The organism is Ruegeria sp. AB9 (genome assembly GCF_056542585.1).
Genome location: NZ_JBQGAA010000009.1, coordinates 1 through 55,369, shown reverse-complemented (window position 1 = coordinate 55,369; position 55,369 = coordinate 1). Strand labels below are relative to the sequence as shown.

56 protein-coding genes and 2 pseudogenes (1 of these 58 cut by a window edge) are annotated in these 55,369 nt (G+C 56.0%); 25 read left to right on the top strand and 33 right to left on the bottom strand.

Annotated features, from left to right (window positions below):
* Positions 1-329: the final stretch of a peptide-methionine (S)-S-oxide reductase MsrA gene (gene msrA / locus ACR0K5_RS17095; protein WP_480630856.1), read on the top strand. 343 nt of this gene lie to the left of the window's left edge; only the last 329 of its 672 coding nucleotides appear in the window; the start codon falls outside the window, past its left edge; it ends in the stop codon at positions 327-329.
* Here msrA and ACR0K5_RS17090 read toward each other — a convergent pair.
* Together ACR0K5_RS17090 and ACR0K5_RS17085 are read right to left on the bottom strand one after the other, a co-directional pair.
* Positions 326-1,198: a ribokinase gene (locus ACR0K5_RS17090; RefSeq protein WP_480630855.1), complete on the bottom strand. Its 873-nt coding sequence runs from the start codon at positions 1,196-1,198 to the stop codon at positions 326-328. The genes msrA and ACR0K5_RS17090 overlap by 4 nt on opposite strands.
* Positions 1,199-1,201: 3 nt before the next feature.
* Positions 1,202-3,457, bottom strand: a complete 2,256-nt coding sequence (locus tag ACR0K5_RS17085) for an NADP-dependent malic enzyme (protein WP_480630854.1) — start codon at positions 3,455-3,457, stop codon at positions 1,202-1,204.
* Between the two features lie 162 nt (positions 3,458-3,619).
* Here ACR0K5_RS17085 and mutS point away from each other — a divergent pair, with 162 nt between their 5' ends.
* A complete protein-coding gene (mutS, locus tag ACR0K5_RS17080) occupies positions 3,620-6,235 on the top strand; it encodes a DNA mismatch repair protein MutS (RefSeq protein WP_480630953.1) in 2,616 nt (871 codons plus the stop codon).
* Positions 6,236-6,293: 58 nt separating this feature from the next.
* Here mutS and ACR0K5_RS17075 read toward each other — a convergent pair whose 3' ends face one another.
* Complete coding sequence (locus ACR0K5_RS17075; RefSeq protein ID WP_480630853.1) at positions 6,294-6,857, bottom strand: nucleotide exchange factor GrpE; 564 nt, start codon at positions 6,855-6,857, stop codon at positions 6,294-6,296.
* 10 nt (positions 6,858-6,867) lie between these two features.
* Positions 6,868-7,932: a heat-inducible transcriptional repressor HrcA gene (gene hrcA / locus ACR0K5_RS17070; protein WP_480630852.1), complete on the bottom strand. Its 1,065-nt coding sequence runs from the start codon at positions 7,930-7,932 to the stop codon at positions 6,868-6,870.
* Positions 7,933-8,044: 112 nt separating this feature from the next.
* On the opposite strand from hrcA, the gene rph reads away from it, so the two are divergent.
* From rph to ACR0K5_RS17050, 4 genes are read left to right on the top strand one after another with little or no spacing between them, the layout of a single operon-like run.
* Complete coding sequence (gene rph / locus ACR0K5_RS17065; RefSeq protein ID WP_480630851.1) at positions 8,045-8,758, top strand: ribonuclease PH; 714 nt, start codon at positions 8,045-8,047, stop codon at positions 8,756-8,758.
* The gene (gene rdgB, locus ACR0K5_RS17060) at positions 8,755-9,369 is read left to right on the top strand and encodes an RdgB/HAM1 family non-canonical purine NTP pyrophosphatase (protein WP_480630850.1); all 615 of its coding nucleotides are present in this window, start codon (positions 8,755-8,757) and stop codon (positions 9,367-9,369) included. The genes rph and rdgB overlap by 4 nt, the downstream gene beginning before the upstream one ends.
* Complete coding sequence (gene hemW, locus ACR0K5_RS17055; protein ID WP_480630849.1) at positions 9,359-10,513, top strand: radical SAM family heme chaperone HemW; 1,155 nt, start codon at positions 9,359-9,361, stop codon at positions 10,511-10,513. Before rdgB ends, hemW begins: the two co-directional genes overlap by 11 nt.
* A 2-nt stretch (positions 10,514-10,515) precedes the next feature.
* Entirely contained in the window at positions 10,516-10,869 is a 354-nt protein-coding gene (locus tag ACR0K5_RS17050; protein ID WP_480630848.1) for a YbaN family protein, read from the top strand.
* Here ACR0K5_RS17050 and ACR0K5_RS17045 read toward each other — a convergent pair.
* The 7 genes from ACR0K5_RS17045 to ACR0K5_RS17015 form a co-directional block, all read right to left on the bottom strand.
* On the bottom strand, positions 10,859-11,755 hold the full coding sequence (locus ACR0K5_RS17045) for a ParB/RepB/Spo0J family partition protein (protein ID WP_480630847.1): 897 nt from the start codon (positions 11,753-11,755) through the stop codon (positions 10,859-10,861). The two genes, ACR0K5_RS17050 and ACR0K5_RS17045, sit on opposite strands and share 11 nt — an antisense overlap.
* Positions 11,756-11,775: 20 nt before the next feature.
* Entirely contained in the window at positions 11,776-12,579 is an 804-nt protein-coding gene (locus ACR0K5_RS17040) for a ParA family protein (RefSeq protein ID WP_480630846.1), read from the bottom strand.
* Positions 12,572-13,189 (bottom strand): 16S rRNA (guanine(527)-N(7))-methyltransferase RsmG, encoded by a 618-nt coding sequence (gene rsmG / locus ACR0K5_RS17035; protein ID WP_480630952.1) that lies wholly within the window; start codon positions 13,187-13,189, stop codon positions 12,572-12,574. The genes ACR0K5_RS17040 and rsmG overlap by 8 nt, the downstream gene beginning before the upstream one ends.
* Positions 13,189-15,057 carry a tRNA uridine-5-carboxymethylaminomethyl(34) synthesis enzyme MnmG gene (gene mnmG / locus ACR0K5_RS17030; protein WP_480630845.1) on the bottom strand — a complete coding sequence of 623 codons (1,869 nt, stop codon included), beginning with the start codon at positions 15,055-15,057 and terminating at the stop codon, positions 13,189-13,191. The genes rsmG and mnmG overlap by 1 nt, the downstream gene beginning before the upstream one ends.
* 12 nt (positions 15,058-15,069) lie before the next feature.
* A complete protein-coding gene (gene mnmE / locus ACR0K5_RS17025; protein ID WP_480630844.1) occupies positions 15,070-16,356 on the bottom strand; it encodes a tRNA uridine-5-carboxymethylaminomethyl(34) synthesis GTPase MnmE in 1,287 nt (428 codons plus the stop codon).
* Between the two features lie 31 nt (positions 16,357-16,387).
* Positions 16,388-17,659, bottom strand: coding sequence for a transcription termination factor Rho (rho, locus tag ACR0K5_RS17020; protein WP_480630843.1), 1,272 nt, complete (start codon positions 17,657-17,659; stop codon positions 16,388-16,390).
* A 122-nt stretch (positions 17,660-17,781) separates the two neighbouring features.
* On the bottom strand, positions 17,782-18,231 hold the full coding sequence (locus ACR0K5_RS17015) for a CopD family protein (protein WP_480630842.1): 450 nt from the start codon (positions 18,229-18,231) through the stop codon (positions 17,782-17,784).
* 404 nt (positions 18,232-18,635) lie between these two features.
* On the opposite strand from ACR0K5_RS17015, the gene ACR0K5_RS17010 reads away from it, so the two are divergent.
* Genes ACR0K5_RS17010 through dnaQ form a run of 4 tightly spaced genes read left to right on the top strand, consistent with a single transcriptional unit; the run spans position 18,636 to position 21,370 of the window.
* On the top strand, positions 18,636-19,235 hold the full coding sequence (locus tag ACR0K5_RS17010; protein ID WP_480630841.1) for a Maf family protein: 600 nt from the start codon (positions 18,636-18,638) through the stop codon (positions 19,233-19,235).
* Entirely contained in the window at positions 19,232-20,065 is an 834-nt protein-coding gene (locus tag ACR0K5_RS17005; RefSeq protein WP_480630840.1) for a shikimate dehydrogenase, read from the top strand. Before ACR0K5_RS17010 ends, ACR0K5_RS17005 begins: the two co-directional genes overlap by 4 nt.
* Complete coding sequence (gene coaE, locus ACR0K5_RS17000) at positions 20,062-20,655, top strand: dephospho-CoA kinase (RefSeq protein ID WP_480630839.1); 594 nt, start codon at positions 20,062-20,064, stop codon at positions 20,653-20,655. Before ACR0K5_RS17005 ends, coaE begins: the two co-directional genes overlap by 4 nt.
* On the top strand, positions 20,648-21,370 hold the full coding sequence (gene dnaQ, locus ACR0K5_RS16995; RefSeq protein WP_480630838.1) for a DNA polymerase III subunit epsilon: 723 nt from the start codon (positions 20,648-20,650) through the stop codon (positions 21,368-21,370). The genes coaE and dnaQ overlap by 8 nt, the downstream gene beginning before the upstream one ends.
* A 23-nt stretch (positions 21,371-21,393) precedes the next feature.
* On the opposite strand, the gene secB is transcribed toward dnaQ, so the two are convergent.
* Both secB and ACR0K5_RS16985 read right to left on the bottom strand, forming a co-directional pair.
* Positions 21,394-21,894, bottom strand: a complete 501-nt coding sequence (secB, locus tag ACR0K5_RS16990) for a protein-export chaperone SecB (RefSeq protein ID WP_480630837.1) — start codon at positions 21,892-21,894, stop codon at positions 21,394-21,396.
* Between the two features lie 54 nt (positions 21,895-21,948).
* The gene (locus tag ACR0K5_RS16985) at positions 21,949-22,449 is read right to left on the bottom strand and encodes an FxsA family protein (RefSeq protein ID WP_480630836.1); all 501 of its coding nucleotides are present in this window, start codon (positions 22,447-22,449) and stop codon (positions 21,949-21,951) included.
* Positions 22,450-22,557: 108 nt separating this feature from the next.
* On the opposite strand from ACR0K5_RS16985, the gene ACR0K5_RS16980 reads away from it, so the two are divergent.
* The 3 genes from ACR0K5_RS16980 to ACR0K5_RS16970 are packed head-to-tail and all read left to right on the top strand — an operon-like array spanning position 22,558 to position 24,841.
* A complete protein-coding gene (locus ACR0K5_RS16980; RefSeq protein WP_480630835.1) occupies positions 22,558-23,217 on the top strand; it encodes a Tim44/TimA family putative adaptor protein in 660 nt (219 codons plus the stop codon).
* Positions 23,214-24,254, top strand: a complete 1,041-nt coding sequence (gene mltA / locus ACR0K5_RS16975; protein WP_480630834.1) for a murein transglycosylase A — start codon at positions 23,214-23,216, stop codon at positions 24,252-24,254. The genes ACR0K5_RS16980 and mltA overlap by 4 nt, the downstream gene beginning before the upstream one ends.
* Positions 24,254-24,841 carry a Smr/MutS family protein gene (locus tag ACR0K5_RS16970; protein ID WP_480630833.1) on the top strand — a complete coding sequence of 196 codons (588 nt, stop codon included), beginning with the start codon at positions 24,254-24,256 and terminating at the stop codon, positions 24,839-24,841. The genes mltA and ACR0K5_RS16970 overlap by 1 nt, the downstream gene beginning before the upstream one ends.
* On the opposite strand, the gene ACR0K5_RS16965 is transcribed toward ACR0K5_RS16970, so the two are convergent.
* The 3 genes from ACR0K5_RS16965 to hslU all read right to left on the bottom strand — a co-directional run bounded on the left by ACR0K5_RS16965 (position 24,838) and on the right by hslU (position 28,561).
* A complete protein-coding gene (locus ACR0K5_RS16965; protein ID WP_480630832.1) occupies positions 24,838-26,058 on the bottom strand; it encodes an MFS transporter in 1,221 nt (406 codons plus the stop codon). The genes ACR0K5_RS16970 and ACR0K5_RS16965 overlap by 4 nt on opposite strands.
* The gene (locus ACR0K5_RS16960) at positions 26,055-27,155 is read right to left on the bottom strand and encodes an alpha/beta hydrolase (protein WP_480630831.1); all 1,101 of its coding nucleotides are present in this window, start codon (positions 27,153-27,155) and stop codon (positions 26,055-26,057) included. The genes ACR0K5_RS16965 and ACR0K5_RS16960 overlap by 4 nt, the downstream gene beginning before the upstream one ends.
* Positions 27,156-27,253: 98 nt before the next feature.
* Entirely contained in the window at positions 27,254-28,561 is a 1,308-nt protein-coding gene (hslU, locus tag ACR0K5_RS16955) for an ATP-dependent protease ATPase subunit HslU (protein WP_480630830.1), read from the bottom strand.
* A 198-nt stretch (positions 28,562-28,759) separates the two neighbouring features.
* Between hslU and ACR0K5_RS16950 the strand changes: the two genes are divergently transcribed.
* Positions 28,760-29,158: a DM13 domain-containing protein gene (locus tag ACR0K5_RS16950; RefSeq protein WP_480630829.1), complete on the top strand. Its 399-nt coding sequence runs from the start codon at positions 28,760-28,762 to the stop codon at positions 29,156-29,158.
* Between the two features lie 106 nt (positions 29,159-29,264).
* Positions 29,265-30,506, top strand: coding sequence for an MFS transporter (locus ACR0K5_RS16945; protein WP_480630828.1), 1,242 nt, complete (start codon positions 29,265-29,267; stop codon positions 30,504-30,506).
* Here ACR0K5_RS16945 and hslV read toward each other — a convergent pair.
* Positions 30,498-31,055 (bottom strand): ATP-dependent protease subunit HslV, encoded by a 558-nt coding sequence (hslV, locus tag ACR0K5_RS16940; RefSeq protein ID WP_480630827.1) that lies wholly within the window; start codon positions 31,053-31,055, stop codon positions 30,498-30,500. The genes ACR0K5_RS16945 and hslV overlap by 9 nt on opposite strands.
* Before the next feature lie 197 nt (positions 31,056-31,252).
* Between hslV and ACR0K5_RS16935 the strand changes: the two genes are divergently transcribed.
* Positions 31,253-31,447 (top strand): DUF1127 domain-containing protein, encoded by a 195-nt coding sequence (locus ACR0K5_RS16935; RefSeq protein ID WP_480630826.1) that lies wholly within the window; start codon positions 31,253-31,255, stop codon positions 31,445-31,447.
* A 62-nt stretch (positions 31,448-31,509) separates the two neighbouring features.
* Here ACR0K5_RS16935 and ACR0K5_RS16930 read toward each other — a convergent pair whose 3' ends face one another.
* The 10 genes and pseudogenes from ACR0K5_RS16930 to regB form a co-directional block, all read right to left on the bottom strand.
* Positions 31,510-31,872 (bottom strand): Lin0512 family protein, encoded by a 363-nt coding sequence (locus tag ACR0K5_RS16930; protein WP_480630825.1) that lies wholly within the window; start codon positions 31,870-31,872, stop codon positions 31,510-31,512.
* Positions 31,869-32,219 carry a Lin0512 family protein gene (locus ACR0K5_RS16925; RefSeq protein WP_480630824.1) on the bottom strand — a complete coding sequence of 117 codons (351 nt, stop codon included), beginning with the start codon at positions 32,217-32,219 and terminating at the stop codon, positions 31,869-31,871. Before ACR0K5_RS16925 ends, ACR0K5_RS16930 begins: the two co-directional genes overlap by 4 nt.
* A gap of 75 nt (positions 32,220-32,294) precedes the next feature.
* Positions 32,295-32,633, bottom strand: a pseudogene (trxA, locus tag ACR0K5_RS16920) (thioredoxin); the annotation flags it as partial.
* Positions 32,634-32,675: 42 nt separating this feature from the next.
* A complete protein-coding gene (addA, locus tag ACR0K5_RS16915) occupies positions 32,676-36,032 on the bottom strand; it encodes a double-strand break repair helicase AddA (protein WP_480630823.1) in 3,357 nt (1,118 codons plus the stop codon).
* Positions 36,029-38,953 (bottom strand): double-strand break repair protein AddB, encoded by a 2,925-nt coding sequence (addB, locus tag ACR0K5_RS16910; protein ID WP_480630822.1) that lies wholly within the window; start codon positions 38,951-38,953, stop codon positions 36,029-36,031. The genes addA and addB overlap by 4 nt, the downstream gene beginning before the upstream one ends.
* The gene (locus ACR0K5_RS16905; RefSeq protein ID WP_480630821.1) at positions 38,946-39,632 is read right to left on the bottom strand and encodes a nucleotidyltransferase family protein; all 687 of its coding nucleotides are present in this window, start codon (positions 39,630-39,632) and stop codon (positions 38,946-38,948) included. The genes addB and ACR0K5_RS16905 overlap by 8 nt, the downstream gene beginning before the upstream one ends.
* Positions 39,629-40,633, bottom strand: coding sequence for an aminoglycoside phosphotransferase family protein (locus ACR0K5_RS16900; RefSeq protein WP_480630820.1), 1,005 nt, complete (start codon positions 40,631-40,633; stop codon positions 39,629-39,631). Before ACR0K5_RS16900 ends, ACR0K5_RS16905 begins: the two co-directional genes overlap by 4 nt.
* Entirely contained in the window at positions 40,630-41,103 is a 474-nt protein-coding gene (gene tsaE / locus ACR0K5_RS16895; RefSeq protein ID WP_480630819.1) for a tRNA (adenosine(37)-N6)-threonylcarbamoyltransferase complex ATPase subunit type 1 TsaE, read from the bottom strand. Before tsaE ends, ACR0K5_RS16900 begins: the two co-directional genes overlap by 4 nt.
* A 41-nt stretch (positions 41,104-41,144) precedes the next feature.
* On the bottom strand, positions 41,145-42,653 hold the full coding sequence (locus tag ACR0K5_RS16890) for a PAS-domain containing protein (RefSeq protein WP_480630818.1): 1,509 nt from the start codon (positions 42,651-42,653) through the stop codon (positions 41,145-41,147).
* A 66-nt stretch (positions 42,654-42,719) separates the two neighbouring features.
* Complete coding sequence (regB, locus tag ACR0K5_RS16885; RefSeq protein WP_480630817.1) at positions 42,720-44,117, bottom strand: sensor histidine kinase RegB; 1,398 nt, start codon at positions 44,115-44,117, stop codon at positions 42,720-42,722.
* A gap of 90 nt (positions 44,118-44,207) precedes the next feature.
* On the opposite strand from regB, the gene ACR0K5_RS16880 reads away from it, so the two are divergent.
* The 3 genes from ACR0K5_RS16880 to ACR0K5_RS16870 all read left to right on the top strand — a co-directional run bounded on the left by ACR0K5_RS16880 (position 44,208) and on the right by ACR0K5_RS16870 (position 45,942).
* A complete protein-coding gene (locus ACR0K5_RS16880; RefSeq protein ID WP_480630816.1) occupies positions 44,208-44,834 on the top strand; it encodes an SCO family protein in 627 nt (208 codons plus the stop codon).
* Between the two features lie 80 nt (positions 44,835-44,914).
* Positions 44,915-45,469: an ActR/PrrA/RegA family redox response regulator transcription factor gene (locus ACR0K5_RS16875; protein WP_117871212.1), complete on the top strand. Its 555-nt coding sequence runs from the start codon at positions 44,915-44,917 to the stop codon at positions 45,467-45,469.
* Between the two features lie 101 nt (positions 45,470-45,570).
* Entirely contained in the window at positions 45,571-45,942 is a 372-nt protein-coding gene (locus ACR0K5_RS16870) for a VOC family protein (RefSeq protein WP_480630815.1), read from the top strand.
* 42 nt (positions 45,943-45,984) lie between these two features.
* Here the strand turns inward: ACR0K5_RS16870 and ACR0K5_RS16865 are convergent, their stop codons facing one another.
* Positions 45,985-46,578: an HD domain-containing protein gene (locus ACR0K5_RS16865; protein WP_480630814.1), complete on the bottom strand. Its 594-nt coding sequence runs from the start codon at positions 46,576-46,578 to the stop codon at positions 45,985-45,987.
* A gap of 206 nt (positions 46,579-46,784) precedes the next feature.
* Here ACR0K5_RS16865 and ACR0K5_RS16860 point away from each other — a divergent pair, with 206 nt between their 5' ends.
* The 4 genes from ACR0K5_RS16860 to ACR0K5_RS16845 all read left to right on the top strand — a co-directional run bounded on the left by ACR0K5_RS16860 (position 46,785) and on the right by ACR0K5_RS16845 (position 49,836).
* The gene (locus ACR0K5_RS16860; RefSeq protein WP_480630813.1) at positions 46,785-47,099 is read left to right on the top strand and encodes a hypothetical protein; all 315 of its coding nucleotides are present in this window, start codon (positions 46,785-46,787) and stop codon (positions 47,097-47,099) included.
* Between the two features lie 103 nt (positions 47,100-47,202).
* On the top strand, positions 47,203-48,591 hold the full coding sequence (ahcY, locus tag ACR0K5_RS16855) for an adenosylhomocysteinase (protein ID WP_480630812.1): 1,389 nt from the start codon (positions 47,203-47,205) through the stop codon (positions 48,589-48,591).
* 13 nt (positions 48,592-48,604) lie between these two features.
* A complete protein-coding gene (locus tag ACR0K5_RS16850) occupies positions 48,605-49,354 on the top strand; it encodes an extensin-like domain-containing protein (protein WP_480630811.1) in 750 nt (249 codons plus the stop codon).
* Between the two features lie 140 nt (positions 49,355-49,494).
* On the top strand, positions 49,495-49,836 hold the full coding sequence (locus tag ACR0K5_RS16845; protein ID WP_480630810.1) for a DUF2853 family protein: 342 nt from the start codon (positions 49,495-49,497) through the stop codon (positions 49,834-49,836).
* A 219-nt stretch (positions 49,837-50,055) separates the two neighbouring features.
* Here ACR0K5_RS16845 and ACR0K5_RS16840 read toward each other — a convergent pair whose 3' ends face one another.
* The 5 genes from ACR0K5_RS16840 to tsaD form a co-directional block, all read right to left on the bottom strand.
* Complete coding sequence (locus ACR0K5_RS16840) at positions 50,056-51,054, bottom strand: hypothetical protein (protein ID WP_480630809.1); 999 nt, start codon at positions 51,052-51,054, stop codon at positions 50,056-50,058.
* Positions 51,055-51,529: 475 nt separating this feature from the next.
* Complete coding sequence (locus ACR0K5_RS16835) at positions 51,530-51,952, bottom strand: EVE domain-containing protein (protein WP_480630808.1); 423 nt, start codon at positions 51,950-51,952, stop codon at positions 51,530-51,532.
* Positions 51,952-52,221: a YciI family protein gene (locus ACR0K5_RS16830; RefSeq protein WP_480630807.1), complete on the bottom strand. Its 270-nt coding sequence runs from the start codon at positions 52,219-52,221 to the stop codon at positions 51,952-51,954. Before ACR0K5_RS16830 ends, ACR0K5_RS16835 begins: the two co-directional genes overlap by 1 nt.
* 1 nt (position 52,222) lies before the next feature.
* Entirely contained in the window at positions 52,223-53,185 is a 963-nt protein-coding gene (locus ACR0K5_RS16825; RefSeq protein WP_480630806.1) for an NAD(P)H-dependent glycerol-3-phosphate dehydrogenase, read from the bottom strand.
* Positions 53,182-54,279 carry a tRNA (adenosine(37)-N6)-threonylcarbamoyltransferase complex transferase subunit TsaD gene (gene tsaD / locus ACR0K5_RS16820; protein WP_480630951.1) on the bottom strand — a complete coding sequence of 366 codons (1,098 nt, stop codon included), beginning with the start codon at positions 54,277-54,279 and terminating at the stop codon, positions 53,182-53,184. The genes ACR0K5_RS16825 and tsaD overlap by 4 nt, the downstream gene beginning before the upstream one ends.
* Before the next feature lie 98 nt (positions 54,280-54,377).
* Here tsaD and ACR0K5_RS16815 point away from each other — a divergent pair, with 98 nt between their 5' ends.
* Entirely contained in the window at positions 54,378-55,091 is a 714-nt protein-coding gene (locus ACR0K5_RS16815) for a uroporphyrinogen-III synthase (protein ID WP_480630805.1), read from the top strand.
* A 54-nt stretch (positions 55,092-55,145) separates the two neighbouring features.
* Positions 55,146-55,369: pseudogene (locus tag ACR0K5_RS16810) on the top strand (hypothetical protein); the annotation flags it as partial.

Genomic DNA, 55,369 nt, shown 5'->3' with positions numbered 1-55,369 from the left:
ACGCCGGTGGCCAATTCTGCGATCGCGGGAGCAGCTATCGAACTGCAATTTTTGTCTCTAACACGGGCGAAAAGGCGTTGGCAGAACAAGCTAAGAAAGAAGCGCAACGGGCCTTGGGCCAAACGGTTGTCACTCCGATCCTGAACGCTGGCACCTTTTACCCTGCCGAGGCGTATCATCAGGATTACTACAAAGGAAACAAACTGATCTTCACCCGCTTTGGACCCAAGCGCCAGCACAGCGCCTATAAAGCCTATCGCAAAGCCTGCGGCCGCGACGCGCGCGTCAAACAGCTTTGGGGTACAGACGCACCCTTCGCCGGGTCTTAATCGAAGGACGCGTCACGCACTTCTCTCAGATCAGGAATAACATCAGCCGTTCCGTGCCGCGTGACCATCAGGGCCGCGGCACGGTTCGCTTGCAGAATGGCCTGTTCCATCGGCATTCCGCGATCCATACCTGCCAGCACATAGCCGGTGAAGGTATCACCTGCCCCGGTGGTATCCACGGCCTGCACCCTATGTGCTGCAAACTCGACCGGATCACTGCCCTGTTGCAAATACCGTGCGCCTTTTGAGCCTAGCGTGACAATGATATGCCGCACCGGTAGATCAGCAGCGTTCAACCCCGTCTCCTGCCGCAATTGTTCGGCTTCGACCTCGTTCAGAATCAGAAAATCCAGATATGGAAGAACCGCTTTTACCGCCTGGGCCTGAAACGGCGCAGCGGCATAACAAACTGTTAACCCGAGCCTGTGCCCCAACTGCGCGGCTTCAACCTGTGCGTTGGTTTCATTCTGCAAGATCAGCAGGTCACCGGTGTTTGCCGATGACAGTGCCTGCCCCAAATGGCTGACATCCAGAGCATGGTTGGCCCCCGGATAGAGGATGATCAGGTTCTCGCCCTCGACATCCACAGCAATGATCGCGTGTCCTGTGGGCACATCCGTGTCAGCAATAAAGCGCGTATCCACGCCATATTCCGTCAATCGGTCCTTCGCCCAGCGCCCATCCGGTCCTACGGCACCAATATGGCTCACCTGTGATCCGGCCCGTGCGGCAGCCACGGACATGTTGGCGCCCTTGCCCCCCAGAAAACGATCCAGCCCGTGGGCGGCCAGAGTTTCCCCCGGCGCAGGCAAATGCGGTAGTTCATAAACCATATCCGCGTTGATAGAGCCGAGGTTCCAGATCGTCATGAGCTACCCGATGTCGCACGAGGCCAGAATGGCCATGTTCAGAATGTCATTGGCGGTAGACACAGTCGAGCAAATCTGAATCGGCTTGTCGATCCCCGACAGGATCGGGCCAATGACGGTGGCACCGCCCATTTCCTGCATCAGCTTGGTCGAGATCGACGCCGAGTGCCGCGCCGGAACAATCAGGATATTCGCCGGGCCAGTCAGGCGTGAGAACGGATAAGCCGCTTGCTGATCCACGTTCAGGGCCACGTCCACCGTCATTTCGCCTTCATACTCGAAATCAACGCCGCGCTGATCCAGAACCGCAGGCGCACGGTGCATTTTCTCAGCGCGTTCCGAAACCGGGTATCCAAATGTCGAGAAGCTGACAAAGGCAACCCGTGGCTCCAGCCCCATGTGTCGGGCAACTGCTGCCGAACGCTCGGCGATGTTGGCCAGATCGTTTTCATCCGGCCATTCATGCACCAGCGTATCTCCGATCAGAACGATCCGGCCTTTATGCAGAAGTGCCGTCACGCCAGCAGCGCCATGGGCCGCATCGGCATCAAACACATGATTGATGCGATCAATTACATGCGCCGATTTGCGCGTTGCTCCGGTCACCAGCCCGTCTCCGTGACCATGGGCCAGCATCAGAGAAGAGAACACGTGTCGGTCCCGCGCGGCCAGGCGGTGAATATCCTTGCGGTCAAACCCCTTACGCTGCAGGCGCTCATAGAGGAAATTCGAATAAGTCTCGAGGTGGGTGGTGTTGGCGGCGTTCACAACCTCGATTTCTCGCACAGCATCGCCAAGACCAGTGGCTTCCAGCTTATCTTTGACATCATCCGCCCGGCCGACCACAAGCGCCTTACCAAAACCGGAACGCTGATACATGACAGCCGCGCGTAAAACCCGTGGATCGTCACCCTCGGCAAAAATCATTCGGCTTTGCGCCTGGCGCGCACGGGCGTTCAGACCGCGCAGAATGCTGGCGGTCGGGTCCATCCGGGATTTCAGGCTCAGCTCGTAGGCGTCCATGTCGATGATCGGGCGGCGCGCCGCGCCAGTGTCCATACCGGCCTTTGCAACGGCTGGAGGGATGCGGTGGATCAAACGCGGATCGAACGGTGTTGGAATGATATAATCCCGTCCGAAGGTGAGCGACTTGCCATAGGCCATCGCAACCTCATCCGGTACATCTTCACGCGCCAGATTGGCCAGCGCATGGGCACAGGCAATCTTCATCTCATCGTTGATGGCGCGCGCATGAATGTCCAGCGCACCACGGAACAGATAGGGGAAGCCCAGAACGTTGTTCACCTGGTTTGGGTAATCGCTGCGGCCGGTCGCCACGATGGCATCCACGCGAACCTCATGGGCCTCTTCCGGAGTGATCTCGGGATCCGGGTTCGCCATTGCAAAGATCACCGGGTTGTCGGCCATCGACGCAACCATGTCTTGAGTGACTGCTCCCTTGACCGAAACACCAAGGAACACATCAGCCCCTTTCATGGCATCTTCAAGCGTGCGCAATTCGGTTGTGATCGCATGGGCGGACTTCCACTGGTTCATGCCCTCGGTCCGACCCTGATATATGACACCTTTGGTATCACACACGATACAGTTCTCATGTCGCGCGCCCATCGCTTTGAGCAGTTCGATACAAGCAATCCCCGCTGCACCCGCGCCGTTCAAGACGATTTTCACATCCTCGATCTTCTTGCCCGAGATATGCAACGCGTTCAGCAGACCCGCCGCACAGATCACTGCTGTGCCATGCTGGTCATCGTGGAAGACTGGGATATCCATCTCTTCCTTCAGGCGCTGTTCGATGATGAAACACTCGGGCGCCTTGATGTCTTCCAGATTGATGCCGCCAAAAGTCGGCCCCATCAGGCGCACGGCACGGCAGAACTCATCCGGGTCTTCGGTGTCCAGTTCGATATCGATCGAGTTCACATCGGCGAAGCGTTTGAACAGGACCGATTTCCCCTCCATCACCGGCTTCGAGCCCAACGCGCCGAGGTTACCAAGACCCAGCACCGCCGTTCCGTTCGAGATTACGGCGACCAAGTTGCCCTTGTTGGTATAGTCATACGCAGTTTCAGGCGCCTCGGCGATTGCTTCACATGGAACAGCCACACCCGGGCTGTAGGCCAGCGACAGATCGCGCTGCGTGGTCATCGGGACGGTAGCCTGCACCTCCCACTTGCCGGGGGTCGGGTCGAGGTGAAAGGCCAGCGCCTCTTCTTTGGTGATCTTCGCTTTGGGCATCGGAAATGTCGTTTCTTTACATCTGTTGGGCTTTTGCCTCATAGCGCAGGCAAGGGCGCGCCTCAACGACAATACGTTTTCACCTTTCGTCGCAGGGACCGGCTTTGTAAGGTCGCGCCCGGAATACGCCAGAAGGGATCAGCCTTGTCCACAGTCACGCCAATGATGGCGCAATACCTCGAAATCAAAGAGGCCCATGCCGACGCTCTGCTGTTTTACCGCATGGGCGACTTTTACGAGATGTTCTTCGAGGATGCCGTAAACGCTGCGGAAGCGCTGGATATCGCGTTAACCAAACGTGGCAAGCACAATGGCGAAGATATTCCAATGTGCGGTGTGCCGGTTCACTCTGCCGAAGGGTACCTGCTGACACTGATCCGCAAGGGCTTTCGCGTGGCCGTCTGCGAGCAGATGGAAAGCCCGGCTGAAGCGAAGAAAAGAGGCTCTAAATCGGTGGTAAAGCGCGATGTCGTGCGTCTAGTGACGCCCGGCACACTGACCGAGGATGCCCTGCTTGAGGCCCGCCGCCACAACTTTCTCGCCGCTTATGCCGAGGTTCGGGATGAAGCGGCGCTGGCCTGGGCCGACATCTCGACCGGGGCGTTTCACGTGATGCCTTTGACATCTGTGCGCCTCAGCCCAGAACTCGCGCGACTGGCGCCGTCGGAACTGATCGTGGCCGATAGCGTGCAATACAAACTGAATGAACCGGTTCGTGATTTAGGCATTTCCCTCACCCCTGTCGGACGGTCCAGTTTTGATAGCACTGCGGCTGAGAAACGCATCTGCGGCTTATTTCATGTGGGTGCGCTGGACGCGTTCGGGAATTTCGGACGCGCCGAAGTTTCGGCGATGGGTGCGCTGATCGACTATCTGGAGATTACGCAAAAGGGCAAATTGCCCCTGCTGCAAACACCGTTGAAAGAATCCGAGGACCGCGTTGTGCAGATTGACGCCGCAACGCGCCGCAATCTGGAACTGACCCGATCCTTGTCTGGCGGACGTGCCGGTTCGTTACTTTCAGTGGTCGATCGGACCGTAACCCCGGGCGGTGCGCGATTGCTGGAGCAACGCCTGTCCAGCCCCTCTCGCAATCTAGACATCATACACGCCCGGCTGGACGCGGTGAGCTTTGCGGTCGAGGACAGCCTTATTGCGTCAGACCTGCGTGAATCGCTACGCAAAACACCTGATCTGGACCGCGCCCTGTCCCGTTTGTCACTGGAGCGTGGCGGGCCTCGTGATCTGGCAGCTATCCGAAATGGACTCACGCAAGCGGCGGCAATTGCCGAGATTTGCGCAGATCAAGATTTGCCGGTTCTTCTAACAACTGCGCTTCAGAATCTGGTTGGCTTCGATGATTTGCTGAACTTACTCGACGAAGCCCTGGTTGCCGAGCCACCACTTCTTACGCGCGACGGTGGTTTTATCGCACCTGGCTTTGACACCGAATTGGACGAAGCCCGCACCCTGCGCGACGAGGGTCGATCCGTTATTGCAGGATTTCAGCAAAAATATGCTGAACATACCGGCATCACCTCGCTGAAGATCAAACACAACAACGTGCTGGGCTATTTCATCGAAACCACGGCGACCCATGCCGAGAAGATGCTGAACCCGCCGTTTTCCGAGACCTATATCCACCGCCAGACAACCGCCAACCAGGTGCGGTTCACGACCATCGAGCTCTCTGAAATTGAAACCCGCATCCTGAACGCGGGCAATCTGGCACTTGAGATCGAAAAACGGCTCTATCAAAGGCTTTCTAATGGGATTTTAACCCTCGCAGCCCGGCTTAATCAAGCCGCCCGCGGGCTGGCGGAACTGGATTTGACCACTGCCCTTGCTGATCTGGCGCGCGGGGAAAACTGGTGTCGACCACAGGTGGACGCATCTCGGACGTTCAACGTGCAAGGTGGTCGCCATCCGGTTGTCGAACATGCCTTGCGACAGCAAAGCGGGGATGCCTTCGTCGCCAATGACTGCGATCTTAGTGCAGACGACGGTGCGGCCATCTGGTTGCTGACAGGTCCAAACATGGCTGGTAAATCGACCTTCCTGCGGCAGAACGCTGTAATCGCCCTTCTGGCCCAAATGGGCAGCTACGTCCCTGCCGAACAGGCGCATGTCGGCGTGGTCAGCCAGCTTTTCAGCCGCGTAGGAGCCTCAGACGATCTTGCCCGGGGCCGTTCGACCTTCATGGTCGAAATGGTGGAGACCGCTGCCATTCTAAATCAGGCCGACGAGCGGGCGCTTGTGATCCTCGATGAAATTGGGCGTGGGACGGCTACCTATGACGGGCTTTCCATTGCCTGGGCCACACTGGAACACCTGCACGCAGCCAACAAATGCCGCGCCTTGTTTGCCACGCATTATCATGAACTCACCGCACTAGCTGGGAACTTGGAAGGCGTAGACAACGCCACAGTCACCGTGAAGGAATGGGAAGGTGAAGTGATCTTCCTGCACGAGGTCCACAAAGGTGCTGCCGACCGGTCCTATGGCGTGCAGGTTGCGCAACTCGCGGGTCTGCCAACCTCGGTAGTGGAGCGTGCCCGCGTCGTGCTGGACCAACTGGAAAAAACAGAACGCGAAGGCGGTAAGCAAAAGGCCCTAATTGACGACCTGCCCCTGTTCTCAGCCGCGCCTCCGCCACCGCCTCCCGCACTCAAATCGTCACCCGTCACAAACATGCTGAACGACATTCTGCCGGACGAGCTCACCCCACGCGAAGCGCTCGACCTGATCTATAAACTGAAAGAGGCGGCCAGATCCTGACCGCCCCTTCATCTTTTCAAAAATACTCTCGCCGAAGGCTTGGCTTTGAAAAAGCCAATCAACTCGCAGGTGTCGACGACACGCCAACCTGCGCAGGACGCAGCAGGCGGTCATGCAACATGAACCCTTCCGCCGACACCTGAATGATGTCGCCTGCACGAGTGCCCGGCACAGGTGCCTCAAACATCGCTTCGTGCACATTCGGATCGAACCGATCCCCAACCTCGGGCGTGATCACTTCGATCCCATGTTTCTGGAACACGTCTTTCAACGCGCGCATGGTCAGTTCGACACCTTCCAACAGACCAGCAGCCACTTCTTTCTGCTCATCGGTCGCCGCTTCAAGCGCGCGTTTCATGTTGTCGTAGACTGGCAGCATATCGCGGGCCAGTTTGGACCCACCATATTGCTCCGCGTCGCGACGCGCCTTATCACCACGCTTGCGCGCGTTTTCGGCATCCGCCAATGCGCGCATGAACTTGTCCTTGTAATCGTCCCGTTCGGCCCGCAGCGCGTCCAGCTCCAGTTCTTCTTCGCTGATATCCATCAGCTCTTCGGCCAGTTCTTCCGCCTCGGCGGTTGCGATATCGTCCAGAAAATCTTCGTTCTTGGGCTCTGCCATCTCTTACCCTCTAGCTCCGGTCGGATATCAGCTTGCCGACCAGTTGCGCTGTATAATCCACGATCGGAACGATCCGTCCATAATTCAGACGTGTGGGCCCGATGACCCCGACCGCACCGATTATCTTTCGATCAGCGTTCATATATGGAGACACCACCAAAGAGGAACCCGAAAGTGAGAAAAGTTTGTTCTCAGACCCGATAAAAATGCGCACACCTTCGCCATCTTCGGTCAATTCGAGAAATTCCGCGATATCTCGCTTGCGTTCCAGGTCATCAAACAGGGTGCGAATACGGTCCAGTTCCTCGGCCTGACCGGGTTCGTTCAAAAGATTCGCGCGCCCGCGCACAATCAAACGGGCCGAGTCGATGCCATCCCCGTCCCAGGCGGCCATTCCGCTTTCGACCATCTCACGCGCCAGAATGTCGATTTCCTGCTTACGTGCATCGATTTGCGTCTGCATCTGCTGACGTACTTCACTAAGTGTCCGCCCTTCAATGAGCGCGTTCAGGAAGTTCGCCGCTTCGCGCATTGAGCTGGGGGTTTGACCGGGCGGTGGAGTGAACAAGCGGTTTTCCACATGACCATCCGAGAAAACCAAAACCACCAAAGCCCGATCATGACCCAAAGAAACGAATTCAATATGTTTGATTTCCGATTCTTGCTTGGGCGTCAAAACCAGCGAGGCGCCTTGTGTCACGTGTGACAACGCCGAACCCACGCGGTCCATCATTCCGCCAACGTCACCTGTGTTTGAGCCCAATGTCTGTTCCAGTTTCTCTCGGTCGTCCGCGCCCAGATCCCCGACCTCCAGCAATCCGTCCACAAACATTCGCAGGCCTTGCTGCGTTGGGATTCGACCGGCGCTGACATGGGGACTGTCCAGAAGGCCCAGAAATTCCAGATCCTGCATCACATTGCGAACAGTCGCAGCGCTGACTTTCTCGGACAAGGTACGCGTCAACGTACGGCTGCCGACGGGTTCACCGCTTTCCAGATAGCTCTCGACAATCAGCCGGAACACTTCCCGTGACCGGTTGTTCATTTCGTCCAGAATCTTGCTCGCTTCGCTCATGCGTCTTCCCCTGCTCATTCGTCATTAAATAGCAGGCAAATGAAAGGTCAATCGGGGTTGCATCGTAACGCTGCGGGGCGTTATCCCCAACCCAGCAAACAAAGGATTTCCGATGCGACCCTCTGGACGAGATTTAAGCGAAATGCGCGCCGTTTCAATCGAAACGGGGTTCACCAAACATGCCGAAGGTTCCTGCCTGATCAAAATGGGTGACACCCATGTGCTGTGCACCGCCACCATTGAGGACCGCGTGCCGCCTTTTATCAAAGGCTCGGGCCTGGGTTGGGTCACCGCTGAATACGGGATGCTGCCCCGCGCCACCAACACCCGGATGCGGCGAGAAGCTGCGTCAGGTAAGCAAGGCGGGCGCACGGTGGAAATCCAGCGCCTGATCGGCCGCGCCCTGCGCGCCGGCGTAGACCGGGTTGCGTTGGGCGAGCGTCAGATCACCGTCGATTGCGATGTAATTCAAGCTGATGGCGGCACCCGTTGTGCTTCGATCACGGGTGGTTGGGTTGCTCTGCGCCTGGCCGTCAACAAGCTGATGAAGTCGGGCGACGTGATCTCTGACCCGCTGGTCGATCCGGTCGCGGCTGTGTCCTGTGGTATCTACGCTGGTCAACCCGTACTGGACCTTGATTACCCCGAAGACAGCGAAGCGGGCGTGGATGGCAACTTCATCATGACCGGATCCGGCAAGCTGATCGAAGTTCAGATGAGCGCTGAAGGCTCAGTTTTCAGCCGTGCCCAAATGGATCAATTGATGGATCTGGCCGAAAAAGGCGTCGGCGAATTGGCGGCTGCCCAGAAAGCCGCTACCGCATGACCCGCAAGTTCGACAGCGACAGGCTGCTGTTCGCGACCCACAACAAAGGAAAACTTGAGGAGATGGCGCATCTCCTCGAGCCCTTCGGTGTGACTGTTGTCGGGGCCGGCGAAATGAACCTGCCTGAACCGGAAGAGACCGAAGACACTTTCGTCGGCAATGCCCGGATCAAGGCTCACGCTGCAGCCAAAGCAACTGGCCTGCCTGCCCTGTCGGACGATTCCGGGATCACTATCGATGCGTTAAACGGCGCACCGGGTGTTTACACCGCCGATTGGGCGGAAACCGGAAACGGCCGTGATTTCCTGATGGCCATGACTCGCGCGCATAACGAATTGGAGGCGAAAAACGCCCCCTATCCTCGCAACGCGCAATTCCGCAGCACATTGGTTCTGGCCTGGCCAGATGGGCACGACGAAGTGTTCGAAGGCATCGCGCCTGGTCATCTGGTCTGGCCGATCCGCGGCGAAGGCGGGTTCGGCTATGACCCCATGTTTGTCCCGGACGGATATGACATTACCTTTGCTGAAATGGATCGCTGGGAAAAGAACAAGATCAGCCATCGCGGCCTCGCGGTGGAGATGTTCGTGAAAGGCTGCTTTGGCGGATGATTGGCGCAACGGGGGCTTTGGCCTGTATGTGCATTGGCCCTTTTGCGAGGCCAAGTGCCCGTATTGCGACTTCAACAGCCATGTTTCTAATAATATTAATCAAAAACAATGGCTTAAGTCATATTTGAGTGAACTGCGCCGCTCATCTTCAGAAACTCCGGATCGGGTTCTGAACACGATTTTTTTCGGCGGCGGCACCCCCTCTCTGATGGATCCGGAAACCGTTGCAGCCATAATTGATGAGGCACGTACGCTGTGGCGCCCGGCCAATGACATGGAAATCACGCTCGAAGCCAATCCTGGCTCGGTTGAAGCTGGTCGCTTTGCAGCTTACCGCGATGCTGGGGTCAATCGGATATCGATGGGAATTCAGGCTTTGAACAACGAAGATCTGCGTCGTCTCGGGCGGATCCATACTGTGACCGAAGCACGGGCCGCCTTTGATACAGCCCGAAACTGCTTTGATCGGGTCAGCTTCGACCTGATCTATGCGCGCCAACACCAGACTTTGGAAGCATGGCGTGCTGAACTGACTGAAGCGCTAGCGATGGCCATCGACCACCTGTCACTATACCAATTGACGATCGAAGACGGGACAGCCTTTGGAGATCGGTACGCAGTGGGTAAATTACGCGGTCTGCCGGAAGATGACAGTGCTGCCGATATGTATCTGGCTACACAGGAAATCTGTGAAGCACACGGCCTGCCCGCCTATGAGGTTTCGAATCACGCGCGCCCCGGCGCTGAATCGCAGCACAATTTGATTTACTGGCGGTATGGCGACTATGTTGGTATCGGTCCTGGCGCCCATGGCCGGATCACTGAGAATGGCCAGAAATACGCGACCGAGACCTATCTGAACCCGCAGCGCTGGCTTGACGCCGTTGAAAGCGGTGATGGAAATAAGAAACGCATAGCGCTGTCCACAGAAGATCAGGCGAATGAACACCTCATGATGAGTATGCGAGTCGCTGAAGGACTAGATATAGATCGATGGGAGGTTTTGTCGGGCCATCAACTTCCAGAAGATGCAGTTGATCATCTTATTGCCATCAACATGGTCAAACATGAAAAAGGCAGGCTCATAGCCACATCAGATGGCCGCGCCGTTTTAAACGCCGTTATCAGGGAGCTATTGGGCTGAACATGCATTACCTTTGGGCCGGACTGGGATTGCTTTGTGTTGCGATGGCGGCAGTTGGGGTTATTCTGCCTCTTCTTCCGACAGTCCCCTTTCTGTTGTTGGCCGCATTTTTCTTCGCCCGCTCATCCTCGCGTCTGCACAACTGGCTTGTGAGCCATCAGCTTTTTGGCCCAATGATTCTTGATTGGCAAAGTGCGGGCGCAATTCGACCAGCCGCAAAAAAGGCGGCAACCGTATCGATTGCCGCCGTTTTTGGACTCTCTGTTTTGTTGTCCGCGCCGCCTTTTGTCCTGATCGTTCAGACCGTTGTGCTGGGCGGTGTCATGATCTTTATCTGGTCGCGGCCTAACGGCTGAGCTTGGCGCACAGATCGTCCAGCTGATCCAAATTTTCGTAGGTCAGAACAACTTGCCCTGTTTCCGTTCCAGCCTTGTGATTGATCGACACTTTCATCGCCAATATCGCGGACAGGTCTTTTTCCAATGCGCGTGTGTCCGCATCCTTTCCGGCATCCAGATTTCGGGACCGAGGCGCAGATCGTTCAGCGCCGCCTTGCTGCTGTTTTTTGACCAACGCCTCAGTAGAACGCACCGACAGGCCATCCTTGACGATCTGTTTCGCAAGTTCTGACGGATTTTCAGCAGTTATCAACGCCCTGGCGTGCCCAGCAGATAATTTTCCTTCAATAACAAGGGTTTGAACGTCTATTGGCAGGGACAGCAAGCGCAGAAGGTTTGCAATATGACTGCGGCTCTTGCCCAGGGCCGCAGCAAGCTTTTCCTGCGTGTGACCAAACCGATCCATCAATTGCTTGTAGCCAGCGGCCTCTTCCACGGCATTCAGATCTGCGCGCTGGATGTTCTCGATAATCGCAACTTCCAACACTTCCGTGTCATCAAACTCACGCACAATAACCGGAATATCATGCAGCTGAGCCATTTGGGCTGCGCGCCAACGGCGTTCACCTGCGACAATCTCATATTCGTCGGAACCCGTAGCTCGAACGATCAACGGCTGAATGATGCCTTTTTCCTTAACCGACGCGGCCAGTTCGTCCAACTGCTCGGGCATAAATGTCCGGCGCGGCTGATTGGGGTTGGCTTTCAGCTTTTCAATCGGGACTTTCAAATCAGGTCTGCGTGCATCGGTTGCCACCCGACCGTCTGATTCAGGATTTACATCCGCCATAAGAGCGGACAATCCCCGCCCCAACCCTCTGGATTTTGCATTCTTGGCGCTCATGTCGCCCTCCTCATTCCCGCTCAGGCTGCGGTCTTATTGTTCTTGTGCATGATCTCGCGAGCGAGATGCCGATAGGCCATTGCCCCAAGCGAGCCGGAGTCATATTGCAAAACCGGCAGCGCATAAGACGGAGCTTCGCTGACCCGCACATTTCTGGGTATTTTTGTTTTAAAGACCATCTCACCCAGATTGTCACGTGCGTCCTTTTCGACCTGACGAGACAAGTTGTTGCGGTTGTCGTACATAGTCAACACAACACCTTCGATTCTCAACTCTGGATTCGCGGTTTGGCGAACCTCTCGGATCGTCAGCATCAGTTGCGAGAGCCCTTCAAGAGCAAAGAACTCGCTTTGTAGTGGCACAAGCACCGAGTGCGCGGCAACCATCGCATTCACCGTCAGCAAATTGAGTGACGGCGGACAGTCTATCAGGATAAAATCAAGGTGAAACGCATCCACGGCTGTCTGCCGCAACGCATCATGCAACAGGTAACTGCGTTTTTCGTTGGAAATCAGCTCTATATCGGCAGAACTCAGATCAACAGTCGCCGGAACCACGAAGAGGCCGTCAATTTCGGTCTCCTGAACCACCGCTTCTAAAGGCGCATCGTCGAGGATCAGATCATAAGTTGTCCAATCCCGATCTTCGACACCCAATCCGGTTGAAGCGTTTCCTTGGGGATCAAGGTCAACCACCAAAACTCTGCATCCGGATTCAGCCAAACCTGCCGCCAGATTGATAGCTGTGGTTGTTTTCCCTACCCCACCCTTCTGATTGGCAACAGCAATTATCCGAGGCCCTGAAGGTCGTGACAAATCAACCACGTGATACTCCTTTGATCTTAAGGATAACGGCTTGAGGTTCAGTTAAACTTGTAATCGCCTCGGCATCGAAGTTCCATTCCTCACGTGCGTCTGCCAGTTCTTTTTTCCAGTTTGCGCCTTTGGGCAACAATGCTGTCCCGTTGGCATCTAAATGCCTGTCACAAAAGGACAATAAAGTGCGCAAATCAGCCAACGCCCGAGCTGAAACAACGTTTGTCGCCAAAGGGTCGACCATTTCGATCCTTTTCGAAATCACCGCGCACTTTATTCCGCATTCCCGAGCAACGCTGCGCAAGAAAGCTGATTTCCGTTGGTCGCTCTCGATCATTGTAAATGAGGATTTTGGGCTTTCTTCGCCAGCGATGATAGCGCAGACCATACCTGGAAACCCGCCGCCACTTCCCAGATCCAGCCAAGTATCAAAGCCATCGGCGCATCGATAAACTTGCACGGAATCCAGAATATGCCGGTCCCAGATTTGCGTAAGACTTTTCCGCGACACAAGGTTGATTTTTGGGTTCCAGCGATTCACCAACTCAACATAAGTCGAAAGACGTTCGAATGTTTCACGTGAAACATTCAGATCCTCGAACATCGAATAATCAACCATCATGCCTGACGAGCTCTTTGGTCCCGACGTAATTTTGCCAAAACGAGTGTCAGCGCCGCGGGTGTGACCCCTTCTATACGGCTTGCCTGGGCGATATTTGCGGGTTTAACTTTTGACAGCTTTTGTTTCATCTCCGAAGACAAGCCCTCCAGAGCAAAATAATCAAACTCTTGGGGGATGATGTAAGATTCATCCCGTTTCATTGCTTCGACGTCTCGCTTTTGTCTGGCAATGTAATTCGCATATAGGGCGTCCCGCTCGATCTGGAGTCTGATCTTGGGATCAACATCCTGTAATTCCGGAACCAAAGGCAACAAATCTTCAAAAGACGTATCGGGGAAGGCCAGAATTGCCATCCCATCCCTGCGATTTCCGTCCTGATTAACGTTTATCCCGGCTGCCAGAACTTCCTTGGGCGTATAAGTCCGGTCCGTCAGCTTTGACTTCACAGCCTCAAGCTGATGCATTTTGCTTTCGAACTGAACCTTACGCTCTTCTCCAACACACCCCAATTCCAAACCAAGTGGTGTCAATCGTTGATCAGCATTGTCAGCGCGCAGAGATAAACGGAATTCAGCGCGCGACGTGAACATACGGTAAGGTTCGGCGACTCCTCGAGTCGTCAAATCATCGATCATCACGCCAATATAACTGTCCGATCGTGTAAAGTGGATCGGCTCCCGCCCTTGGACGTCTAACGCCGCGTTAAGGCCAGCCACCATCCCTTGGGCGGCGGCTTCCTCGTATCCTGTTGTCCCATTTATCTGACCAGCCAGATATAGTCCCGGGATTTGCGGCAATGACAACGAGGCGTTCAAGACACGCGGATCAACGTAGTCATATTCAATTGCATATCCGGGTTGTAAAATCTCTGCCTTCATCAATCCCTTAATCGATCGGACATATTCCAGTTGCACATCTTGCGGCAGAGACGTCGATATACCGTTTGGATAGATCGTGTGATCGTTGACCCCTTCGGGCTCAAGGAAGATTTGATGCGAATCCTTTTCCGCAAAACGTACGATTTTGTCTTCGATCGATGGGCAATATCTAGGGCCCACTCCATCAATATGACCGCCATACATCGCAGATTTTGAAAGGTTCGCTGCAATGATCTCGTGTGTTCGCGCATTTGTATGCGTAATTCCGCAGGAAATCTGTGGTGCGACAACGGATGTTGACAGAAACGAGAACAGCGTTGGCTCATCATCCCCTTCCTGCTTTTCGAGATCTGACCAATCGATAGTTCGCCCATCCAGGCGGGGCGGTGTGCCCGTTTTCAATCGGCCCATGGGGAGATTGTAGCTATCCAACCGTTCAGCCAGTTTGACGGATGGTCGATCTCCCATTCTTCCACCGGGACGAGACACGTCTCCAATGTGAATGACACCGCGAAGAAATGTGCCCGAAGTCAGAATAACTGCTCGCGCATGAAGCTCTGTACCATCTGCAAGGGCGACACCTGAGACTTGCGGGCCATGCATCAGAAAATCGACAACCTCTCCAACAACAACTGACAGGTTTTCCTGATTCTCCGTTTCTTTCTGCATGGCAACCCTATAAAGGGTGCGATCAGCTTGTGTTCTTGGTCCTTGAACGGCGGGCCCTTTTCGTCGATTCAATAATCGAAACTGAATACCCGCCTGATCCGCAACACGGCCCATGACACCATCAAGGGAGTCAATCTCTCGTACAAGATGGCCTTTTCCCAAACCGCCAATCGCTGGGTTGCAGGACATGACGCCGATATCAGTCGCAGACAATGTCACCAGCGCAGTATTTACACCCATTCTCGCTGACGCGTGTGCTGCCTCGGTCCCGGCATGTCCGGCCCCAATGACAATGACATCAAACTTCGAATGTTTCACGTGAAACACTCCTTATTTTCCTAAACAGAAGCTGGAGAAGATTTCGTCCAGCAGCGTTTCGACATCTATTCTACCCACCAGAGATTCAAGAGCGCGAATAGCGGTTCTCAGCTCCTCTGCAGCGATATCATACAGGTCCGGACCTGATTCCAGAACCGAGATTGCGGATTTCAGTGAGTCCAATGCCCTGTTGATTGCAGCGCGATGGCGTTCCCGTGTTGCAATACCATGGGTGGTAGATCTTTCACTCAGCACATACGAAATCTGGTTCACGAGCGCATCTATACCCTGCCCTGTTTTCCCAGACACGCCCTGATCATCAATACCCCGAAGGTCAGCTTTAGGAAGAACATGAATGTCCCCATCTTGCATCTTCACCCCCAAGTCTTCCGGTATTTCCGACAGGAAAACGCGTAGATCGGCGGCCTCAGCTCTGCTGCGCGCTAGCTCGATGCCCAGGTTTTCGACATGATCTTCGGTCTCTCGCAACCCTGCCGTATCCAGCAAGGTCACCGGCAATCCGGCCAGATCCATACGAACTTCAATCACATCCCGCGTGGTCCCCGCGTATTCCGAGGTGATAGCGGCCTCACGACCTGCCAACGCATTCAGAAGAGTGGATTTTCCCGCATTCGGAAGACCAACGATAGCGACCTCAAACCCGGTGCGTATTCGCTCGGCAATTTTCACACCATCTGCCTCGCGGCGAAGGTCCGACATAACACCTTGGATCAGCTTACGCACTTCCGGCGTCACATCCGTCGGAACATCTTCATCAGCAAAGTCGATGACAGCTTCCAACAGAGACGCGGCCCGTATCAAATCCCGACGCCACCGCTCTGCCAAGGTGCCCAGCTCTCCTGCCAAAATGGTTTGAGCTTGTTTCCGTTGCGCCTCGGTTTCTGCATCGATGAGATCGGCCAGACCTTCGACCTGCGTCAGGTCCATCTTACCGTTTTCAAGCGCCCGACGCGTGAATTCGCCAGGTTCGGCAATACGTAGCCCGTCAGTATCCGACAAGCATCGCAGCACAGCGTTGACCGACGCCGTACTTCCATGGATCTGAAGCTCAGCCACATCCTCTCCAGTGAAACTGGCCGGGGCCTGGAATGTCAAAACCAGCCCGTCGTCCAATCGCGCTCTGTCCTGATCCTGTAGAGTACGCAGGACCATGCCGCGTTTGGGCAGCACGCTTCCAGTCAAGCGCTCTGCTGCAAAATGGGAATCGGGACCAGAGAGGCGGATAACCGCCACCCCGGCTTTGCCTTGCGCGCTGGCCAAGGCGAATATCGTATCCATTCGAAGGCCTCGCTTAGGTCCAAGACCTGTATCAGGTGTTCATCGAATCGAAGAACTCACCGTTTGTCTTGGTTTGCTTTAACTTGGACAATAGGAACTCGATTGCATCGGTGGTGCCCATCGGGTTGAGGATGCGGCGAAGAACGAAGGTTTTGGCCAGATCGCCCTTGTCGACCAGCAGATCCTCTTTCCGGGTGCCGGATTTGAGGATGTCGATTGCCGGGAACACACGTTTATCTGCGATCTTGCGATCCAGAACGATTTCCGAGTTACCGGTGCCTTTGAATTCTTCGAAGATAACCTCGTCCATCCGGCTGCCGGTATCGATCAGTGCGGTGGCGATGATGGTCAGCGAACCACCTTCTTCAATGTTTCGCGCGGCACCAAAGAATCGCTTGGGTCGCTGAAGGGCGTTGGCGTCCACACCACCAGTCAGAACTTTACCCGAGGATGGCACCACGGTGTTAAACGCCCTACCAAGTCTTGTGATAGAGTCGAGGAGAATAACAACATCTCGTTTATGTTCGACCAGACGCTTGGCTTTTTCGATGACCATCTCAGACACAGCCACATGGCGCGTTGCGGGTTCGTCGAAGGTCGAGGAGACAACCTCACCCTTCACCGAACGCTGCATGTCGGTCACTTCTTCCGGGCGTTCGTCAATCAGCAAGACGATCAGGTAGCACTCAGGGTGGTTTTGTTCGATCGAATGCGCGATATTCTGCAAGATCACCGTTTTACCGGTCCGTGGCGGTGCCACGATCAGCGAACGCTGGCCTTTACCGATGGGCGAGACCAGATCGATCACACGAGCAGACTTGTCCTTGATGGTGGGATCTTCGATCTCCATCTTCAGACGCTCATCGGGATAGAGCGGTGTCAGGTTGTCGAACAGAATTTTGTGCTTGGCTTTCTCAGGCTCTTCAAAGTTGATCTTGGTAACCTTGATCAGCGCGAAATAGCGTTCATTCTCGTCCGGCGCTTTGATGTCGCCTTCAACTGTATCCCCTGTGCGCAGCGAGTGCTGGCGGATCATGTCAGGCGAGACATAAATGTCATCCGGGCCCGGCAGATAGTTCGCTTCGGGCGAACGTAGGAAACCGAAACCGTCCTGAAGCACCTCCAGCACGCCATCGCCGCCAACGGTCCAGCCTTCATCCGCTCGTTCGCGCAGAATCTGGAACATCATTTCGCCTTTACGCATGGTCGAGGCGTTTTCGATTTCCAGCTCTTCGGCCATCGCCAGAAGGTCTTTGGGGCTTTTGGCCTTCAGATCGGCCAGATTCAGAGAGTCTGTTGTCATTATACAAACCTTCACCGCAGAAATCGCGGCACGAAGTGAAATTTCAGTACGGAAGATACACCGCCCGGACGGGCGTGTTGACCCTTACATAAGCTCAGCGTGGTGCGAAGTCAAACAGGCCCTCAGAACTTCAGAACGACCGCCAGAACGATTGCAACCATTAAAACGGTCGGGACCTCATTCATCATGCGATACTGCCGCCCAGTGAGCTTGTTTCGCCCTTCAAGGAAATCCTTGCGTCGTGCCATCAGCCAGTGATGGAACCAGGTCATACCAATGACGGCCGCACCCTTTACCCACGGCCAGGTCCAATCCCATCCGACAATGCCTGGCGTGAAGACCATGATCAGACCGCAAACCCACGCGACTATCATCGCCGGGCCCATGATTACGCGCAGCAGTTTTTCTTCCATTTCAAAGAAGATTTCCTGCGCACCGTCGACTGATTGCGCTTTCTCGACGTGGTAAACGAACAGTCTGGGCAAATAGAACAAACCTGCCATCCATGAGATCACGGCCATGATATGGAGTGACTTCACCCACGGGTACAGCGTGAAAAGAAGATCGGTCATTTTGGCTCCGGACATTGCTCGAAACTCTCCCTAATAAAAAAATAAGAAAAGAAAAAGGAAGATGGTTTTGTAGGGTGAGCAAAATCCGTGGATTACTTTTTTACACAAGTGTTTTCCCCAGGTGGACGGAAAGGCAGATTTTTCCCATAATTCTGTTGATATGGGATTTTTTATAATAATATCAGGTAGTTATATATAATTGGATGGATGAAATTTGGGGATAACTGTTTGGGTATCTCGGGAGATCAGGGTTATCCCAAGAACCAGACTTATTCTTGTCCCGGCTGGACGGGATTTGAGCGACTCGAGGATCTTTGCCGCGAAATTCGCAGGGTTGCGTGTCAACCGGAAAACCATACAAAGCACCCCAGAACTTTCATCGATTTGCACACGGGGTTTTCCACATGTCTGTCCCCATTCTTCTTGCTTCCGGATCCACCATACGCGCGCAGCTGCTTGAAAATGCAGGTGTACCGTTCACGGTTCAAACAGCGCGCGTGGATGAAGAGACGGCCAAGCGCGCCTTATTGGCTGAAAACGCATCACCACGGGAAATTGCCGATGCACTCGCAGAAATGAAAGCGCGGAAGGTCAGTGACAAGAATCCCGATGTCATGGTTCTGGGATGTGATCAGGTTCTGGATTTTGACGGTCAGCTACTGTCGAAACCGGAAACCCCGGAACAGGCACTGGCTCAGCTGAAAGCCATGCGCGGCAAACGGCACATGCTTTTGTCCGCGGCGGTCATCTATCGGGATGGTGAGCCTATCTGGCGGCATGTGGGACAGGTGCGGTTACGGATGCGGGCCAGTTCCGATGCCTATCTGAAAGACTATGTTGCGCGGAACTGGGACAGCATCCGACATGCCGTCGGAGCCTATAAACTGGAAGAAGAAGGCGTCCGCCTGTTCGCTACCATTGACGGCGACTATTTTAACGTTTTGGGTATGCCCCTGTTGGAGCTTCTCAACTTTCTGGCTGTCAAAGGGGTAATCGATCAATGACGGACTATCGGGTTCCTTTGGCCGGAGTAATAGGGCATCCCATCGGGCATTCGCGTTCCCCTAAATTACATGGCCATTGGCTGAAAACCTACGGTCTGGCCGGTCACTATATCCCGATGGATGTGGCGCCTGCCGATCTTGAAACTGTACTGCACACCCTGCCCAAAGCGGGTTTTGTTGGGGCCAATGTTACCGTTCCCCACAAAGAGGCAGCCTTGAAGATCGCGGATCATGTGTCTGATCGCGCAACGGTGATAGGTGCTGCGAACACTCTGGTGTTTCGCGAAGATGGCTCAATCCATGCAGACAATACGGATGGGTACGGGTTCATGGAGAACCTGCGCAATGGTGCACCGGACTGGAATGCAAAGGACGGACCGGCCGTTGTGTTCGGGGCCGGAGGGGCAGCGCGCGCCGTTCTGCAAGCGTTGTCTGATGCAGGTGTGCCAGAGATCCTGCTGACCAACCGGACACGCGCCCGCGCGGATCATCTTAAAGAAGAATTTGGTCAGCGCATCCGCGTGGTTGATTGGGTTCAGGCTGGAAATGTCATCGAAAATGCAGAGCTCGTGGTAAACACGACATCGTTGGGAATGCAGGGCCAACCGGAACTGCGGGTTCCACTTGATGGGTTGCAGCCCGGCGCCGTGGTGACCGATCTGGTCTATGCGCCTTTGACAACCCGCCTACTGAAAACCGCAGCAGAGGCAGGATGCACCACAGTCGATGGTTTGGGCATGTTGTTGCATCAGGCGGTTCCCGGTTTCGAACGCTGGTTCGGCGTGCGCCCCGAAGTTGATGCGGACACGCGCGCGGCGGCATTGGCATGAGTTTTGCGCTTGGCCTGACCGGTTCCATCGGTATGGGGAAAAGTACCACCGCGCAGATGTTCGTCGAAGAAGGCTGCGCGTTGTGGGATGCGGATGCGGCGGTGCATAGGTTGTACGCGACCGGAGGTGCCGCGGTTGAACCAGTGCGTGCAGCCTTCCCTGCTTCGATTAAAGATGGGGTCGTCAGCCGAGACGCGCTGAAACAGATTATCGCAACTGATCCCGCCGCGTTGAAAATCATTGAGGCGATTGTACATCCCCTGGTCGCTGCTGACCGTGCAGCGTTTCGTGACAATGCGACAAACGATATCTTGGTGTTCGACATACCGCTCCTGTTTGAAACGGGTGGCGATACAAAGATGGATGCCGTCGCCTGCGTTTCGATTCCGGAGGACGAACAAAAACGACGTGTCATGGATCGTGGAACAATGACCGAGGCGCAGTTCGAACAGATCCGTTCCAAGCAAATGCCGAATGAGGAAAAATGCGCGCGGTCGGATTTCGTGATTGTGACCGACACTCTGGACCACGCCCGCGTGCAGGTGCAGGATGTAGTAAAGCAGATACGGGCGGGGATGGCTGATGCGTGAGATTGTACTCGATACCGAAACCACTGGATTCGATCCCGAAGGCGGTGATCGGATCGTGGAAATCGGTGCCGTTGAACTGTGGAATCACGTCGCAACGGGTGAGACCTATCACGTCTATATCAACCCCGAACGTTCCATGCCGGAAGAGGCGTTTGGTGTGCATGGCATCGGACCAGACCTGCTGGAAAACCCGCGCCCACCGGAAAAGGGTGAAGTGACGCTGAAAGACAAGCCGGTTTTCGCCAAAGTTGGTCACGGTTTTCGCGAATTTGTTGGGGATGCGCGACTGGTGATCCACAACGCCTCGTTCGACATGAAGTTCCTGAACGCCGAACTGAAATGGATGGGTGCCCCGCTCATCCCGATGGAACAGGCGTTGGATACGCTGGCGATAGCGCGTAAACGGTTCCCCGGTTCCCCGGCATCATTGGATGCGTTGTGTCGCCGCTTCAATATCGACAATTCGAATCGCGTTCTGCATGGCGCGTTGCTCGACTCCGAAATTTTGGCTGAGGTTTATCTTGAGCTGATTGGTGGACGACAGCCCGATTTTGGCTTGTCGACATCTGCATCTTCTGCGGCAGGCGGCAGCGATGATTGGCGACCGACACCGCGTGCCGCACCGCTGCCATCCCGAATTACCGAGGATGAACGCGCAGCACATGAAGCTTTCGTGGAAAAACTGGGCGACAGCGCCCTGTGGACCCGTGCCTGATCCGGTCAGGCACGGGTCAAAACTTAAGCGTCTGCCTTCTGGGCCTGTTCGGCCTGACGCCGCATCAATTCGTTGCGATACAGTGCGACGAAATCGATATTGTCCAGGTTTACCGGCGGGAAGCCGCCATCGCGGGTGATGTCGCTGACGATGCGGCGCAGGAACGGAAACAGCATCCGCGGGCATTCGATCATCAGGAACGGGTGCAGCTGATCTTCCGGCACACCTTCCACGTGGAACAGGCCGCAATAGTCCAGCTCACACAAGAACAGGACATCTTCCATGCCTTTGGCTTTGGAAGTCAGGTTCAGCTTGATCGACACCTCGAACTGGTGGTCTGCGGGGCGTTTCTTGGCGTCAAGATTCACCTGAACCGCGATTTCGGGCTGCACGTCCCCTGACACGCCCTTTTGCGCCATCACGTTCTCAAAGGACATATCGCGGATGAACTGTCCCAGAACACGCATCTGAACCTGCGGGGCGGCTTGGGCCGCAGTGTTTTCTGCAGTGTTTTCTTCGGCCATGGATCTACTCCAAAAATGAAATTCGCCACTGCTTATCAAGTTGGGCGCGGCACCTCAATGCTGGTGGGGCCCTTCTACCCATTTAGACGGCTTTGACGGATCTTTTTTCGGGCGAACTTCGGTGTAGTCTCCATCAATGATGTCACCTTGTTCGAAGGGATTGCCCTTTGACTGAAAACCGGGACCCGGGCCCATATGAAATTGGGCTACGGTGATTTTCGATTTCAGATACCTGAAAACGCCAACCCGAACGCCCGGTACAAGTAATGCAAATCCAATAGCATCGGTAAAAAATCCCGGCGTCAGCAACAAAGCGCCCGACAAAAGGATCATTGCACCATGAGCCAGCGGTTCGGTCGGATCATCCAGTTCTGCAAATGAACGCTGCAGATTTCCCAGTGCCATGCGACCTTGTGTCCGCACCAAAACCGTGCCCAAAACCGCTGTCAGCACTACGATGGCAAGGGTTGGCCACAAGCCAATCAACCCGCCAACCTGAATAAACAGCGCGATCTCGATGATGGGCACCAACAAAAATGCCAAGAACAGATACATTTGCGTTATCCTTTCCCTAAGGCCGGGCTGTGGACTTGCCACCCACGGTCACCTACATAGTGGCATGAGGCCGCGTATACAAAGCCGCGGTTTTGAAAAGAGGATGAAATGAACGAACCCATGATCCAGCTGTTGGTCCTGGCCGGAATTGCCGTTTTCCTGATCCTGCGCCTCAGAAGCGTATTGGGCACGCGTGAAGGTTTTGAAAAACCGCCTGTGCAGCAACAGCCCGAAGCGCATAAATCGCGCCGCGATTTCGAGGTGATCGAAGGCGGTCCGGATCATGACATCACCGACCATGTCGAAGAAGACAGCGAACAGGCGCAAACCTTGACAGCGATGAAACGCGTTGAACCCGGTTTTTCTGTCAGTGAGTTCGTTCAGGGTGCGCGCGGTGCCTATGAATTAATCGTGATGGGGTTCGAAAAGGGAAACCTGGACGAAATCCAACCGTTCCTGTCGGAAGAAGTTTTTGAGTCCTTCGTTGCAGGTGTGGCTGCGCGTGAGGATCAGGGTCTGACGATCGAAGCTGAATTTATCGGCGTACGAGAAACAGCCCTGACAGATGTGAAATTAGACAAGGATACCAATCAGGCCGAGATCACCATGAAATTCGTGGGCGAACTGACCTCGGTCGTGCGGGATCGCGGTGGTGACATCATCGAAGGCAACCCGAACACCGTGAAACGCCAAAAGGACAGCTGGACCTTTGCCCGCGTGATGGGCAAGGACGATCCGAACTGGCTGCTTGTCGCCACGGACGCATGATTGCCACGCTCCGGTCGCTATTTCTGGTGGGCGCAATGACTGCCGCTAGCGCTGCCGGAGCCGAGGCAACGCGATCCATTCTGTCGTTTGATGATCTGCAGGGCTGGGCCGAGGATGACCACGGTGCAGCCCTTTCGGTCTTTCTGAACACGTGCGGGGATCTGAAGGATCCGGATTGGCGTGCTCTTTGTGGTGTAGCCAAAACCTATGATGCGGACGCGGCCCGGGCGTTCTTTGAACTCTTCTTTCGACCCGTTTTGGTAGAGGATGGCGAGGACGCCCTGTTCACCGGGTATTTCGAGCCCGAACTCGATGGAGCGCGCACCCGGTCTGATCGTTTTAAATACCCCATCTACAAGATGCCGCCCGAGGCCCGCGCCGAGGGGCCTTGGTTGAGCCGGCGTGAAATCCTGACCGGTGAAGTGATGCAAGGTCGCGGGCTGGAGATTGCCTGGGTCGATGACCCTGTTGAGTTGTTTTTTCTACAAATTCAAGGCTCGGGCCGCGTTCGATTACCGGATGGGGGTGCCTTGCGCGTAGGATATGGCGGTGCGAATGGTCACCCCTACCGGTCAATCGGTGTAGAGCTGGTCCGGCGCGGTATTCTGGGCTCGCACGAGGTCAGCGCTCAGATGATCCGCGCCTGGGTCCGCAAAAACCCCGAGGCCGGCGCGGAATTGCTGTTTCACAACCCGTCATACGTGTTCTTCCGCGAAGTTTCGCGTGTCGCGCCCGAGCTTGGACCATTGGGTGCCATGAACCGATCTGTCACGACCATGCGCAGCATTGCGGCCGATCCGGCCTATACCCCGCTGGGCGCACCGGTTTGGGTGGAAAAGGACGGCAAGAAACCGTTGCGCCGCCTGATGATTGCGCAGGATACTGGTGCAGCCATAAAAGGTGCGCAAAGGGCCGACATCTTTTTCGGAACGGGCGACGAAGCAGGGCAAGCCGCAGGCAAGCTGAAAGATCCGGGCAGGATGGTGGTTCTGTTGCCTATCCAGCGTGCCTACGCCTTATTGCCGGATGAATTCTGATGACCCGGCGCAAACTGACGAGCGAAGAGATCGAGCTGTGGCGCAAGGTCGCCAAACATACTGAGCGGCTACACCCGGAAATCCCGCAGACGGTCCATCCGACGTCCTTGCCGAAACCCAAGCCCAAGAAAACCCCGAAACCCCGGTTTGAGACATTCGAACTTGGGCAGACCGATCAGGTGAAACCGAAGCCGAACGATCTGAAGCCATCGGTGACGGACGCGCTGCGCAAAGCACCGGTTCAGATGGATACCAAAGCTTTTGGCCGGATGAAGCGCGGCAAGCTGAAACCCGAAGGCAAGCTGGACCTGCATGGTATGCGGGTCGATACGGCCCATCCCGCGCTGATCCGATTTGTCCTGAGTGCGCAGGCACAGGGTAAGCGTTTGGTTCTGATCGTGACCGGCAAGGGTAAGGACCGGGACGAACCCGGCCCGATCCCGACGCCGCGCGGCGTTCTGCGTAATCAGGTGCCTCACTGGTTGTCGATCCCGCCGTTGGCGCAGGCAGTAATGCAGGTCACGCCTGCCCATATCAGCCATGGTGGCGATGGCGCTTATTACGTGTATCTCAGACGTGTGCGCTAAAGATCACGTCGGGCGCGGGAAATCCCGACCCAAACCAGACTGCTTACCAGCACGAAGAACACGCCAATCCAAATGAACTGAGTGTTCAGCGATACGCCGAGGTCAATCAGAACCCCGGTCAGGCCCGGACCAATGGCCGATCCCAGTACCAGAACAGCTGCTGCCATTGCCTTGATGGCGCCGATATGCCGGGTGCCATAGAACTCCGCCCAGAACGCACTGGGCAAAGTGCTGTTCGCCCCAACGGTCAAGGCCAGAAAGATCAACCCAATTGTCGCACCGCTGATGGAGTTGGTGATGCCCAGAACGACAAATCCAACCGCCATCGGGAGCTGATAGTATGGCATGATGCGCGCAGTGCCCCATTTGTCCAAAGCCCAGCCCGCAGCAAACAGTGACAGTAGCGATACAGCAGTATAGATCGGAAACAGCGCTACCAGTTGAATATGCTGCCAACCTTTCACATCGGCAAAATAGACCTGATGGAAGAAAAACGCGGTGATGAATGCCGATGGCCCAAGGACCGATGGCACCATGAACCAGAACAAGGGGTGGAACAGGGCGTCGCGGCGGCTCCAATGACGGCCCAGCATACCAGTGGCGAATGAGTCGCTGGCAAGGCTTTGCGGTGTTCGTTCGTCGCGCAGTAAGCGCATTAGCATGGGAATGCCTAATAACGTTACACCCGCTGCAACGATCCACAACCAGCGCCAGTCCAGAAAAAACATCGCCGCGACAAAGATCAGCGGCAGTAAGGCTTCACCGATCGCATACCCCGTCGAGGCAATGGAAAGCGCTTTGCCCCGCGTGACCGTAAACCATCGCGCCATGGCAACAACGGCCAGGTGCGTGCTCATCCCCTGACCGAACAAACGCAACAGAAAGATTACAGCTGGCAACAGCAGCAGCCAGCTATTCAGTGCCATGGCAAAGGCAGCTAGGGCCAACCCTGCAAGAACGATCGGACCCAAAACCCGGACGCGGAAGATGTCCGTCAACCCTCCGGCCCAGATCATCACAATGGCGGAAACGGTTGTTCCCAACGTGTAAAGCCCACCCCAGGCTCCATGGCTGAGGCCGAATTCTGCGCGAATTTCACCCGCGAAGACTGAGATGAAAAAGGTCTGCCCAAAGCTGGACAGAAATGTCAGCAAAACACCGGCACCAAGCCAGGTTGCGTTGTCCCACAGATACTGACGCAGGTTGAACCGCGTCACGGAGAGCTGACCTGCGCCTGCCCTGTTTCTGTCAGTACAATTTCAGTGGCACCATCGGGATTGCGTTCGCTTGGTGGCACCAGAATGTCGATTGCCGGTCGGTCTTCCCGCCCGAAGGTATTGTTAACACGTCGTAACGAGCTGAGGATCGACAACAAGGCCGGGGAGGTTGCGGCAACGAAATGCGAGGATGCTGCGTCGCTGTTGAATGCGGTTGTATCGATCACGCTGATCGGGAATTCCTTGAGTGAGTCAATAGAACTGATGTTACCTAAGCGCTGACCCTCATCAGTGCCGCGCAAGCGGCCTGAGATGTTCAGGATCTTGTCCTTTCGGGACACCATTACGAGGAACGGATCGGGTGGGTTGTCGATACGTTTCATCTGCGATCGAAACAGATCGAGATCCAGATCGGGTGAGATCAGCACGACCCCTTCGATATTTCGTTTGGCCCAGCCGGGTTCCTGAAGTTCAGCTTGCCGCATCATTTCCATCGACAAGGCACCACCCATGGAATGTGCGACTAAAATAACGCGTTTGACACCCATGGATTTCAGTTCGCGTATGGTCTGCTCCAACCCGTCGCGGGCAAACAGCATGCTGTCCAGGTCATAGGCATATCCATAGCCAGTTGCACGGCTTGGCCACGAATAGACCAGTGTCGATCCGGGTAGACCGATGTCATGTGTCAGTTGGGCCGCGCGAAAGATTGTTTCGGTCTGGGTCGAGTTGTAGCCGTGCACGAAAATCGTGACGTCATCCTGACCTCGTAGATGTTTGTGCAGCCCCTGCGGTCCATCCAATTCGGTCACATCTGCCAGAACGAACTCTTTCTGCGGATTTGGGTTCGCATATGAGAACCGAAGCGTGCCTGGAGTATGCGTTGGTGGGATCGATACCGTCGTTTCCAAAAACTTGAGCGTTTCTCCGCGTCGGAACCCATAGGATCCGTCGGCCTCACGCGCGCGGGTGGTGCTTGCGAAGATGGTTTCGGGTGTGCCGACATTCACAGCACCGGGCACAACCTCGGAAACCGTCCGGTCGACGCAGGCGCTGAGCGAAAGGGATACGAATAGAATGATGAAATAGCGCAGCACGGGTCAGCCTTCCGGGTGAATCGTGCTTACGCTATCGTATTCTAGCCCAACGTCCAGCACGGCGAGACGAAAACAACGGCAAAAAACGGCTGGGCGTGTTACAAAACGTAACGGCTCAGGTCTGAGGACTTGGTCAATTCACCAAGGTTGTCGCTGACGAATTGCGCATCAACGGTGATTTCCGTACCGGCCTTGTCCGGGGCTGCGAAGGACAGTTCTTCGAAAACCCGCTCCATGACAGTATAAAGCCGCCGCGCGCCGATGTTTTCGATGCTCTGGTTCACGTCAGCGGCAATCCGCGCCAGCGCCGCAATGCCATCTTCGGTAAAGCTGACAGTCACCTCTTCTGTGGCCATCAAAGCAGTATATTGCAAAGTCAGTGCGTTGTCGGTCTCGGTCAGGATGCGTACGAAGTCTCCTTCGGTCAGGGCGCGCAGTTCGACACGGATCGGCAGACGCCCCTGCAATTCCGGCAACAGATCCGAAGGTTTGGCAATATGGAATGCGCCCGAGGCGATGAACAGGATATGGTCAGTTTTCACCGGACCGTGCTTGGTCGAAACGGTTGTGCCCTCAATCAAAGGCAGAAGATCGCGTTGCACCCCTTCCCGGCTTACATCGCCGCCGCGGGCGTCGGAACGGGCGCAGACCTTGTCGATCTCATCCAGAAATACAATGCCGTTCTGTTCAACCGATTCCAGCGCGGTGCGGGTGACGGTTTCGTCATCCAGCAGCTTGTCGGCCTCTTCCCCGATCAGCGCGTCATAGCTTTCCGCGACGGTCATGCGTTTCTTGACAGTGCGTCCGCCAAAGGCCTTGCCGAAAATATCGCCCAGATTCATCATACCCATCTGACCGCCCGGCTGCCCCGGAATGTCAAACATCGGCATCGGGTTTGAGGTGTCGGACAGTTCCAGTTCGATCACCGTGTCGTCCAATTCCCCGGCTTTCAGCTTTTTGCGGAACATATCGCGCGTGCCTTCGCGGGCATCTGCACCTGCAATGGCTTCGATCACGCGATCTTCGGCAGCCTGATGGGCCTTGGCCTTGACGTCTTCGCGCATGAACTCGCGGGTTTGCAGGATGGCCGCGTCCGCCAGATCGCGCACGATCTGTTCCACATCGCGGCCGACATAGCCGACTTCGGTGAACTTGGTGGCCTCGACCTTGATGAAAGGTGCGCGGGCCAGTTTGGCCAGGCGACGGCTGATTTCGGTCTTGCCGACACCGGTGGGGCCGATCATCAGGATGTTCTTGGGATAAACTTCTTCCCGGATGTCATCCGACAATTGCTTGCGCCGCCAGCGGTTGCGCAGGGCAACGGCCACAGCACGCTTGGCGTCCTTCTGGCCGATAATGAAGCGATCCAGTTCCGAGACAATCTCGCGCGGGGTCAGGTCGGTCATGTGAGTTCTATCCGGTTGTTTCGCACCGGAACCTAATCATAAGCCACGAAAACACAAGCTGATCACGAAATTCTCACGTCAGCACACGATCTGCACACGGAAATTCGTGAAGATGTGAATCGCTTCGTCAACGAGATGCGCGTCATAAACGAGGTCAATTGGTCAAGCTGACCATGCTTTCTAGGGAGATACCTCATCATGATGACTCGTCGTTCGCTTTTTTTGAATGCTGCCGCTACCAGCGCCGTCCTGACCCTGGTCAGTGCTCAGACCGCTTTGGCGGGCGGTCACAAGGGTCATTTTGAAGGGCTTTCGAACCATGTGACCACCGGCTCTGTTAAACTGGTCAAGAAGGGTGAGCGCTATATTGTTGAGCTGGGTGATGATTTCTCATTGGATGGCGGCCCGGATCCGCGCGTGGCATTGGGCAAGGATGGCACATACGATCCCGATACAAAATTGGGCGCATTGCTGAACCTGACGGGCAAGCAATCCTATGCCGTTCCGCCGACACTGGATACGTCCAAATACAATGAAGTCTATATCTGGTGCGAGGTGGCCAGCGTACCATTGGGTGTCGCCAAGCTGAACAAGTAAGGTGAACTTTCGGGGCAGCTCTGATTTGCCCTGGATGCCTCATTAGGTGCGGCGATCTTCGTCTGCTACACTCGCTCCCGAAAACCTGATTTCGGGGGCGGATTTGATGACAAATATTGCGAAGATTACCCTTTTGTTTGTGGTGTTTGTGGATCTAATCGGACAGGGGCTGGTTTTTCCCATCATCAACTCGCTAATCATGGAAACGAAATCCGGGTTTCTGCCGGAAAACACGCCTGACGGGCGGAGGCACTTCTACTACGGCCTCGTGATCGGGTGCTTTTTTCTGTCGTGGTTTCTGGGCGTTGTTTACGTCTCGAAAGTGTCGGATTCGATTGGGCGCAAGAACGCTTTGCTTGTGTGTCTCGGCGGTGCACTGGCCGGATATGCCCTGACCATTGCGGCACTTTACCTCAACAGCCTTCTTCTGTTGATCGTCGGGCGCTCGATCACCGGATTTACTGCGGGAAACCAGCCTATCGCGCAAGCGGCGATGATTGATGGCAGTACTGATGCGGCAGATCGGGACCGGAACATGGGCTATATCGTGACGGGTGTCAGCTTCGGCCTTGTGGGCGGACCCATTATCGGTGCGGTCTTGTCAGACGCCGCCCTGCTGGGCAGTTTCGCCACGCTGAGAACCCCGTTTTATGGCGCGTTTGTCCTTGTACTGATCGCTATCCTTCTGGTGATGCTCTTCTTCAAAGATACCCGGACTGATCGCGAACCTTTTGTGTTCCGTCCTCGTGACATTACAGACAGCCTGATTGCAGTGCGGGGTCATCCAATGGTGTTGAAGATCCTGCCCGTCTATTCGTTCTTCATGATCGCCAACGTTACCTTTTACGTTTTTGTCGACAATTTCCTGACCAGCGCTTTTGGGTATGGAGTCATCGGCGGCAGTGTGGCGATGGTGGTTATTGGCGTTGCGCTGGCCTTCTCCAGCACGTTCCTGGTGAAACCCGCGCAGGAGAGGTTCAGCAAACACGCGATTATCTACACGTCGCTTGTGACCATGGTGATTTGCGGATTTGCTTTCGCCTTCAGCCCAAGCGGCGTATTCAGCTATGTCCCGGTCTTTTTCTTCTATTTCCTGTTTGGGGTTGCCTACCCCACGATGCTGGGGCTGTTCTCTTCCAGCGTCAGCGAGGCTGATCAGGGTTGGGTCATGGGTGTGACCACTGCTGTTTTCTGCCTGGCAGGCGGGATCATGTCACTCATAGGTGGCGGATTGATGAGCATCGATATCCGCGTGCCCTACTACATCGTGGTTGTCGCAGCGATTATTGGCCTGATCGGCATGCACCGCCGCTGGAAAGGTAAGGAAATCTCGGCTCTGTTAGCCTGAGATGGTTTCCACTGTCAGCTTGCCGTTGGTGTAGACGCAGATGTCGGCAGCGATGGCCATTGCCTGACGCGCGACGTCTTCCGCTGACTTTTCGCTGTCCATCATCGCGCGGGCGGCAGCCAGGGCAAAGTTGCCCCCCGATCCGATGGCAGCCACGTTATGCTCGGGCTCCAACACGTCCCCCGCCCCGGTAATAACAAGCAGGTCTTTGCCATCTGTGACGATCAGCATCGCCTCGAGCTTTTGCAGGTATTTGTCGGTGCGCCAGTCTTTGGCCAGTTCGACCGAGGCGCGGGCCAATTGCCCGGGGGTCGCTTCCAGCTTGGCCTCCAGCCGTTCCAGCAAAGTAAATGCATCCGCAGTCGATCCCGCGAAACCGGCGACGACTTCGAAACCACCGGGGGACAGGCGCCGTACCTTGCGGGCGGTTCCCTTGATTACGGTTTGACCAAGGCTGACTTGCCCATCACCGGCTATGACGATCTGACCGCCTTTCTTGACGCCAATGATCGTCGTACCGTGCCAACCGGGAAAGTCGTTGTCTGCCATGATCGTCTCCGTTTTCGCTGGCGGTATATATGGGCTGGGCCAGAGGTTGGCGCAACCCGTTCTTCAACTGCCCAAAAGATATGCAAGAAATGCAATTCGGGTCTACCAGACCAGCAATTGTGAGTCCGGACGTGCGGGACTACATGAGGCTCACAACCGACAACGGGTCGGCTGTTTCTTCAATAAGGACTGCGCACATGGCAACCACAGCTAACATTCATGCGCCGCTCGGAGCAGCTACCATCCTGCACGTGGCGGACGCTTTCACCAACGTCGTCAACTCTGTTGTCGAATGGAAAGAATCCCGCAAAACCCGCAAGCTTCTGTCGGAACTCAGCGACGCTCAGCTGGACGATATCGGTCTGACCCGCGCGGATATCGCTGATATCTGATCCATCCAACAGATCGCTAATTCGAGACAGCCGCCCGGTCTTCCGAGCGGCTTTTTCATTGTTCAGCTTTGAACGTATTTTCCGGCTAGGTCTGGCAGAAAAGCCTCAATCGCTGCGGTTGCAATCACGTGCCGCGCACCGGCTTGTTCATCTACAACGTCAAGCCCACCTTTGACTGCCCTCACTTCGGCCCTGCCACGGGGCAAGTCAGAGGCAACCAGATCGCAATCCACCTTTTCAGGATCCTGCACGCCGATTGTGACGCTGACGCGCATTTCGGAATGATCAATCCCCAGTTTTGAAAACAGGGTGATGGACGAATGATGCAGCGCGTCCTGCACCGCGCGGCGGGCTGCCTTGGTATAGTCCTGACCGTACAGGTCGTTACCCGTCCCCATTTCCAGAATGATGCGTTTTTCACTCATTTTGCGGGCTCCATGTCGAAAGAAACGATCAGGGCAGCGTTGGCTATGACAGTTCGCCCTTCGCTATGCGGCTTGTCGATGTCCAGTCCGCCTTTTGTGACGGTGATGTTCGGCTGACCATAGGGGAAGACAGCTTTCAGTGCTTCAGTATCGACTTGATCCGGCTGCTGTACCCCAATCTCGGCGTCGATGATCATCGCTTCTTTCGGAAACCCAAACAGTTCGGCCATGTTGACCGAGTTATGCCACAGCGCATCCTTGATCGCCCTCAGTGACGCCTCGGTATAGTCCATTCGGCGCAGGGATGTGCCCATGCCGAACTCTACAAGGACCCGCGTTTTTGCCATTGGTTTCTCCGATGTCTTCAACAAAAAAAGGCGCCCCGATCTGAGGCGCCTTTGAGATAATCTGTTAGGACCAGATCAGATGGATTCGTCGATCCAGCTTTGCAGGGCGGCTTTTGGGGCAGCGCCTGCGCGGTTCGAAACAACCTGACCGTCCTTGAAGATGAACAACGCAGGGATGCCACGTACGCCCATCGCGGCCGCCGCGTTGGGGTTGCTGTCCACATCTACCTTGGCGATTTTCACCTTGTCGCCATACTCGGCCGCCAATTCTTCCAGTGCGGGGCCAATTTGCTTACAGGGGCCACACCACTCGGCCCAGAAGTCCACGACCACGGGAACGGTCGAGTTTTTGACTTCTGCGTCAAAGGTGTCGTCGGTAACGGCTACGGTCGACATATTCTGTCTCCTGAATGGGGTAAACTCGGGAACAGAACGTAGGTGCCGCTTCGGGTAAGGTCAAGATATCCGGGCGCGGGCCAATGCATCTGTCACAAGATCGTGTGGCAACCACATCAAGCTTGCCGTTCGGGTCCACAGAATGGCGGTTCGAATGCTGCGGTCCGGATAGATCTGGGCCAGTGCCTGCGCATATGCCCCCATCTGTCGCAGCAGGCCTTCGGGGCAGTCTTCCGCTTGGTTTGGAACGTTGGCATTTGATTTAAAATCAATCACATGCACCTCGCTGTCTGATACGATCAATCGGTCGACGATTCCATGCATCCGCTGTCCGTTCAGATCGGCAGTTATAGGTATTTCGGCGAAAGTGTCGGGAGCGAAGACGCACCGTAGATTTTCAGCTGTCAGTACACATGCGGCCTCGTTCAAAAGCTCCTGCCGGTCCGTTTCCTGCATATCGGGCAGCAACCGGGCGCAAAGCTCTGGCCAAAGGTCTTGAGCCGCCGTGGGAAGGTGTTCCAGCAACAGGTGCAAGTGGGTTCCGCGCAGTTTGGCGGCATTTTCATCTAAACCTGCGTCACCCGGCAGCGCCTTGGCACCGCCCAGATCCGAAGGGCTGAGTGTGCTCGCAAGTTCAATTGGATCTGGCGCTGGATGTTGGAACATTTCTGGCAAATCGGCTAGCTCAACAACGGCTTGCGGCTGATCGATCAAGGCCGGTGCATCCCAATTCCCGTGGGTCAGGCGGCGGATATCGGAATCCGGCAAACGCGCAGCCCCGGCCTTCTCCATCGCGGTCTCAACCATCTGGTACCAGCTATTGCCGTCTTTCCCCAAGTCGCCTGCCGCCGCCACGATCAGCCACTTTTCAGCCCTTGTTAGAGCCACATATAGCAACCGTAGCCGTTCATTTTCCTCGCGGTTGCGCGCCGCTTCCCGAGACTGGGCAATCAGTTTTGGTGAAACATCTGCCGACACTTTCCATAATGGTGTTTCACCGGCCAGCATGATCTCGGCATCGCGTGGCGGCAGGCGTTTGCCCGTGTCCGGCAGGATGACAATCGGAGCCTCCAGCCCTTTTGAACCGTGTACGGTCATCACCCGGATTCTGTTGCCGACACCGCTCATCTGCCGTTTGATTTCCAGATCGTCAGTCTGCATCCAGACCAGAAACCCGGTCAGACTGGGGATATCCGTTCGCTCATAGGCCAGAGCCTGGGATAACAGCGCATTGATGCCGTCTTCAGCTTCGGCCCCCAAGCGGCCCAGTAATTTGCGCCGTCCGTCGTGGCGAGTCAGGATACGTTCGATCAGATCATAGGGGCGCAGAAAGTCGATCTGACTGCGCAGATCGTTCAAAACGGCCAGAGTTTCGGGAAACTCTTCTGCGCGGCCGCGCAGCGCGGCCCAAAGAAACTGCTCTTTTCGTCGGTGTGCCAGATCGAAAAGCTGCCGCTCGGACCATCCGAACAAAGGGGACTTCAGAACCGTTGCTAGCGACAGATTGTCTTCGGGCGTGGCCAGAAAGCTGAGCAGCGCGGCCAGATCCTTCACCGCCAGTTCTGCACCCACTTTCAGCCGGTCTGCTCCCGCGATGGGCAGGCGCAGCGCCTTGCACGCGCGGATGATCTCGGCAAACAAGTCGGAGCGTCGTTGCACGAGGATCAGAAAATCCCCAGGCTTCACTTTTCGACGAACGAGACTACCGGATTTGTCATCTTCCGGGATCGTTTCACCCTGTTCGATCATGTCTTTGATCGATTGCGCAACCTTCTCGGCAAGAATGACGGTGTGGTGCCGCGCGCCGGGCCGATCAACCGGATCGGTCCAATCGCCGTCTTCGGTGTCTTCAACCTTTTCAACAACGGGCCACAGATCAACCCGGCCAGGCAGATCAGCCTTGAATGCGCGGTGCTGACTGTCCTTGTGAAACCCTGCATCAGAGCGGCTTTCAAACAGAATATCGACCAGAGACAGGATCGCGCTGGAGGACCGGAACGAGTATTCCAGCGTCGAATCCCATAGTTTAGAGCCTGATTCAGCTAATTTCCGGCCAAACTCTTCCTGCATTCTGTCAAAGGCCTGCGGGTCGGCGCCTTGAAAAGAATAGATCGATTGCTTCTTGTCGCCGACAACAAAGATCGTACGCTCAACGCCGGATCGAGCCCCTTCTCCGCTGGTGAATTCCTGAGCCAGTTTCTCGACCACGTCCCATTGATCCGGGCTGGTGTCCTGTGCCTCGTCCACCAGAATATGGTCAATGCCACCGTCCAGACGATATAGCACCCATTCGGCCACTGCCGGATCGTTCAGCACCTGCCGTGCACGCAGGATCAGGTCGTCGAAATCCAGCCAGCCTCGCAGTTGCTTGCGCCGTTCATACTCTGGTAGGAAAGCAGCGGCAAAGCGGTGCAAAACCGCGGTTTTCTGCGCTGCGATCAGCGCCAGGCGTTGTTCACGCGCGGCTTCGATCCGCAGCATGAAGGCCTCAAGTTGCGGCATCCGGTCGGCCAGTACACCTTCGCGCAGGGCTTTGGTCGGAAAACTGTTGAGTTTGGCTGTGAAGGGTTCCTTTGCCCCCTTACCAGTCAGTAACACGCCTTCCAGCATGGGCAAATGCGCCAATCGGGCTTCACTGAATCCAGACAGCTTCACAGCGGCCTTGGCGTTGTTGCCGCCGCTTTCAGTCAATGCCAGCAGCATGGATTGGATTAGTTCGACCTCGCCGCCAAAAAAAACCTGCTCAAACAGACTGTTTTCGTCAAACTCGACGGGCAGATCAAACCGGCGCAGCAGATCAGACCACTCCAGCGGCTGCGTAAACAGATTGCGCTTTTGCGTGATTGCGGCAGTCAGCTTGTCAAAACCCGTGTCCGTGACGAACCGAGCCACTTCTTCAATCAGCTCAGCCTGCGGGCCTTCGGCAAAATCCTCAACAATCTCCTCTCGCAACAGGGCCGCTGCTCGGTCTTCCATCTCGGAGAACTGCGGGCTGACTCCGGCCTCCAGCGGAAAGCGCCGCAGCAACGAGGCGCAGAATGAGTGAATGGTCTGAATCTTCAGACCGCCCGGCGCCTCGATGGCGCGGGCAAACAAAGTGCGCGCCTGCGCCAGCCTGTCCGTGTCGATGTCACCGGGTACGCCGAGATCGGTCAGCTGCTCCAACAGCGGATCATTATCCAGCATTGCCCATTCGCCAAGGCGCTTGAACAGACGGTTCTGCATCTCGCTGGCGGCAGCCTTGGTATAGGTCAGGCACAAGATGTGCTGCGGTTGCACCCCGCCCAGCAACAAACGCGCCACGCGGTCCGTTAAAACCCTTGTTTTGCCCGACCCCGCGTTGGCCGCCAGCCAGGTCGAGGCATCGGGGCGCGCAGCCTGCACCTGCCGCTCGGTTGCGTCGTTGCGCGGGCTCATGTCAGGTCCTCTGGGCACGTTTCGGCTGTTCGGTCCCATTCGCCGAACCGCGCCAGGTGATCATAATCACCAATATCCGTATCTTTGTGCAGCATGCGACGGGACGAAAACCCCTGATCAGGCTCTAAATAAGCTGAAACCAGCTCTTTCAACTCGGCAAGAACCTTTGCGGTTGGTTCCTTGACCAAGGGCGCGGCGACCTCTTTGTAACTGCCGCCCATGCCAATGAAGATGGCTTCTGCCACATCTATCGGGTCAATACCCTCAATCCCGCCCTGCTCGGCCATCGCCGCTTCAATCAGCAGCTGTTTGTCAAACTTGGATTGCTGACTTTCCGTCGGTGGCGCACCGGTTTTGTAATCGATGATCCGCAGCGTGCCTCGGCGGTTGTGATCGATCCGATCCGCGCGTCCGACAATGGTGAAATCCAGAGGGTTCAGCACCAGCTTCATTGACGCCTCAAACGCCACCGGACCGCCGTCACCCCTGCGTGAAAGTTCAGCGCTTAAAAAGTCATCCGCGATCCTCTCAAGCCGAGCCAGCCACAGTTTTCGGGCTGTGGGCCAGGCAACATGCTGATCCAACAAGGCGTGCGCCCGTTTCAGGAAATTCTCACGCGTCAGCAAAGCGCTATCGAGCACGCTGTCCTTGACGAAATGCTCAAGGATTTCGTGGATCACAATCCCCCTCAGCAAGGCATCTGGGGCCTGCACAAGCGGATCCAGAGGTTTCAACCGCAGCACATGTTTGGCGTATACGGCATATGGGTCACGGATCAGCCTCTTGATTTCTGTCACCGATAGACGGCGAGGGCGTGCGGCGACCGGTGGGCGCGGAGATGGGCGCGGCGCGGGGCAGATGTGCGGCGCATCTTCCAGAGCCTCGGCCCAGACCAGCCATTTTTGGCCTTGAGCCCGCATTTCAGCCAGAGCCTCAGGGCCACCCTGCCCCGGCAAACCCTGCATCAGGTTGGTCAGCCGATTCAACCAGCGTGACGGCACTGTTTCCGCATCATCCGAGCGGGTCGCGCGGGTCAACCAGACCTCGGGCGCGCCGATGGCCTGCTGGAAGTCATGCGCGGACAGGCCGATCCGGCGTTCGGGCAGCAACAGCCCCGCTTTGTCACGCATCTGTCTGTTCAGCCAGGGATCAGGTGTAGGAGCTTCCGGCCAGCTTCCTTCGTTCAACCCGCCGAGGATCAGCAGGTCGGCACCCTGCACCCGCGCCTCGAGCGTGCCCCAGATCATGATATGTGGATGCGGCGCGTCACGGTCTCGAACCTCTTCGCCCGCAAGCAGAGCGCCCAGCAGATCGGCAAAGTCATGCGCCGTCATCGGGCCGCCATGCTGCGCCTCTTCCCTGAGTGAATTCAGTACCGCCAGCGCCTTTTGGCCGGCGTTCTTGTCCCAAAGAGTACCAGCCTGACCTGTACTGCCGGCCGAAATTGCCTCGGCCAGTGTCATCAGACGCTCCACCCAGTCGGCAAGGTGCAACTCGTTAGTGATCTGCTGGTTGCAGAAGTGATGTGCGACCCATTTGACCCAGTTTTCGGGAGTTTCTGTACGTATTGCAAAAGCCGTGAGGCTAACACAATCAGGAAACGGTGGACCGTGACGGCGTAGGTCAAGCTCCAGATCACGCGTATGCAACAGGTGGGTGCCGCGTTCACCCCCGCCATGGCACAGCGGGTGCTTCAAAAGGGTCAGCAGCGCCTCACATTCCAGACGACGCGTAAACAGGTTGGCCACATGACGCAGAAAACGGCCCGGTGGGGAAAGTTGCAGCGGCAGGCCGGCGCTGTCGTCCGGCACTATATTCCACCGATCCAGCGCAGCGCTGACCTGGCGGGTCAACATGCGGTCCGGCGTGATCAGAGCAGCGGTCTGTCCTGTTTCCGCAGCTTGCCGCAGGCGCAGGGCGATGGCCAATGCCTCGGCACGCGGCGATTGCGCCTCGACCAGTGTCAGGTCCCCGGTTGCGCCTTCCAGGTCGGTCAGTCCAGGCCCTTCAGTCATCCAGGCATCGGTGATGGGTGCCGGACGCAAAGCCAAGGATACCAATCGGTTACGAGCGGGTGAAGGGGTACATAGATCAGTCCATGGGGTGATCTGATCGGGCGCAAGCTCCAACTTGCGCATCAACTTGCGGAATCGGTATTGCGGGTGATCTTCCGAGGTCAGCGCATCACCCAATCCCCGCCAAACGTGGTCTGGTTGGTCGAAGTCAAATCCGGGCAGCACCAGTGCCCCTTGTGGCAGGCGCGCGATGGCTTCCATCAGCATCAGCGTTGTGCCGCGAGAACCGGTGGAGCCTGCCAGAATGACCGGGTGCTGCGGGGGATCAACACGCCAGCGCGCTATCAGGTTTTCGACCACGCAACGCTGGCGGGCCTGAGCATCCATCGTCTGCGCGCCCGTGTCGATGAAATGATCCGCAATGCCGATAAAAGCCTGTGCTCGCGCCCAATGTCCGGACATGTCGCTGACATCCAGCTGCCGGATTGCCTCGGGCGACACGCCTTCGCCCTGCATTTCATCAATCAACGCAGCCAGACTGTCGGACAGGTCAAATACCGAGGACCGGGCGGCCAGATCTGGCTGTTGTTCCAATAGCTTGGATACCAGTTGAGTCAATTCCAGGCGCCGCCGCAGGGGTGGGATGGCCGGTGGAATCTGTGCCAGATCAACGCTTTCCCCCAGGTCCGTTACCAGTGAGAGACGGGGCAGAAGGCACGGCGGCCCTTGATCGAACAGATCGCGGACGCGCCGTTCCATGCGCCGTGTGTTCAGAACCAACTCCACCCGCGCCAAGGCTTCGGGCGGGCCTGAACAGCGCTGCCGCAGGCCATCGACCAACGCCTTTGGAAAATCCGTGCCGGGAGACACGGCAAAAACACGGGGCAGGGTGCCGGGCTCAAACATCAGCCAGCAATTCCTCGGCCAGAGCGATACCTTCAGGGCGACCCACGTCGCACCAGCGTCCCGGGTATTCGAGTGCAAACAGCCGACCCTGATCGTGCATCTGGTTCCAAAGCAGGTTGAGCGAAAACGCCGCTTGTGAAAACGAATGCAAGCCACTTGTCTTGAGGATCTGCGCCCCGCCATAAACCAAACCGGGACCTCGCGTGATCCGTCCATCTTTTTCAGCGATAAAATCACCCGAGCCGGTATGACCCACAGTTCGCGCAACCGGAACGCACATCAGCAGCGCGTCCATGCGGTTTGGGTCCCAAGCTTGTTGCAACAGGGTCAACGGGTTTGGCCCAGACCAAATCGCATCGGTGTTCAACGTGAATACGGGGTCGGCGCCCAACATTGGCAAAGCAGCCCGTAGTCCACCGCCTGTTTCCAAAATCTCGGGCTCTTCCCGAGACAGCAGGACGCCTTTGTGACTGAGATGCGCTTCGAGCTGATCGGCATGGTAATGCAGGTTCGCGACGGTGCGAACAGGACTAACATCTTTGACCAGGTCCAACGCGTGATCAATCAGTGGTCGCTCCGCCACTTCGATCAATGGCTTGGGCCGGTCTTTGGTCAATGCGCCCATACGGGTGCCGAACCCGGCTGCGAAAAGCATTACTGCAAGCGGCGATCCGGTCATTGCGGCTGCAGCCTGGCCAGGTTCTCGGGCGTGGGCCTGGGTAATGCTTCGTGCAGCAAGGACGCCACTGAAACAAGAGCCGGGTGATCCAGATCGCGCATCAGATGCGCCCAGACTGCCGGGATCATGTCCACGTAATGCGGTTTACCGTATTCCGTTGCCAGGCGTGCGAAGACACCAAGGATACGCAGGTTTCTCTGTGCCCCCAATACACTGTAGGCCGTGCGAAAATCATGGTCGTCCATACCCGATGCAGAGATGTAATGGTTGATCATCTGCATTTCGACCCCGGCCGATACGTCGCGGCGTATATCCTGTAGCAACGACACCAGATCGTAGGCAGGGTGTCCCAGCATGGCCGATTGGAAATCCAACAGGCCGACACGCTTTACGCCTTCACGTTCCGGCAGCCACAACAGGTTTTCCGCGTGATAGTCCCGCTGAACGACCACTTTTGCGCCGGATGTTTCACGGTGCAGAATGTCCGCGAACCGGTTTTCAAACCGGTCAAGGGCATCAGTATCGTACGTGCCCTGGATGCCAGCCGCATATTTCGTGAATGCCAATGCAGCCAATTCGGTCATCAGGGCCGGGTCATAGGAGGGCAGGGACAAGGAAGGTGCCCGATGCAGGTGAAGCAGAACATCCGTTGCCGCCCGATATAATTCACGTTCTTTGGTCGGGTCTTTTTTCAAGACTCGTGCAAACAGATCATCACCAAGGTCTTCGAGCAGCAGAAAGCCAAACTCGGCATCCTCGGCAAAAATCTCAGGTGCGCTCAGACCAACCGAACGTAGGTATTCCGCAATGCGTACAAAGGCTTCGACGTCCTCGCCTTTTTCTGGAGGTGCATCCATCAAAACAACGGTGCGCCCGCTTGCGGGATCTGTCAGACGTTCGTATCGCCGGTTCGAAGCGTCGCCCGCCAGCGGCGCATGTGTTGCACCTGCCCAAGGAGTTTGCGCGATCAGGGCCTCGGCAAGAACCGTCCTGTTTGTCATTCAGTTTTCTCCAGTTTTCCCGCCCATTTCGGAGCAGACCAGGATAGGGTCACGCGGCGGAAATCAGCTTTGTTAGGGTCTGTTTCAAAGGTCAGCTTCAACGCGGCTTCGGGTGTCAGCGAACCCAACTTGTCCGGCCATTCCACAAGGCAAATAGCCGTATCAAAAGCTTCCGTCAGGCCAAGTTCGTCAACTTCTTCTGCTGCACTCAGACGATACAGGTCACAATGCCATATTTCACCGGATGGGGTGTCGTAAGCCTGTATCAAAGTGAAGGTTGGCGAGGGCACATCTTCGGGCTCAGGCATCAATGATTGAATGAGGCTGCGTGCGAAATGCGTCTTGCCGCTGCCAATTGCGCCTTCAAGCAGCACAACATCGCCCGGGTGCAGCGATGCTCCCATTCGCGATGCGAATTCTGCAGTTTCTTCGGGTGATTTGAAGGCCAGAGATCGGGCGGTCAGTGTCATGCCGCCACAATGACCCTGCGCCTAACCGGCTGCAACCCGGTTCAGGCGCTGATCTGTTCTATCCCGGTGGTTTTTGCGGGAATTTCGGATTGTGCAAACCGAACGATAGTCGCTCCGTTATGAACCGGCGAGACGGTGCAATCCACAGTGATGCCTGACCTCATCTGAATTTCGGCCGCCCATTCGGCGCGGTTTTCCCGCATTTCTACAAAATCCCGAATCTCACCCAAAATCGGCGTCGCGATACAGAGGTCCTGCCAGCGTCGCGTGACATCTGTGACCGTCTCGGTCTGAAACCCGACCTCTTGCGCGTCTCCCCAAAGCTTCTGGTATGCATAGTTTGTGAAGGCCAGAGTACCGTCGTCTGCAAAGACAGCAATCGCATCCGCCAGTTTGTCCAGAATGGACTGCATCAGATCCATTTCTGATCGAAAGCGCCGCGTCAGCGTGATTTCTGCGGTAATATCCTCGAACAGAAAGGCCACTGCGCCATCCGGGTGCGGGCGGCCGCTGACGGAATAGACCGACCCGGATGGCAGCGACCACGTCTCGTGATAGTTTCCATCTTCTGCCGCTTCGAGAAGGTCGTTCATCTGACGCCGCCAACTGCGGTAGTTCTTGGGTTCCGGCATCATCTGCTGATCCCGCAGTCGGTCGAAAAAGCTGCTGAGGCCGGGGCGACAGCTGAGAAAATCAGGGGGCAGGGTGGTCAGGTCGATCAGGGCCGGGTTGAACAGAGCCAATTGCCGGTTGCGGTCAAAAATGGCGAGGCCGATGGATAATTGTGCAAAAGTCTTGGTCATGGTCTGCACGAATTTGCGCTGGGCGGTTTCCGCTTCGACAATCGCGTTGATATCGACAGCGTAACACAGGTGACCATTTTCATGTTCGATCCGTGCCAAGTCGAACCAAAGCTTACGACCGGTGCCCACTACATCCACCGACAGCCGGGTTTTTCCCGCAGGTCGTGCCGTATCCTCTGGGCATGCGAAAAGAGGTTCAGTCAGATCGGCGTCCTGATCACGTACCTTGCGAACAAGTGTGACGTAGGCAGCATTGCACCACTGCACCCGATTGTTGTTGTCCACCAACCATACCGGATAAGGGGCCTGATCCATGGCCAGCCGGGTTGGTTCGCTTGGGGTAACTGATCCGGAGGAGGAGGCCTTTGCACGCTCGCACAGGCGCACACGGACGACACCGTCAATCCACTCACACACCACTTCGCGCTCAATCGTGAAGTCAATAGCAGATACCACAAGATTGCCCTGATCGCGTACTATGTCGGGAGTTTCGGGAAAGGTGGGGAAATCCCTTTGCAGCAGGCGCCGCAAGTCCTGCCAGTTTCCTACATGCTCGAACCCGGCCAGTGCGATATCAGAATGGCTGATCAGTTTGTCACCATCGAACAGGAATACTGCGTCGAATAGAGAAGTGTTTGAAAACAGACCAAAAGCTTTGTCGCGCTGAACCTGGCGCGGCAACAGCCACAAAACGGCGAAACAGCACGAAACAAGACTGATTGCGGCCAGAATGATCCAATCGGCCATCAAATTCCCCAAGGCTGAACGAAACCCGGGCTGACTATGCGCGCTATTGGTTAACGGTCTCTTAATTCACACCTGAATGCGCGTGTTGGAACCCGAAGGGACCGGGGTGTCACCTTTTTGTGCGTCAATCAAATTGCGTGGCCAAGTCACCTTTACGATAGCCCCGCGCCGATCCGGGTTGTCGGTCAGGTGCTGGTACGGGTCTGAACCATTGGCGAATTCCAACTCGGCGCCGCTGCGTTCCAGCAGGGTTTTGGCGATGAACAATCCCAATCCCATTCCCTCGTACTCCGGGCGTTCTCTCTGATCGGATTCTGCCCGTCTGCGGCGCATAAAGGGATCGCCGATGCGTCCAATCATGTGGGGCGGGTATCCCCGCCCGTCATCCATGATACTGACGGTGATCCTGCCGTCGGTCCACTCAGCCTCGACCCAGACGTTTTCTCGGGCGAAATCGACGGCATTCTGGATCAGGTTACGCAGCCCGTGGATGATCTCGGGTTTTCGCAGGATCGAGGGCTGTTGCACATCCCCGTCCTGCGCCGGGCCTTCGGAAAAATGAACGGCCTTGCCGCGGCCAACATGTGGTTCGGCCGCTTCGTTCACCACTGTCGACAGCGGAGCCTGCCGCAGATGCAGATCATCTTTGCCGGCCCGTCCCATGTCGCGCAAAATGTCACGGCAACGATCGGCCTGCTCGCGGATCAAAGCGGCGTCTTCTTTCAGGTCGGGGCGGTCGTCCAGTTCTTCGATCAGTTCCGCACTGGTCAGTTTTATCGTCGCCAAGGGTGTGCCCAGTTCATGCGCGGCAGCCGCAACGACGCCCCCCAGATCGGTCAGCTTCTGTTCGCGTGCCAGCGCCATATGCGTCGCGGCCAACGCTTCGGACATCGACTGGACTTCGGAACTGACGCGGTGGGAATAGGCGCCGATGAAGACGATGGCGATGATGATTGCGGCCCAGTTGCCAAACAGCAGTATACCCGGGATATCCAGAACAAGCCCAAGGCTTGTCCGCAGCGGAAGATGAAATTCCGCCAGCACTGTTGTCAGAACAATCGCGACGGCTCCGACAATCAGAGTTGACCGCGTGCTCATGACATTGGCTGAAATCGTGACCGGCCCCAGCAGAAGCAGTGCAAATGGATTGTTCAGCCCTCCCGTCAAATACAGCAGAATTGACAGTTGCAGCAGGTCGAACAGAATCATCAGGAAATTTTCAAACTCGGTCAGACGCTTGTTCTGCGGAAACAGCAAAATGGCTGTCAGGTTGCCCATGACAGAAATGCCGATGGCCAGATAACACAGGCCCAGTTCAAGTTGCACATCATAGTATCGCTGGGCGACTGTGATTGCGGTGAACTGGCCTATGATGGCCACCCACCGCAACAGGATCAGGGTCCGCAGACGGATCCAGCTGCTTCGTTCCTGGCCGCGCCAAAAAGTCTGATTGGATTCTGCCATCGGTCATTTATGTCCTGTTGCATCGGCTGTTCATCTTGATAGGTGTCCCGGCCGGAACGATCAACAACCCCTTGCGACCGGATTTTCCAAATGACACGTCTATATGCAATTCTCGCAGCAGTAGTTCTGGCGATTGGCCTGGGTGCAATGTGGCTATTGACGCGCGGCGGTGGATCTGACGACAAGTTCGCGCAATGCCGGTCCAGCCAGATCGCCGGAGGTACAGCCGCAATTGGCGGGCCATTCGAATTGGTGAATGGCAAGGGTGAGACGGTGACAGACAAAGATGTGATCACCGAACCGACGCTGGTCTATTTCGGGTATACGTTCTGCCCGGATGTCTGCCCATTCGACATGTCCCGAAATGCTGATGCCGTCGATATTCTGGCCGAGCGTGGACAATCGGTGACGCCGCTGTTCATATCAATTGATCCCGACCGCGATACGCCCGAAGTGATGGCCGATTATGCCTTTAACCTTGGCGGCAAGACAATTGCGCTGACCGGATCGCCCGAACAGGTCAAGGCGGCCAGCAAGGCTTACAAGACCTATTTCAAGGCGCAAGACAAAAGCGATGAGTTCTATCTGGTTGACCATTCTACCTTTACATACCTGGTCACACCGGAAGACGGGTTTCTGGAATTCTTCAAACGCGATGACACGGCCGAGCAGATGGCGGACAAGGTTGGGTGTTTTCTGGATCAGGCCGCGTCCTAACAAGGTTGTTTGACCTTTGTTTCTGCGCTGCTATTACTCATGTTCGAGCCAAAAGCATGAAATAGCGAAAGACCTAACATATGGCAGACACTTCTCAGCTTGACATCGGCCCTGACAAATCCCTGCTTTTGGTGGATGACGACGAGCCGTTTCTGAGACGTTTGGCCAAGGCCATGGAAAAGCGTGGCTTCGAGGTCGAAACCGCAGGATCTGTTGCCGCAGGCCGCGCAATCTCCACTGCCAGACCACCCGCGTATGCCGTAGTTGACCTGCGACTTGAGGATGGCAACGGTTTGGACGTTGTCGAAGTGCTGCGTGAAAAACGCCCCGACAGCCGGGTTGTCGTTCTGACTGGTTATGGAGCGATAGCTACTGCCGTAGCCGCTGTGAAGATCGGTGCGACCGATTACCTTTCGAAACCCGCTGACGCCACCGACATCACCAATGCGCTGCTGGCCAAGGGGGACGAACTGCCTCCGCCACCGGAAAACCCCATGAGCGCCGACCGCGTGCGGTGGGAACATATCCAGCGGGTTTATGAGCTGTGCGACCGGAATGTTTCCGAGACTGCGCGCCGCCTGAACATGCATCGCAGAACCCTGCAGAGGATTTTGGCGAAGCGCAGTCCTCGTTAAGCCGACAGGACTTTCGATGACAGTTAAGTGATTTGTAACCTTGGGTTTAGTCCGGGATTGTTCGGTCTATATCAAATCTCACTTCAGAACAGGACGTTGCAATGATCGGATATGTAACCGTTGGTGTCTCGGACATGGAGCGCGCGAAAGACTTCTATACCAGCCTCTTCGCGGATAAGGGTGCGAAAGTGGTTTTAGACGCCGGTCGGATCGCATTTATCGGCAATGATCCGGCTGCCCCAATGATTGCTGTTTGCGAGCCTTATGACGGCAATGGCTGTGCAGCCGGAAATGGCACGATGGTTGCCTTTGCCGCCGAGTCCAAGGACGAGGCCAAGGCTCTTTACGACAAAGCCATCAGTCTGGGTGCAACCGATGAAGGTGAGCCGGGTCAGCGCGTCCCAGATCGTTTTTATGGCGCCTATGCCCGGGATCTGGATGGCAACAAAATTTGCTTTTACGTATTTGGGTGAGATCCCAGAAGCGGAGTCAGACGGGCTGTTCAGTTCGCGATCTTAAAGCTGCGTCAGTAGCTCTATATGCCTTTCAGTATATGCTCGTCGAACCTCGATCGGCGGGCGCAACCTGATCTGGAGCCCTTCCATCAACTCTTTGTCCGGGCGACCGAAGAATTTCGTCGCCTCTGCCTCGGAAAACCCCGCAATTTGTGTCGCCTCCATCCAGGCACTAATCTTGTCAGCCTTCTTTATCTGACGTTTCACCGTTTTTGGCACTGCAGCGGGCAGACCGAACCGAATGTGGATCGCGGCGGCCAAACGGTCATCCAGTGCGCCGTAGTCGGGGCCGACAGCGGATTTCACAGGTGAGATCATGTCCCCGATCACATATTCCGGCGCGTCGTGTAACAAGGCCGCCAGCCGCCATTTCACCGGTGCTTTGGGCGCTATTCGGCCAAAAAGCTCTTCGACGAGCAGGGAATGTTCGGCGACGGAATAGGCAAAATCGCCATTTGTTTGCCCATTCCAGCGGGCGACAAAGGCCAGACCATGCGCGATGTCTTCAATCTCGATATCCACCGGGGTCGGGTCCAGCAGGTCCAGCCGGCGTCCGGACAGCATTCTCTGCCATGCTCTGGGTTGTGTTGCCATTCTGCCATGCCTTGTGAAGTAGGACACGTTGAATTCGTGCTTTTGTGCTATGATGTACCTGTCTGGATCACATGCTGCCAACAGTTTCTTGAGCATTCGTGCTTTGAACTGACGTACTGAGATCCCGACATCAAGGACTGAGGGGGGTGCATACTCCTCCCAGTGTGCCCCTCTCGAACCGAAACACGTATCGAAAGGAGCGTCCTATGTTCAAACGTTTATTTGCAATAGCCCTGACCTTCGGAATGGCCGCCACCGCACCGCCTGCCTTTGCCCAGAATTGTGCAGCGCGGGATGACATCATTTCCAAATTGCAGGACAACTACGCCGAGGAATTGGCCTTTGGCGGTCTGCAAAAGACACGCGGTGCACAATCGGTAATGGAGGTCTGGACCTCGAAAGAAACGGGAAGTTACACCGTTTTGGTAACCAACGCGAATGGCATAAGTTGCATAGTCGCCATTGGCACCGATTTTTTTGAAGCGATACCGAAGATAGAAATTGAAGGAAAACCAAGCTGAGATTGGCCATTTAGCTTCCGTTCATAGTCTTCAAAGTTGCCACCTGCCCCAAGGAATGCTAGGGGCAGCCGGAACTGTGAATTTCCGAAACATGGAGCACCTGATGGCCGGGGACTATATCGTTAAAGACATTTCATTGGCAGGGTTTGGCCGTAAAGAGCTGGACATTGCCGAAACCGAGATGCCGGGCCTGATGTCCCTGCGCGCGGAATACGGCGACAGCAAACCTCTTTCAGGTGCCCGCATCGTTGGTTCGCTGCACATGACCATCCAAACAGGGGTTCTGATCGAAACGCTGGTCGCGCTGGGTGCGGACGTGCGCTGGGCGTCGTGCAACATCTTCTCAACCCAGGACCACGCGGCGGCTGCGATCGCCGAAGCCGGTGTTCCGGTCTTTGCCATCAAGGGTCAGACACTGGAAGAGCACTGGGATTATCTGGACAAATCCTTCCTGTTTGAAGACGGCCCGAACATGATCCTCGATGATGGCGGCGACGCGACGCTGTACATCTTGCTGGGCGCTCGTGCCGAAGCGGGTGAAGACATCATCCCTGTTCCGGGTTCGGAAGAGGAAGAAGTGATCAAAAAGCAGATCGCCAAGCGTATGGCGGCAAGCCCTGGCTGGTTCACAAAGATGCGTGATCAGATTCAGGGCGTGTCCGAGGAAACCACCACTGGCGTGAACCGCCTGTATCAGCTGGTTAAGGACGGTCACCTGCCGTTCCCGGCAATCAACGTGAACGACTCGGTCACCAAGTCGAAATTCGACAACAAATACGGCTGCAAGGAATCGCTGGTTGACGGCATCCGCCGCGCTACCGACACCATGATGGCCGGTAAGGTTGCAGTGGTCTGCGGATACGGCGATGTTGGCAAAGGCTCGGCCGCTTCGCTTCGCGGTGCTGGTGCCCGTGTGAAAGTCACCGAAGTTGACCCGATCTGCGCCCTGCAAGCGGCCATGGACGGGTTTGAAGTCACCCTGCTGGAAGATGAAGTCGCGTCGGCAGATATCTTCATCACCACCACCGGCAACAAGGACGTGATCCGTATCGAGCATATGCGCGAGATGAAAGACATGGCCATCGTCGGCAACATCGGCCATTTCGACAACGAAATTCAGGTGGCCAGCCTGAAGAATCACAAATGGACCAACATCAAGGAGCAGGTGGACATGATCGAGATGCCTTCGGGCAATCGTTTGATCCTGCTGTCCGAAGGCCGTCTGCTGAACCTCGGCAATGCCACCGGTCATCCGTCCTTCGTGATGTCAGCGTCATTCACCAACCAGGTTCTGGCCCAGATCGAGCTGTTCACCAAAGGTGATCAGTACAACAACGATGTCTACATTCTGCCCAAGCACCTGGATGAAAAGGTTGCCCGCCTGCACCTGGATCGTATCGGCGTGAAGCTGACCCAGATGGACGCAGATCAGGCCGCCTATATCGGTGTGAAACCGGAAGGTCCGTACAAGCCGGAACACTACCGCTACTAATGCCCGTCTGACGATGACGCAGAACTCTGGACGCCGCCGGTTTGTTTACTCGGCGGCGTCTTTCATTTTCAGGCTTGCGGCAGTGGTGATCCTGTTGGGCGGTGGTGTTTGGTGGGGGTTGGCGCATCCTGACACGCCAGTGCCATCGCATTGGAACCCGTTGCGTGATCTGAAAGTGACCGCTCCGGTTACGCCTGTCACAAAGCTTCAGCTAAATCGCGCGCTGGCTGATGAAGTACAGTGCCGGGCCGTTTTGAAAGAAGCAGGTGTTCGTTTCGAAGCGATGGAGGATCTGGTTGTCGATCAGAACTGCGGTATAGCCGGGCGGGGTCTTCTTTCCCGATTGGTGACATCGCGGATCGAGGGTGTTGAAACCAGTTGCACCACCGCTTTGCGCCTGACCATGTGGGAACATCATGTCGTGCAACCCGCCGCACGGGATTTGCTAGGGACAGACATTTCCCGATTACGCCATGTCGGCAGTTACAATTGCCGTCGTATGCGCACTGCACAGGGCGAAGACAGTGGGTGGAGCAGCCATGCCCGCGCAGACTCGATTGATATTATCGGTGTAGAAACAGTTGACGGCCGGACGCTGACCTTGTTGTCCAACTGGCAGGACGCCGGGCCGAAAGCAGCGTTTTTAAGGCAAATTTGGCGCGGAGCCTGTGGGTGGTTTCGTGTGGTTCTTGGGCCTGATTTCAATCGCTTGCACGCAGACCATTTCCATTTGCAAGGCACTGGTTGGGGGTACTGCCGTTAACTCACCCAGCAAGAATCGTTCCAACATCGTCTAACGGGGAGAAATCGCGATTTTTTTTCCTTTTGGAATAGCCCGGGACGCGGCTACTCTCTCGGCCATCGGTGAAAAGTGCCGGATCAAATGATTAAGGAGAATAGGATATGGGCAAGCGCGACGATCTGATCGCCAAATACGCAGAAGACCTGAAAGCCAAATGCGGTATGGACCCCGATATGGACCTGCTGACCAAGGTCACCATCGGTTGTGGTCCGGCGATCTATGACGCAGATGCGGCAACTGTTGCGGCCAGCCAGGACTCTGAACTGGAAACCGTCAAAAACAACTTCCTGATCAAAAAGCTGGGCCTGGCCGATGGCCCCGAATTGATGGAAGCGATCAACAAAGCCATGGAAACCTATGGCATGTCCGAGCGCAACAAATACCGCGCCGTAGTCTATTACATTTTGACCAAACATTTCGGAAAAGAAGCCGTTTACAGCTGATCCCTCGCGAACTCAAAAAACCGCCCGCTGAATTCTCGGCGGGCGTTTTTAATTTGAGTTGTTATTTAAAGACTTGGCGTTTGAAACGCAGAGCGTGATTGGGCTAAGTTCGATCTGTGACCAGGACGGTCAGAACCAGATATTTCCATACGCGTGTGGTGAGTAGGGAGCACGCGGGGGTAGGGAAGGTTCTGCATCGTCAGGACCTTCCCTCATTTCTTATCTGAACTCGTTAAGAATGCGCGCAATGAAATTATCGAATTCGGTGGGCTGAGAATCCGAAGTCCTTCGCGCAGCACCACCGCTACCGGCCAGGTAAACTTCTATCCGTCCCGGGCGGGTTTTGCTGCCCGAATTTGTGAAGTCTCTTAAAACACCGCCTAGAGCATCAGCGGCCAGTGCAGCGTTTTCAGCGTCGCTTGAGTGGTAAAACCGAACCTGTGTTTCCCTGATCCGAAAACCCACGCGGTCCGTTGACACCACTGTTGCCCGACCTTGTGTGAGTAATTCGAATGCCCGGCTGCTGGCCTCTTGCGTCACTCTCGACGGAACAAAAAGAGAGACTTCCAGATCAATAGGGGATTGCGCGGGTTGAAGCGGTTTTACCTCTGCATAAGATGGAACTGCAGATAACGTGATCTCTTGCGGGACGGGATCGAAATCCATCAAAGATGACTGCGAAAAAATATCTTTATTCAATAGGTTAGAGTGTCGACTTGGAGGTTCCACAGGGGTTGGAACCAAGGCTTGAATACCCGCAGGAGCAGCGGCGGCCAGGATCGGATCGAGCTGTGCCGGAATGAAGATCGCTGGTGGAGACGAAGGCACGTCCGGTTCCTGTCTTGGAACTTGCGGTATTGGTTTCGTCATCTCTCGGCCATCTGAATCCGAAATATTTTCAGTAGGAATTGGTGACGTTACAACCGCCTCAACCAAGACACTCTGGTCGAGAGGTGTTTCATTGATCGCATCTTCGGTTTCTTCGATGATTGATGGGTTGGGATCAGGTGCAGCCTCAGGAGCCTCGGATTCGGCAAGCACCTGTGCTGCAAGTGTATCCTGCTGAACCGGCAAACTTGCGATCCCGGTCGTGGATGCGCTGTCTGAAAGCAATTCCTCGATTTCAGGAAAGTTCTCGGAAAACGTATCCAGGTTTTCTGAGGCCGGTTCGTTATTAGTGTGCCAAATTTCGGAAATATTTGTGATTGCCCATTGCAAGAACGCGCCGCAAGCCAAGGCTGCCAGTATTATCCCTGCTCTGAATTTGGGTTTTTTCCTGACCGGTAGTTCTTCCAGATAAAGTGAACGGACCCGGTCGGATACGATCTCTTCGATTTGGGTTTCGTCCGGTTGGGGCAGATATGCGGTCTCGGATGAATTCAAAACGCGTCTTTCAGGCGCCTCTTCCTGTGCTCCGGTAAGCACTTTTGCGCGCTTTTCACGCGCCTCTTTCAGGCGCGCCTCCCAGTTATTAGAGTTCTTCGCAGCAATGGCGTCTTCGAATATCCCACTGCTGCCTTCATCGTCAGACATGGGTTCATACTTTCAAGAAAGACCGAACTTTATTCGAACACCGCCAAGTGTTTACGATTGCAGGATGCGCAATCGACTTGCCCCCACTCGGCAAAGCCCATGGAAACATAACATCTTGTCCGGCGTTTGAGAAGTTCTGCGCCTGACGACGCTTTCCCGTTCAATCAGGCTGCGTCTCACCCAACGTGCAAATCACCTGCCATTCATCCTCGGTCACGGGTTGCACCGATAAGCGAGAGTTCTTCACCAGCACCATGTTCGCCAGACGTTCGTCGCCTTTGATCTGGTCCAGCGTTACGTGTTTAGAAAAGGGCCGTACCGCCTTGATATCCACGCATTCCCAGCGCGCGTCGTCGGTGGTGCTGTCGGGATGGACCTCGGCGCACACTTCGACAATTCCAACCACCGATTTGTCTTTTTGCGAATGGTAGAAGAACCCCCAATCCCCAACGGCCATCTCGCGCATGAAATTACGCGCCTGGTAGTTGCGTACGCCGTCCCATTCCTCGCCCGTGTCACCCTTTGCCACCTGCTGATCCCAACTCCAGGTCGAGGGTTCGGATTTGAACAACCAATACGCCATCAGCCGATCACCTTCTTCCACGGGATCAGTTCAACCGATTGGAACAATCCTGCGTTCGCGTAAGGGTCGTTGTCGGCCCAGGACTGCGCGGCGGCCAAATCTTCGACGTCGAGTATAACCAAGGAACCAATCATGGCGTCGCCGTCCAGCAGCGGCCCGGCCTGAGAGACCACGCCGGTTTCTTCAATATAGGCCAGATGATCCTCGCGGTTGTCCAATCGGGTTTGCAATGCGCCGGGTTTGTCACGAGCGATGAGGGCGATCAGCATGTTATTCCTCCTTGAGGGGTCGGTTGAGCAGGTTTTGAATGGCCTCAGTGACACTGTAGGCGCCGTGGCTCAGATCCGCCACTGTGGCGCTGATAGGCATGTCCAGCCCATCCTTGGCCGCGATGTCTGACATGGCGCGAGCGGTGGCGACGCCCTCGACCGTTGTTTGGCTGTCGAAGGGCTGATTCAGACCCAAACTAAGGCCAAAACGGTAGTTTCTGGACAGATCAGAAGAACAGGTCAGCACCAGGTCGCCGAGCCCGGACAGGCCCATCAGGGTGTCGGGACGCGCGCCACGCATGGCGGCGAAACGCTGCATTTCTGCAAATCCGCGCGTCATCAACGCAGCCCGGGCGCTGTCTCCCAGCCCAGCACCGATGGCAGCCCCGCAGCCGATGGCCATGACATTCTTCAATGCTCCGCCCAATTCAGCCCCTATCGTGTCAGTCGTGCGATAGAGGCGCAAGTTCGCTGTGGTCAGTTCGGTCTGCAACGACTTGCCGAGTTCCGTATCTTCGCAAGCCAGTGTTAGCGCCGTGGGTAATCCACGTGCGATGTCATCGGCGAAACTGGGTCCCGTCAGCAAAGCGATGCGGGCATCCGGGATAACGTCTTTTATGACCGCCACTGGGCCGAGGCCGGTGGACAGTTCAATCCCTTTGCAACAGGCCACCAGTGTCTTGCCGCGCAGCTTTGGAGCGTGATCTTGCAAAGCGCGGCGTAACTTCTGCATCGGTACGGCCAGCAGAAGCGTTACGGCGCTGGATGCCTCGTCTATATCCGAAGTCGCGGCGACGTCCTTCGGCAAGCGTAACCCAGGAAGTCGGGCCGAGTTTTCGCGTACTTCTTGCATGTATCGCGCTTGCTCTGTGTTTCTTGACCAAAGCCTCACCGGCCCATTTCCCGCCAGAGAGATTGCAAGCGCAGTGCCAAACGCGCCGGAACCTAAAACGGATACGCTCATGCTTTGGCCCCTTTCTTGCCGCTGCCCAGCATTGCCGGACTGCGCTGATCCAGAGGCCAACGGGGGCGGGCGGTCAGGTCCAGACCGTCACGTGCGCCGGTACGGAAACGCTCAAGGCCCGCGTAAGCAATCATCGCAGCATTGTCCGTGCATAATGCCAGCGGGGGCGCAGTAAACCGCGTGCCTTTTTCGGCGCATACAGTCTCTAATACGGACCGAATGGCTGAGTTAGCGGCCACCCCGCCGGCGACGGCGATCACAGGATCAGTCGGATTGTGATCCAGATACAGATCGATCGCACGACGGGTTTTCTCGGCCAATGTGTCCACGATCGCTTGCTGGAACCCGGCGCACAGATCCGCACGGTCCTGACGGGTCAGGCCGCCCTTTTCGGCCACGATCTGGTCGCGCATCCGCATCAGGGCAGTTTTCAGTCCTGAGAAGGACAAATCACAACCGGGCCGGTCCAGCAGTGGTCTGGGAAAGCGAAAGTGCTTGGGGTCCCCGGCGCGCGCCTCGGCCTCGACCGCAGGGCCGCCGGGTTGTGGCAGGCCCAGCAGACGGGCGGTTTTGTCAAAAGCTTCACCCGGCGCATCGTCGATGGTGCCTCCGAGGCGGGTGAAGTGTTCGGGCCCGTGGGCGATCAGGTACTGGCAATGACCCCCCGATACCAGGAGCATCAGGTATGGAAAGGCAATCCCGTCGGTCAGGCGCGGCGTCAGCGCGTGACCGGCAAGGTGATTGACACCGACCAGTGGCAGGCCGGTTGCCGCGCTAAGCCCTTTGGCGCACATCACGCCCGACATGACCCCTCCGATCAGGCCCGGACCGGCGGTAACGGCGATGGCGTCCATGTCCCGCAGTGACAGACCGGCGGAGTCCAGTGCCTGCACAACGCAGATATCCAGCTTTTCAGCGTGAGCCCGGGCTGCAATCTCGGGAACAACTCCACCAAAAGCACTGTGCAAATCAGTTTGACCATGTACGACGGATGACAGGATTTCCGCCTTGGCACCTTTGGTCTGGCGCACGATGGCTGCGGCCGTGTCGTCACAGCTGCTTTCCAATCCCAGTATGGTAAGTGTTTGCACCATCACCCTGATCCGTTGCATCATGATCTTACGGCGGGGTATCACCCTGCGCGGATGCAAACAATCCTCAAGGGCCAAGGCGCCACACGTTGTATTTGTTGATGACCCGCCCGCGCGCAGCCTCTGAAAGGTTCGTTGCGCAGTTGCCAACCCGCACCAGATCCCGGGTCGAGGTTGTTTATTCTCCGATTATGGAGATTCGACCTCTGCCTGTTGAGATGAACACTGAAGGTGTGCGGGGATTGATTTTTACCTCGGCCAACGCGGTGAATGCAGCGGCCTCGAAAGGTGTTGACCGTAATTTGCCTGCCTTTTGTGTTGGGCCAGCGACGACCGGGACTGCGAAGGGTTACGGTTGGTCGGCCGAAATGGTCGGGGCCACGGCAGAGGAACTGGTAGGGCATCTGCTCAAGCGCCGGCCCGAAAGTCCCCTTTTGCATTTGAGGGGTGAGCACACGCGCGGGAATGTTGCTGGCCGGCTGACCGAATCCGGCCTGACTGTGCGGGAGCAGCCGGTCTATCAACAACGATTGTTGCCGCTAACACCCGAGGCGACCCAGGCGGCAGATGGAGATTTGCCGGTAATCGCACCGCTTTTTTCGCCAAGAACGGCGCGACATTTTGCCGATATTTGGGCTGGTTCTGCGCCTCTCTGGCTGGCTGCAATCAGTCAGACCACAGCCGATCCCCTTTATTCCTTGGACTATGCGCACCTGAAGATCGCGAAAGAGCCGACACCGAAGAAAATGCGTAAGGCTGTTAAAAAGCTTGTGAAACATGCGTTGCGGGTTGAGGGCGGCGAGGTCCCCGATTAACTTAACCTGGGCTGTTATTCATCTGAATTTGGATTCGATAAGGGGAATATTGCGGTGGCTGGTAAGAAGAAACCCGAAGAAAAGCCGGTGGAAGACCCCAAGGCGGATGATGTTACCGAATCTGAACAGCAACAGGAAGATACACCTGTTGACCCGACTAAGCCTGTAGAAGAGAACCTTTCCGAAGCCGAAGCCGAAGCCGAAGCCGAAGCCGAAGCCGAAGCCGAAGCCGAAGCCGAAGCCGAAGCCGAAGCCGAAGCCGAAGCCGAAGCCGAAGC

What these genes read in the sequence shown, in the direction of transcription:
- dnaQ (WP_480630838.1), top strand. Translation starts at nt 20,648, where the DNA reads ATGCGTGAGATTGTACTCGATACCGAAACCACTGGATTCGATCCCGAA.
- ACR0K5_RS16980 (WP_480630835.1), top strand. Translation starts at nt 22,558, where the DNA reads ATGAACGAACCCATGATCCAGCTGTTGGTCCTGGCCGGAATTGCCGTT.
- mltA (WP_480630834.1), top strand. Translation starts at nt 23,214, where the DNA reads ATGATTGCCACGCTCCGGTCGCTATTTCTGGTGGGCGCAATGACTGCC.
- ACR0K5_RS16860 (WP_480630813.1), top strand. Translation starts at nt 46,785, where the DNA reads ATGTTCAAACGTTTATTTGCAATAGCCCTGACCTTCGGAATGGCCGCC.
- coaE (WP_480630839.1), top strand. Translation starts at nt 20,062, where the DNA reads ATGAGTTTTGCGCTTGGCCTGACCGGTTCCATCGGTATGGGGAAAAGT.
- ACR0K5_RS16985 (WP_480630836.1), bottom strand. Translation starts at nt 22,449, where the DNA reads ATGTATCTGTTCTTGGCATTTTTGTTGGTGCCCATCATCGAGATCGCG.
- ACR0K5_RS16880 (WP_480630816.1), top strand. Translation starts at nt 44,208, where the DNA reads ATGACACGTCTATATGCAATTCTCGCAGCAGTAGTTCTGGCGATTGGC.
- addA (WP_480630823.1), bottom strand. Translation starts at nt 36,032, where the DNA reads ATGAGCCCGCGCAACGACGCAACCGAGCGGCAGGTGCAGGCTGCGCGC.
- ACR0K5_RS16930 (WP_480630825.1), bottom strand. Translation starts at nt 31,872, where the DNA reads ATGAGTGAAAAACGCATCATTCTGGAAATGGGGACGGGTAACGACCTG.
- ACR0K5_RS17045 (WP_480630847.1), bottom strand. Translation starts at nt 11,755, where the DNA reads ATGAGCGCCAAGAATGCAAAATCCAGAGGGTTGGGGCGGGGATTGTCC.
- ACR0K5_RS16835 (WP_480630808.1), bottom strand. Translation starts at nt 51,952, where the DNA reads ATGGCGTATTGGTTGTTCAAATCCGAACCCTCGACCTGGAGTTGGGAT.
- rho (WP_480630843.1), bottom strand. Translation starts at nt 17,659, where the DNA reads ATGACAACAGACTCTCTGAATCTGGCCGATCTGAAGGCCAAAAGCCCC.
- ACR0K5_RS16875 (WP_117871212.1), top strand. Translation starts at nt 44,915, where the DNA reads ATGGCAGACACTTCTCAGCTTGACATCGGCCCTGACAAATCCCTGCTT.
- ACR0K5_RS17010 (WP_480630841.1), top strand. Translation starts at nt 18,636, where the DNA reads ATGTCTGTCCCCATTCTTCTTGCTTCCGGATCCACCATACGCGCGCAG.
- ACR0K5_RS16845 (WP_480630810.1), top strand. Translation starts at nt 49,495, where the DNA reads ATGGGCAAGCGCGACGATCTGATCGCCAAATACGCAGAAGACCTGAAA.
- mnmE (WP_480630844.1), bottom strand. Translation starts at nt 16,356, where the DNA reads ATGGATACGATATTCGCCTTGGCCAGCGCGCAAGGCAAAGCCGGGGTG.
- ACR0K5_RS16935 (WP_480630826.1), top strand. Translation starts at nt 31,253, where the DNA reads ATGGCAACCACAGCTAACATTCATGCGCCGCTCGGAGCAGCTACCATC.
- hslU (WP_480630830.1), bottom strand. Translation starts at nt 28,561, where the DNA reads ATGACCGACCTGACCCCGCGCGAGATTGTCTCGGAACTGGATCGCTTC.
- rph (WP_480630851.1), top strand. Translation starts at nt 8,045, where the DNA reads ATGCGACCCTCTGGACGAGATTTAAGCGAAATGCGCGCCGTTTCAATC.
- hrcA (WP_480630852.1), bottom strand. Translation starts at nt 7,932, where the DNA reads ATGAGCGAAGCGAGCAAGATTCTGGACGAAATGAACAACCGGTCACGG.
- addB (WP_480630822.1), bottom strand. Translation starts at nt 38,953, where the DNA reads ATGTTTGAGCCCGGCACCCTGCCCCGTGTTTTTGCCGTGTCTCCCGGC.
- ACR0K5_RS16815 (WP_480630805.1), top strand. Translation starts at nt 54,378, where the DNA reads ATGACCCGCCCGCGCGCAGCCTCTGAAAGGTTCGTTGCGCAGTTGCCA.
- rsmG (WP_480630952.1), bottom strand. Translation starts at nt 13,189, where the DNA reads ATGGTTGATTATTCGATGTTCGAGGATCTGAATGTTTCACGTGAAACA.
- tsaD (WP_480630951.1), bottom strand. Translation starts at nt 54,279, where the DNA reads ATGGTGCAAACACTTACCATACTGGGATTGGAAAGCAGCTGTGACGAC.
- ACR0K5_RS17090 (WP_480630855.1), bottom strand. Translation starts at nt 1,198, where the DNA reads ATGACGATCTGGAACCTCGGCTCTATCAACGCGGATATGGTTTATGAA.
- ACR0K5_RS17015 (WP_480630842.1), bottom strand. Translation starts at nt 18,231, where the DNA reads ATGACCGATCTTCTTTTCACGCTGTACCCGTGGGTGAAGTCACTCCAT.
- ACR0K5_RS16925 (WP_480630824.1), bottom strand. Translation starts at nt 32,219, where the DNA reads ATGGCAAAAACGCGGGTCCTTGTAGAGTTCGGCATGGGCACATCCCTG.
- ACR0K5_RS16905 (WP_480630821.1), bottom strand. Translation starts at nt 39,632, where the DNA reads ATGACCGGATCGCCGCTTGCAGTAATGCTTTTCGCAGCCGGGTTCGGC.
- rdgB (WP_480630850.1), top strand. Translation starts at nt 8,755, where the DNA reads ATGACCCGCAAGTTCGACAGCGACAGGCTGCTGTTCGCGACCCACAAC.
- tsaE (WP_480630819.1), bottom strand. Translation starts at nt 41,103, where the DNA reads ATGACACTGACCGCCCGATCTCTGGCCTTCAAATCACCCGAAGAAACT.
- ACR0K5_RS17075 (WP_480630853.1), bottom strand. Translation starts at nt 6,857, where the DNA reads ATGGCAGAGCCCAAGAACGAAGATTTTCTGGACGATATCGCAACCGCC.
- ACR0K5_RS17005 (WP_480630840.1), top strand. Translation starts at nt 19,232, where the DNA reads ATGACGGACTATCGGGTTCCTTTGGCCGGAGTAATAGGGCATCCCATC.
- ahcY (WP_480630812.1), top strand. Translation starts at nt 47,203, where the DNA reads ATGGCCGGGGACTATATCGTTAAAGACATTTCATTGGCAGGGTTTGGC.
- ACR0K5_RS16970 (WP_480630833.1), top strand. Translation starts at nt 24,254, where the DNA reads ATGACCCGGCGCAAACTGACGAGCGAAGAGATCGAGCTGTGGCGCAAG.
- ACR0K5_RS17050 (WP_480630848.1), top strand. Translation starts at nt 10,516, where the DNA reads ATGCATTACCTTTGGGCCGGACTGGGATTGCTTTGTGTTGCGATGGCG.
- ACR0K5_RS16830 (WP_480630807.1), bottom strand. Translation starts at nt 52,221, where the DNA reads ATGCTGATCGCCCTCATCGCTCGTGACAAACCCGGCGCATTGCAAACC.
- ACR0K5_RS16950 (WP_480630829.1), top strand. Translation starts at nt 28,760, where the DNA reads ATGATGACTCGTCGTTCGCTTTTTTTGAATGCTGCCGCTACCAGCGCC.
- secB (WP_480630837.1), bottom strand. Translation starts at nt 21,894, where the DNA reads ATGGCCGAAGAAAACACTGCAGAAAACACTGCGGCCCAAGCCGCCCCG.
- mutS (WP_480630953.1), top strand. Translation starts at nt 3,620, where the DNA reads ATGATGGCGCAATACCTCGAAATCAAAGAGGCCCATGCCGACGCTCTG.
- ACR0K5_RS17085 (WP_480630854.1), bottom strand. Translation starts at nt 3,457, where the DNA reads ATGCCCAAAGCGAAGATCACCAAAGAAGAGGCGCTGGCCTTTCACCTC.
- ACR0K5_RS16865 (WP_480630814.1), bottom strand. Translation starts at nt 46,578, where the DNA reads ATGGCAACACAACCCAGAGCATGGCAGAGAATGCTGTCCGGACGCCGG.
- ACR0K5_RS16900 (WP_480630820.1), bottom strand. Translation starts at nt 40,633, where the DNA reads ATGACAAACAGGACGGTTCTTGCCGAGGCCCTGATCGCGCAAACTCCT.
- regB (WP_480630817.1), bottom strand. Translation starts at nt 44,117, where the DNA reads ATGGCAGAATCCAATCAGACTTTTTGGCGCGGCCAGGAACGAAGCAGC.
- ACR0K5_RS16945 (WP_480630828.1), top strand. Translation starts at nt 29,265, where the DNA reads ATGACAAATATTGCGAAGATTACCCTTTTGTTTGTGGTGTTTGTGGAT.
- ACR0K5_RS16890 (WP_480630818.1), bottom strand. Translation starts at nt 42,653, where the DNA reads ATGGCCGATTGGATCATTCTGGCCGCAATCAGTCTTGTTTCGTGCTGT.
- hslV (WP_480630827.1), bottom strand. Translation starts at nt 31,055, where the DNA reads ATGGCAGACAACGACTTTCCCGGTTGGCACGGTACGACGATCATTGGC.
- ACR0K5_RS16870 (WP_480630815.1), top strand. Translation starts at nt 45,571, where the DNA reads ATGATCGGATATGTAACCGTTGGTGTCTCGGACATGGAGCGCGCGAAA.
- ACR0K5_RS16850 (WP_480630811.1), top strand. Translation starts at nt 48,605, where the DNA reads ATGACGCAGAACTCTGGACGCCGCCGGTTTGTTTACTCGGCGGCGTCT.
- ACR0K5_RS16825 (WP_480630806.1), bottom strand. Translation starts at nt 53,185, where the DNA reads ATGAGCGTATCCGTTTTAGGTTCCGGCGCGTTTGGCACTGCGCTTGCA.